The following is a 55,609-nucleotide window of genomic DNA, read 5'->3' on the forward strand; positions in this document are numbered from 1 at the left end:
CACAGCGTGAAAGGGAGGTCGTCGTCATGTCCGGCAGATTCCCATGTGGGTGAACCACTCGATCCCCGAACGATCACCGAAGGTTTAATTTCAAGCTTAGAGGATGGCCGCATGGATTCCTTCTCGACACTCATCCGCACCGCCTCCCACGAGCAGCACACGGAGGCGGAGACCTCCACCCTTCATGAGTGATCTGCTCGGCGGCCGGCTCGGCGTGGACGCGTACGCGCGGTACACCGAGCAGCTCTGGTTCGTGTACGCGGCACTGGAGGACGGGGCCGAACGGCTGGAGTCGGATCCGGTGGCGGGCCCGTTCATCCGGTCCGAGCTGTTCCGGCTGGCCGCGCTGGAGCGGGACCTGACGCATCTGCGCGGTGCCTCCTGGCGCTCGGGACTGAGCGCGCTGCCCGCGACCGAGGCGTACGCGGCACGGGTGCGCGAGTGCGCCGAGCAGTGGCCGGCCGGCTACATCGCCCACCACTACACCCGTTACCTCGGCGACCTCTCCGGCGGCCAGGTCATCCGGGACAAGGCGGAGAAGACGTGGGGCTTCACGAAGAAGGGTGACGGAGTCCGCTTCTACGTGTTCGAGGAGATCCCCAACCCGGCCGCCTTCAAGCGTGGTTACCGCGAACTCCTGGACACCGTCGACGCCGACGACCTGGAGAAGCAGCGCATCGTGACCGAGTGCAAGCGGGCGTTCACCTTGAACACGGCGGTCTTCCACGCGCTGGGCGAGGAGTTCCCCCTCTCGGCGTGACCTGGCCGGGGGACACCAGGGCACGGCCCGTGCGCGTCAGCGCTCCAGGACCACCCGGCCGCCGACCTCGACCCAGCCGCCCGGTTGGGGGGCGGTGAGGAGTTGGGAGCCTGTGCCCTGGACGATGTTCAGGGCACGTTCCAGTTGGGCCGTAAGCAGCAGGGCCGCCGCGCCTGTTGCCTCGTCCTCATCGATGCCGTCGTCGCGGCCGGGGAAGGCGCGGGCGCGGATCCGGCCGGCGGCCTCGTCCTCCCAGGACCAGGCGTAGATCCACTCGCCGGGCGGCGGTACGGGCAGGTCGTCGACCTCGGCGGCGGTGGCGTACTGGCGCAGGGTGCGTGGCGGGGCCCACTCCGGGCGGGCCTCGATCCAGGTGAACTCGCCGTCCAGGCGGGTGCCCACCGTGCCGGCGGAGGTGATCAGTTCCGGTACGTCCAGGAGCCAGGCCACCCCCACGCAGGGGTGGCCCGCGAACGGCAGGCGCAGGGTGGGAGTGAAGATGTCGATGACGCCGCGCTCGGGGTCGTCGACGAACACCGTCTCGCTGAAGCCGAGTTTGGCGGCGAGTTCCTGGCGGTCTTCCTGGGCGGGAACGCGCGAGCCGTCGCGGACGACACCGAGTTCGTTGCCGTAGCCGCCGCGCGGCCCGCAGAAGACGCGCAGCACGTCGTAGTCGGTCACCCGGGCATTGAAGCATCACGGCGGCGGTGCCGTCCGAGCGGGACGACACTGCCGCCGACGCGGATCAGGCCTGCGCGTCGCGCCGCCTGCGCAGCGCGTAGAGCACGCCCGCGCCCGCCGCCACGGTCGCCGCGGCGGCCGCGCCCAGGGCGCCCACCGGGACGTTCGAGCCGGTGGCGGCCATGCTGCCGCCGATGCCGCCGGTGGTGGAGCCGATGCCGCCGGTCGTCGAGCCGGTACCGCCGATATCGCCCGTGCCGCCGGAGGTGCCGGTGCCGCCCGTGCCGGAGCCGCCGCCCGAAGTGCCGTTGCCGGAGGGGAGTTCGGCGCCCTTGGTGAGGACGACGGAAAGGTTCACCGGGTCGAGCGCGGTGCCCTTGTCGTAGAAGCCGCCGAACGCCTTGGCGCCGGCCTCGGTCAGCGTTGCCGTCACGTCGTTCAGGGTGATGACGTCGTTCTTGGCGGTGAGCTTGGTGGAGCCGGCCTTCAGATCAGCCAGGACCACGTTGGGCGACTTCTCGCCGAGGCTGGTGACATCGGCGGTCAGCTTGCCGGACCCGCCGTCGAGAGCGGCCCGGACATTGTCGAGGGTGAGGTCGAGCCCGTAGCCGCCGCCCTCGCCCTCGCCCTGGTGGCCCTTGAAGTTCACCGAGCCCTTGAACGCGGCGGAGAGGGTGCCGGCCTCGGTGTCGTAGCCGCCGGTGGCGTCGGCGAAGGTGAAGGCGCCGTTGCCGGACGCCTGGGAGGCTCCGTCCGACGTCGTGATCCGGCCCTTGGCCACCGGGCCCACGACGTAGCCGCGGAAGGAGTCCTTCACACCCCAGGCCAGCCTGCCGTCGGCTATGTCTCCCCTGGAGGGGGCGGGCGCGGTGGAGGCGGACGGAGAGGTGGACGCCGTGGGCTTGGCGCTCTGGGAGGCCGAGTCGCTGGGCTTCGGGGACGACGGGCCGCCGGTTTCCGACGCGCTCGGCGAGGCCGACGAGGTGGGCGAGGACGTCGGCTCGGGCGAGGTGGTCCCCGACTCGCTGGGCGACGGGCTCGGGGACGTCGTGCCCTGCTTCTTCACCACCGACAGCGGGTCGCCTGCCGCGCCCGCGTAGGAGGAGCTGCCGAGGAAGGTGCCGGCCTCGGTGGTGAGGGTGGTGGCCAGGCCGCCCATGTCCGAGCCGGTCGGGGCCGCGACCTCGGCGAACGGCACGTCCTGCTGGGTCGGGCCGTCGTCGGCGGTCAGGTCGGCGGTGAGGACGCCCGTGGCGCTGTCGTACTGGAAGTCGCTGAGCACCCGCTTGAACCCGTGCACGGGCGACTCGGCGACGAGCGTGCCCTTGAACGCCAGGCGCAGCGTGTGGTTGGTGCTGTCGTAGGTGCCCTGGCCGTCGGTGAAGGTGAAGACGCCGTTGCCGTCGGCCTGGGAGGCGCCCTCGGTGGCGGTGAACGTGCCCTTGGTGTAGGGGCCGGTGACGTAGTTGCGGTACGACTCCTTGATGCCCCAGCTCAGTTCGTAGCCGGTCAGGGGCACGGAGGCCGCGGCGGCACCGGGGGCCGTGGCCAGGGCGGCGGCGCCCAGCGCGGTGGCCGTGGCCACGGCGGCGGCGAACATCACCGGCCGTCTGCGGGCGCGGGTGGCGGTGGCGGACATGACGGTTCTCCTCGTGACGGGGTCCGCCTGTGGGGCGGCGGAGGGAATCAGGACGTGGGGGGTGAGGGGAGAGGCTTGGGGGCCCGGCCGGCCGGGACGGCCGGGCAGGGTCACGACCCGGCGGACCGCTCCTCGCCGGCACCGGAGCCGGAGCCGGCGCCTGAACCGGAGCCGGAGCCGGCGCCTGAACCGGAGCCGGAGCCGGCGCCTGAACCGGAGGCCGCGGCGCCGGAGTTCGCCGCCGTACCGGAACCCTCGGTGGGCGCGGTGGACTCCGTACGGTTCCTGCGGCGGTAGAGCGCCGCCCCGCCGAGAGCCACCACCAGCGCGCCTCCCGCGCCGAGCGCGACCGGCAGGACCGGGGTGCCGTCGTCGCCGGTGGCCGCGACCGGCTCGGCCGAGGGGGCGGGGGCGGCCGTCGTGGGTGCGGGCGAGGCGGTTTCGGTGACCGCGCTGCCCAGAGCGGGCAGGGCGGGCAGCTTGGCGGTGGCGGTGAGGGCGACGGCCAGGGTCACCGGGTCCATAGCGGTGCCCGTCGGGTACATCCCGCCGAACGCCTTGGCGCCACGGGCGGTCAGCTCGGCCGGTGCCTCGGTCACCTTCGCCAGGCCGTCGCGGGCGGTCAGGCCCTTGGCCGCGAAGGTGACCAGGGGGACCTTCTTGCCGGTCAGGCGAGTCGGTGCTGTGGAACGTGCGTTTCCCGCGCATCGTGCTGGCCCTGCTCGTGGGCGCCTCGCTGGGCTGCGCGGGCGCGCTGATGCAGGGCGTGTTCGGCAATCCGCTGGCCGAGCCGGGCGTCATCGGGGTCTCCTCGGGCGCGGCGGTCGGCGCGGTCGCCGCGATCGCCCTCGGTCTTGACTTCCTCGGCACCTGGACGGTCCCGGTGGCCGCCTTCGTCGCGGGTCTGGGCACGGTTCTGCTGGTGTACGCCATGGCGCGCTCGGGCGGCCGTACGGAGGTGGTGACGCTGATCCTCACCGGGATCGCGGTGAACGCCTTCGCGGGCGCCCTGATCGGGCTGTTCCTGTTCTTCGCGGACTCCGCCGCGGTCAACCAGATCACCTTCTGGCAGCTCGGCTCGCTCTCCCAGGCCACCTGGCCGAAGGTCATGGCCGTCCTGCCGTGCGCGGTGCTCGGACTGGGCGTCGCGCCGCTGTACGCGCGCCGGCTGGACCTGCTCTCGCTCGGCGAGGGTCCGGCCCGCCACCTGGGCGTGGACGTGGAACGGCTGCGCGTCGTGCTGGTGCTGGTCATCGCCCTGCTGACCGCGGCGGCCGTCAGCGTCTCCGGCATCATCGGCTTCGTCGGCCTGGTCGTACCGCATCTGCTGCGGATGGCGGCCGGGCCCGGGCACCGCTTCCTGGTGCCGGGCAGTGCCCTGCTCGGCGCGCTCGTCCTGCTCGCCGCGGACCTGGCCGCCCGCACCGTCGCCGCACCCGCCGAGCTTCCGCTCGGCGTGCTCACCGCACTGGTCGGCAGCCCGTTCTTCTTCTGGCTGCTGCGCCGCACCCGCCGCAGGCAAGGAGGCTGGGCATGAGACTGCCGAGGATCCGACCGGTTCCCCCCGCCCCGGCCCGGGCCGGTGACGTGCTCGCCGAGACGGAGGCGCTGCATGTGCGCAGGGGCGCCCGCGAGGTGCTCGACGGCGTCGACGTCGCGGTCCGCGCCGGTGAGGTGCTGGCCCTGGTGGGCCCCAACGGCGCCGGGAAGTCGACCCTGTTGGGCGCGCTCGCCGCCGATCTCCCGCCCACCCGGGGCGTGGTGCGTGTCCACGGCCGCCCGGCCCACGAGTGGTCCGCGCCCGAACTCGCGCCGCGCCGCGCCGTGCTGCCGCAGTCGGCGGCGCTCTCCTTCCCCTTCGCCGTCGAGGAGGTCGTACGGATGGGCCGTGCCCCGCACGCGTCCTCGGCCTCCCCGGACGAGGACGAGCGGATCGTGGCCGAGGCGATGGCCGCCACGGAGGTGACCGCGTTCGCCGCGCGCCCGTTCCCGGCGCTCAGCGGCGGCGAGCGGGCCCGGGTCGCGCTCGCCCGGGTGCTGGCCCAGCGGGCACCGCTGCTGCTGCTCGACGAGCCGACCGCCGCGCTCGACCTGAAGCACCAGGAGCTGGTGCTGCGGCTGTGCCGGGAAAGGGCGCACGCCGGGGACTCGGTTGTCGTGGTGCTGCACGACCTGGGACTGGCCGCCGCGTACGCGCACCGGGTCGCGATCCTGTGCGCCGGTCGTGTCGTGGCCGACGGACCGCCCGCCGACGTCTTCTCCGAGGCGCTGCTCTCCCGGGTCTACGACCAGGGGGTGGAAGTGCTGCCGCACCCGCGTACGGGCGCGGTCCTGGTGACCCCCAGACGGAGCCCCTTGGCTCGATCTTGACCATCCCTTTGCCCTCTCTTGACACATTCGCGATCACTTCGTTCCCGTACGCCGATCATGAGACAGGAATCACGGTCCGCACGGGTAGGAACCAGGTAAGCCTCGGTTAAGTTAGGCAAGCCTCACCAACGGTCGTGGGGTGTCAGGTCACCTTCCAGCCACTTCCGGGAGCCCTCGTGCGAGCCGTCCGCTTCTCCGTCATCACCGCCGCAGCCGCGGTCGCGCTGACCGCCGTGACGGCCTGTACGCAGAAAAGCGGCACGCAGGACACCGACCGCGTGGTCGACGTGACCGCGAAGGACGACTCCTGCGAGGTCTCGAAGAAGGCGTTTCCGGCCGGGCACGTCGAGCTCGCCATCGAGAACAAGGGCTCGAAGGTCACCGAGGTCTACCTCCTCTTCCCTGACGACCGGATCGTCGCCGAGCGCGAGAACATCGGCCCCGGCATCAAGCAGAAGGTCACCGCCGAGGTGAAGGCCGGCGACTACGTCATCGCCTGCAAGCCGGGCATGAAGGGCAAGGGCATCCGCCAGGAGGTCAAGGCGACCGGCGGCACGGTCGCCAAGCGCGACCCGAAGCTGGACGCGGCCGTCGCCGACTACCGCCGGTACGCCCAGGAGCAGGCCGACGAGACCCTGCCCCGCGTCGAGACCTTCGTGAAGGCGATCAAGGCCGGCGACGTGCCGGCCGCCAAGAAGGCTTACGCGATCTCCCGTCTCGGCTGGGAGCGCACCGAGCCGGTCGCGGAGTCCTTCGGCGACATCGACCCCAAGGTCGACGTCCGCGAGGACGGCCTGGAGGACGGCCAGAAGTGGACCGGCTGGCACCGCCTGGAGAAGTCGCTGTGGAAGGACGGCAGGATCGGCGCCGAGGAGAAGGTGCTCGCCGACCAGCTCCTCACCGACCTCCAGGACTGGCAGAAGCGGGTCGGCACCGCCGAGATCACCCCGACCTCCATGGCCAACGGCGCCAAGGAACTCCTCGACGAGGTCGCCCAGGGCAAGGTCACCGGCGAGGAGGACCGCTACGCCCACACCGACCTGGTCGACTTCAAGGGCAACGTCGAGGGCGCGCAGAAGGCGTACGAACTCCTCAAGCCGGTCGCCTCGAAGAACGACCCGGCGCTGGCCAAGGAGCTCGACAAGCAGTTCGCCGCGCTCGAAACGCTTCTCGACAAGTACCGCACGGACAAGACGTCGTACGAGTTCGTCTCCTACGACAAGGTCGGCAAGGACGACCGCAAGGAGCTCTCGGACGCGGTGAACGCGCTCGCCGAGCCGCTGTCCAAGCTCGCCGCGGCCGTTGTGAAGTAGAGGGCGGGAGATGACCGAGACCCAGGGCAGTACTCCGTCCCGCCGCGCCGTGATCGGCTGGGGCGGGGCCGGGATCGCGCTCGGTGCCGTCGCGGCCGGCGGCGCGGTGGCGATGACCAAGGCCGGCGCCGACCTCGACCCGGTCGGCGCGGAGGCGGGCGGTGCGGTGGAGTTCCACGGCGCCCACCAGGCCGGCATCGCCACGCCCGTGCAGGACCGCCTGCACTTCGCCGCGTTCGACGTGAAGACCGACGACCGCGCCGAGTTCGTGCGGATGCTGAAGGACTGGACGGCCGCCGCGCGCCGGATGACCGCCGGCAAGGAGGTCGGTGAGGGCGCGTACGGTGGACTCGCCGAGGCGCCGCCCGACGACACCGGAGAGGCGCTGGGCCTCAAGCCCTCGCGGCTGACGCTGACCATCGGCTTCGGGCCGTCGCTGTTCGACAAGTTCGGGCTGCGGGACAGGCGGCCGGCCGCCCTGGTGGACCTGCCCAAGTTCCCCGGCGACAACCTGGACCGCTCCCGTACCGGCGGCGACCTGTGCATCCAGGCCTGCGCGGACGACCCGCAGGTCGCCGTGCACGCGATCCGCAACCTGGCCCGCATCGGCTTCGGCAAGGTCGCCGTCCGCTGGTCCCAGCTCGGCTTCGGCAAGACCTCCTCCACCACCCCGGACGCCCACACCCCGCGCAACCTCTTCGGGTTCAAGGACGGCACCCGCAACATCGCGGGCACCGAGACCGGCCGGCTGGACAAGTTCGTATGGGTCGGCGACAAGGACGGCGGCGCCAACGACGCCTGGATGCACGGGGGTTCGTACGTCGTCGCCCGGCGCATCCGGATGAACATCGAGACCTGGGACCGGGCTCCGCTCCAGGAGCAGGAGGACATCTTCGGCCGGGACAAGGGCGAGGGCGCACCGGTCGGCAGGGCCAAGGAGCACGACGAGCCGTTCCTGAAGGCGATGAAGCCCGACGCGCACGTACGGCTCTCGCACCCCGACGCCAACGGCGGGATCACGATCCTGCGCCGCGGCTACTCCTTCACCGACGGAACCGACGGCCTCGGCCGCCTGGACGCCGGACTGTTCTTCCTGGCCTACCAGCGCGACCCACGCAACGGGTTCATCCCGCTCCAGCGCAAGCTGGCGGCGTCGGACGCGCTCAATCAGTACATCCAGCACGTGGGTTCGGCGGTCTTCGCGGTCCCGCCCGGCGTGCGTGACGCGCACGACTGGTGGGGACGCACCCTGCTGTCCGAGGAGGCGTGACCCGTGTTCTCCAACTATCTGATCGGTCTGCGCGAGGGGCTGGAAGCCAGCCTCGTCGTGTGCATCCTCATCGCCTATCTGGTGAAGACCGGCCGCAGGGACGCCCTGAGGCCGATCTGGACCGGCATCGGCATCGCGGTCGCCATCGCCATGGGCTTCGGCTGTGTCCTCGAATTCGGTTCCCAGGAGCTGACGTTCGAGGCGCAGGAGGCGCTCGGCGGGACCCTGTCGATCGTCGCGGTGGGCCTGGTGACCTGGATGGTCTTCTGGATGCGGCGCACCGCCCGGCATCTGAAGTCCGAGCTGCACGGCAAGCTGGACCAGGCGCTGGCGATGGGCACGGGCGCGCTGGTCGCCACCGCGTTCCTGGCCGTGGGCCGTGAGGGCCTGGAGACGGCGCTGTTCGTGTGGGCGTCGGTCCACGCGGCCTCCGACGGCACGCCGCGCCCGCTGATCGGGGTCGCCCTCGGTCTGGCCACGGCGGTCCTCCTGGGCTGGCTGTTCTACCGGGGCGCGCTGCGGATCAACCTCGCCAAGTTCTTCACCTGGACCGGCGCCATGCTGGTCGTCGTCGCGGCGGGTGTGCTGGCGTACGGCGTCCACGACCTCCAGGAGGCCGCCTGGGTGCCGGGGCTGGGCAACCTCGCCTTCGACATCAGCGGCACCATCCCGCCGGACAGCTGGTACGGCACGCTGCTGAAGGGCGTGTTCAACTTCCAGCCGGACCCGACGGTCGTCCAGGTCACGGTGTGGCTGCTGTACCTGGTCCCGACGCTCACGGTCTTCTTCGCCCCGGTAGGGTTCGCCTCCGGGAAGAGGAAGGTGACGGTGGCTGATGAGCAGGGTTCGCGGCCCTCAAAGGCTTCGCAGGCTTGAGCGTTGGGCGACGGCGGCGGTCACGGCGGCCGCGCTGACGCTGACGGCGAGCGGGTGCGTGGTGGTGCACGGGGAGCGTGAGGTGCTCCCGGCCACCACCCCCGCGGAGGCCGCGAAGGCGCTGACGCGGTTCACCGACGCCTACAACGAGGCCGACAAGGCCTACGACCGCACCCTGGACGCGGACTTCGTCACCGGCGCGCTCGGCGCCATCGACGGGGCACGGCTGAAGGCGGGGCGCACCAACAACCCGGGCGGCAACTCCGCGCACACGCCGCTGACGCTGACGGACGCGAAGTTCACGATCCCCAAGAAGGCGGGCTGGCCGCGCTGGTTCCTCGCCGACGCCAAGGGGAACAAGGGCGGCGACCAGCGCTGGCTGCTGGTGTTCCTGCGCTACGGCGTCACCGAGGAGTGGCGGGTGGCGTTTCTGACGCTGGCATCCCCCGGCGACGTACCGGAGTTCCGGAAGGACGCGGACGGCCTGGCCGAGGCCCTGCCCGAAAACAGCACCGAACTGGCCGTCGCGCCCGGCGACTTGAGCAAGGACTACGCGGCGTACCTGGGCAGTGGCGGGGACGCCTTCGCCGACGGCGCCCACACCACCGGCTGGCGCAAGCTGCGTACCAGGGCCGCGAGCCGGCCGGGGCTGGCGCGGCAGTACATCGACCAGCCCATGACGGACGGCGCCTACGCCCCTCTGGCGCTGCGCACCGCGGACGGCGGCGCGCTGGTGTTCTTCACCACCCGCCACTACGAGAAGCAGACCGCCGCCGAGGGGGCTTCCGTCCCCACCCCCAACAAGGACGTCCAGGCCCTCACCACGGGCGAGGTCAAGCAGTCCCTGACGATGGAGTTCATCTCCAACGAGGTGGCCCTCGACCCGCCGAGGGGCGCGGCCGGACAGCGGGTTTCCATACTGGCCCGCGTCCAGGGCCTCACCTCGGCCCAGGGCGAGTAGGGTCCGGGTCCCGGGCGGACCGCGCACACGGCGTCCGGCACGGGGCCTCCGGGCCACGGGGGTTCCGCCACCGAGGGTTCAGTGGTGCCCGAGTGTTCAGTGGTGCCCGAGGGTTCAGTGGTGCAGGGGCCAGGTCGTGGAGTGCGGGTCCGGTGCCTGGGCGGCGTGGCGGGCGCAGGCGTCGGTGAGGGGTTCCAGGAGGCTCAGCGGGTCCGGGAGGGCGTGCTCGGGGCCGCGCAGCCAGCGCACCTGCTGGTCGTCGTCGCCGGGCAGGCGGGCCGGCGGTACCAGGACGTAGGAGCCGCGGCAGTGCCAGCGCAGGCCCGGGTGCTCGTCCATGGTCTCCGGATGGCAGTCCAGCTCGCAGGGCCACCACTCGTCCTCGTCCTCGGGCGTGCCGCGGGTGAGGGTGAAGAACAGCATGCGGCCGTCGTCACTCTCGGCGACCGGACCGACCTCGACGCCCTCGGCGAGCAGCCGCTCCAGGGCCTCGCGGCCGGCCTCCAGGGGCACGTCGAGGACGTCGTGCACCATTCCGGTCGCGGTGATGAAGTTGGCCTGCGGCTGGTGCCGGGCCCAGCGCTCGATCTGGGCGCGGTCCGTGGTCGACTGCGTCTGCCAGGCGAACGACACCGGGTGCCGGGCGGGCGTGGGACAGCCGACGCGGTCGCAGGAGCAGCCGTATCCGGTGGCCGGGTGCGCGGCGGGCGCGAGGGGAAGTCCCGCGGTGGCGGCGGCGAGCAGCAGGTCCTCACGACCGCCTTCGCCGACCGTCTCCTTGGGGCGGCGTCCCCGCAACCACCTGGTGAGTTTGCCCTGCCGGCCGGTGCGGTCGCCGAACTCCGCGCTCATCTATCCCCTGACCTCGCTGGTGTGGACAGCATGCCCCATGGTCCCACCATCCTCCGCCTCGGGGGGCCGGAGCCCGCAACCGGGGCGGCCGCGCCCGCCTCCGGGGCGGCCGCGGCGGCGCTCAGCGCGGCGCGATCCCGTACAGGGCGTAGTCGACGAGGGTGTCGGTGTACTCGTAGGAGATCGGCGCGGTGCGCTGGAGCCAGCGCTGGGCGAGCGGGGAGACGAAGAGCTCCAGGGCGATGCGGGGGTCGACGCCGGGACGTACGGCGCCGGTGTCCTGGGCCGAGCGCAGCCTGCGGACGTACAGCTCCAGTTGCGGCTGGAGCAGCTTGGCCACGAACTGCCGGCCGAGCTGCTCGTTCACCACGCCCTCGGCGGCCAGGGCCCGGGCGGGCGCCTCGAACGCCGGGTCGAACAGCTCGTCGACGGTGGCGCGCAGGACGGCCTTGAGGTCGGCGGCGAGGTCGCCGGTGTCGGGGATCCCGTCCCCCTGCCCGTCCCCCTGGCGGGCCGCCGCCTGCTCGCCGAGGTCGAGGAACGCCTCCATGAGCACGTCCGCCTTCGAGGGCCACCAGCGGTAGATCGTCTGCTTGCCCACCCCGGCCCGCGCGGCGATCGACTCGATCGTGGTCTTCGGATACCCGGTCTCCGCGACGAGCGCGAGGGCGGCGGCGTAGATCGCGCGGCGGGACTTCTCACTGCGGCGGCTGGCGTCGGGGGCGGGCTTGTCGGGCATGCGCCGACGGTAGCAGGGGCGTGAGACGGCGCGTCTCGCCGCTCCTCCCGGACCGTGCGGGGCCGGTTGCTAGCGCGTCGGGTCGGGAGGCGGCCAGGGGTCGCCCCAGTCCGTGTCGCGGGCCGCCTTGTACAGGTCTCCGTGGCGTTTGGTGACCGTCTCCCGGCGCAGGCCCTCGTCGGGCGTGCAGAGGTTCAGCAGGACCTGGCCCTTGCGGATCTGGGGGCGGCGGACGACGCGCGCGGGGGCCGGGGCGACCGGGAAGCGGGTGGCGGCGACGTAGCTGAACTTCTCGTCCTCGTACGCGAGGGAGCCGCCCTTGACCTGCCGGTGCAGGGAGGACCGGCTGACCCGGGCCGAGAAGTGGCACCAGTCCGTGCCGGGCACGATCGGGCAGGCGGCGCTGTGCGGGCAGGGCGCGGCGACCTGGAAACCGGCCTCGATCAGCCGGTTCCGGGCCTCGATGACGCGGGCGTAGCCGTCGGGTGTGCCGGGCTCGACGACCACGACGGCGCGGGCGGCGGCCGCGGCGGCGTCCACGACGGCCGCGCGGTCGGCCTCGGTCAGCTCGCCCAGGACGTAGGAGACGGTGACGAGGTCGGTGTCGTCGAGGGTGAGCGCCGCGCCGATCCGGGCACGCTGCCAGCGGGCGTCCCGCAGGGCCGGGTCGGCCTCGGCGATCTCCCGGCCGAGGGCGAGCGCGGGCTCGGCCCAGTCGAGCACGGTCACCGGCCGGATGCCGTCCCAGGTGGCGCCGACGGCCCAGGCGGCGGCGCCGGTCCCGCCGCCGACGTCGGTGTGACTGGCGGGCGTCCACTCGGGCGCGGCCGCCGCGAACGCTTCCAGCGCCGAGCGGACCGCCTCGAAGGTGGCCGGCATCCGGTAGGCGGCGTACGCGACCACGTCCGCGCGGTCGCGCAGGATCGGCGCGTCGGTCGGGGTGCTCCCCCGGTAGTTGGCGATCAGCCGCTCCACGGCACCCGCGGCCTGCCGGGGCGGCAGCCCGTCGAGCAGCCCGGAGAGCGCGGCACGGAGAGTCTCCGACGGGGGTACGACGTCATTCACCGTCCGATTCTCTCAGCTCCCCCGAGCCCCCCGAACCGCCCACGCCTCCCACCTCCGACGGTCCGCCCGAGCCTGCCGGCTCCGACGGTCCGCCCGCACCCCCCAGCTCCGACGAGCCACCTGAACCGCCACGCCTCCCAGGCCCGGCAGACCACCCGAACCGCCCACACCCCTCAGGCCCGTCACTACGCCCGCACCCCCCAGCTCCGACGAGCCACCTGAACCGCCCACGCCTCCCCGGCCCGGCAGACCACCCGAACCGCCCGCGCCCCTCAGGCCCAGCACTACGCCCGCACCTCCCAGCTCCGGCGGGCCACCTGAACCGCCCACGCCTCCCCGGCCCGGCAGACCACCCGAACCGCCCGCGCCCCTCAGGCCCAGCGGGCCGCCCGGCCCCGCTCGCGCCTCCCACGTCCGGCACACCACCCGGACCGCGCCTGCGCCTCCCACGCCCCCACAGGCCAACCAGACCATCGGCATGATCAGGCCCGGCACGCCGCCCAGACCGCCCGCGCCTCCCACATCCGGCAGACCACCCAGATCGCCCACGCTTCCCGAGTCCGGCGGACCACCCAGACCGCCGCGCCTCCCACGCCCCGCAGGCCCACCAGACCCCTCGCGCCCCTCAGGCCCGGCGGGCTGCTCGTACCGCTCGTGCCAGGCGGGTCGCGGACGCCGCGCGCGGGGCGCTTGTCGGTGGGCGGCGGCGGGGGTGGACCGTGTTGGCCAGGAGGACCAGGAAGGTGTCCGTGGCCGGGTCGAGGACCAGGGACGTACCGGTGAAGCCCGTGTGGCCCGCCGCGCCGCCGCCCGCCAGTTCGCCCATGAACCACGGCTGGTCCACCGCGAAACCCAGGCCCGGCGGGGCGAGCAGCAGCTCGACGAAGTCGGGACCGAGGATCCGGGCGGGGCCGTAGGAGCCGCCCGCGAGGAGCGCGCGGCAGAAGACCGCGAGGTCGGGGGCCGTCGAGAACAGGCCCGCGTGCCCGGCCACGCCGCCCAGCGCCCAGGCGTTCTCGTCGTGGACCTCCCCGCGCAGCATCCCCCGGTCCGCCTTGGCCCACGGCCGCCGCTGGTCCTCGGTCGCCGCCGCGCCGGGGCACGGGCCGAAGCGTGTCGACGCCATGCCCAGCGGGCGGGTGATCCCGTCGCGGACCAGGACGTCCAGGGGGCGGCCGGTGATCCGCTCCAGGACGCGCTGGAGCAGCAGCGGGTTGAGGTCCGAGTAGGTGTACGTACCGGGTTCGCCCACCGGGGCCTCCGCGCGCAGCATCGCCGACCGGGAGGCGCCGTCGGGGCAGTCGTACAGCGGGAGTTCGGGGCGCAGTCCGGAGGTGTGCGTGAGCAGCTGCCGTACGGTGACGCCGTGCGCGGCGGCCGCCCGGAACTCCGGCAGGTACGCCCCCACCCGCGCGTCGATGCCCAGCGTGCCCCGCTCGATCTGCTGCACGGCGGCGACCGCGGTGAACAGCTTGGTGAGGGAGGCCAGGTCGAACGGCGTGTCCAGGGTCATCGGCACCCGCTGGGCGGGCGGCAGTTCGACCCCCCGGTCGGTGGCGGGGTCGTAGGACGCGTACCGCACCGCCCAGCCCGCCGCCTCGGCGACGGCGACCACCGGACCACGCCCGGCGATCACGACGGCGCCCGCCGCCCAGGGGTGCTCCCCGGTGGTGAGGTCGTGGACCTCGCGCACGAGGTGACGCAGCTCGGCGGGGTCCAGTCCGGCCTTCTCCGGTGTGTCCCCGCGCAGTCTCGGTGCGCTCAGCTCTCCTCCCCCGGGCTCTCGGCCGCACGTGGCCTCCAGGGACGGCACATTCCCATGAAGCAGGCCAGCGCCACCAGTGCGGCCGCCAGTTGGACCAGCGCCATGGGCACGGCGGTGTGCTCCCCGGCGATCCCGACCAGCGGGGAGGCGACCGCGCCGATGAGGAAGGACGACGTGCCGAGCAGGGCGGACGCGGAGCCGGCGTGCTGCCGGGTGCGCATCAGGGCGAGCGCCTGGGTGTTGGGCAGGGTGACGCCCATCGCGGACATGAGCACGAACAGCGCGGCGGCCACGGGCACCAGGCCCGCGTCCCCGAAGACCCCCGCGGCCATCAGCAGCAGGCCGGTCGCGGCCAGGACGACCACGGCGAGGCCGACGGCCAGCACCCGGTCCAGGCGGACCCGGCCGACCAGCACCCGGCCGTTGATCTGGCCCACGATGACCAGCCCGACCGAGTTGAGCCCGAACAGCAGGCTGTACGTCTGCGGGGAGGCACCGTAGATCTCCTGGATCACGAACGGCGAGGCGGCTACGTACGCGAACAGCGCGGCGAAGGCGAAGCCGCCCGCGAGCAGGTACCCGGTGAAGGCTCGGTCGGCGAGCAGCCGGCGCATCGAGCCGAGCGTCTCGCCCACCCCGCCGCCGTGCCGCCGGGCGGGCGGCAGGGTCTCCGGCAGCCGGGTCCAGACGACCACGGCCAGCAGCGCCCCGACCACCGTGAGGACGACGAACACACCCCGCCAGTCCGTCACCCTCAGGATCTGCCCGCCGATCAGCGGCGCCACGATCGGGGCGACCCCGGAGATCAGCATCAGGGTGGAGAAGAAGCGGGCCATGGCCACGCCGTCGTACAGGTCCCGGACCACCGCGCGGGCGATCACGATGCCGGCCGCGCCCGACAGGCCCTGGGCCAGCCGGAAGGCGACCAGCGTCTCGACGTTCGGGGCGAGCGCGCACAGCGCGGTGGCGAGGACGTAGACGGCCAGCCCGGCCAGCAGCGGGCGGCGGCGCCCCCACCGGTCGCTCATCGGGCCGACCACGATCTGCCCGAGCGCCATGCCGGCCAGGCAGGCGGTCAGCGTGAGCTGGACGGTCGCGGCCGGGGCGTGCAGGGACCGGGTGACCTCCGGCAGCGACGGGAGGTACATGTCCATCGCGAGCGGAGGCGTCGCGGTCAGCCCGCCGAGGATCAGGGTCACCAGCAGCCCGGCACGGCGGGCCGCGCGCGCCGGTGGTCCGGCGAGTCCCCGCTCCGGTACGGCCGTCCGCGGCGCGTGCGGCGCCGGCGCCCCACCCTCCGACATGTGTGCCCCTCCCTCTCCGGCCCTCACCGGCCGTCTCCGGCCCTCACCGGCCGTCTTCGGCCCTCACCGGCCCTCACCGGTCGTCTTCGGCCTTCTCCGGCCCTCTCCGTCCGATCCGCCGCCTATGCTCTCAGCTCGTACACCGAGCCGAGGAACGCGTGAGCGAGGGTGGGGTCCGGGATGTCGGAAGTGTCCGGGATGGCGGAACAGACGGTGCGCTGGGGGATTCTGGCGACCGGCCAGATGGCGGCCGCGTTCACCGCGGATCTGGTGGACCTGCCGGACGCCGAGGTCGTGGCGGTGGCCTCGCGCACCGAGGAGCCGGCGAGGGCGTTCGCGGAACGGTTCGGGATCCCGCGGGCCTACGGCGACTGGGAGGCACTCGCCCACGACCCGGACGTCGACGTCGTCTACGTCGCCGCCCCGCACGCGGCCCACCGGGCGGCCGCCGGCCTGTGCCTGGAGGCCGGGCGGAACGTGCTGTGCGAGAAGCCGTTCACGCTGAACCTGCGGCAGGCCCGGGAACTCGTCGCACTCGCCCGGGAGCACGGCCGGTTCCTGATGGAGGCCATGTGGATGTACTGCAATCCACTGGTACGGCGCCTGAAGGCACTGGTCGAGGACGGCGCGATCGGCGAAGTGCGCACCGTCCAGGCCGACTTCGGGCTCGCCGGCCCCTTCCCACCCTCGCACCGGCTGCGCGACCCGCACCTCGGCGGCGGGGCGCTGCTCGACCTCGGCGTGTACCCGGTGTCGTTCGCGCAGCTGCTGCTCGGCGAGCCGTCGGACGTGACGGCAAGGGCGGTGCTCTCCGCGGAGGGCGTCGACCTCCAGACCGGCGCGCTGCTCTCCTGGGACGGCGGCGCGCTGGCCCAGTTGCACTGCTCCATCACGGGCTCCACGGCGACCTGCGCCTCGGTCACCGGCTCCAAGGGCCGGATCGACGTGCCCTCCGGCTTCTTCCACCCGGAGCGTTTCGTGCTGCGCCGGCACGGCCGTGAGCCGGAGGAGTTCACCGCGGACCCGGCCGACGGTCCGCGCACCAGCATGCGGCACGAGGCGCTGGAGGTGATGCGTGCCCTGCGCGCCGGCGAGACGGAGTCGCCGCTCGTACCACTGGAGGGCACCCTGGCGGTGATGCGGACGCTGGACGCGGTGCGGGAGCGGATCGGCGTGCGGTATCCGGGGGAGGCGGATGGACCGGAGGCCGGTCAGGACCGGGAGCCCGCGCTCGCCTGAGCCCCGCGACATGGGGCGGACATCCGTATGGCGGACAGTGGATTCCGCGTGACGGACCGTCCTCGTACGCTCCGGTGCCATGACCGACAGGCAATCGAAGATCGCCGTGGTGACCGGCGCCGGCTCGGGCATCGGGCGGGCCGTCGCCGTGGAACTGCTGCGCGCGGGCTGGTCCGTGACCCTGGCGGGGCGGCGCCCCGAGACGCTGGAGGAGACGGCGGCGCTCGCCCCGGGGGCCGCCTCCCTCGCCGTACGCACCGACGTGGCCCGGCCGGACGACGTGGCCGCGCTGTTCGCCGCCGCCGTCGAGCGGTTCGGGCGCGTCGACCTGCTGTTCAACAACGCGGGCACGTTCGGGCCGGGCGGCGTGCCGGTGGAGGACCTGTCCTACGAGGCGTGGCGGCACGTGGTGGACACCAACCTCAACGGGGCCTTCCTGTGCGCGCAGGCGGCGTACCGGCAGATGAAGGAGCAGGACCCGCAGGGCGGCCGGATCATCAACAACGGCTCGATCTCGGCGCACACGCCCCGGCCCCACTCCGCGCCCTACACCGCCACCAAGCACGCCCTGACCGGCCTGACCAAGGCGCTCTCCCTGGACGGGCGGCCGTACCGGATCGCGGTCGGGCAGATCGACATCGGCAACGCGGCCACCGACATGACGGCCCGGATGGAGTCGGGCGCCCTCCAGGCCAACGGGGAGGTGGTCCCGGAACCGGTGATGGACGTCGCCGACGTGGCGCGCACCGTGCGGCACATGGCCGAGCTGCCGTTGGAGGCGAACGTGCAGTTCGCGACGGTGCTGGCGACGACGATGCCGTACGTGGGGCGGGGCTGAGCGGCCCGGAACGGAGCCGAACGGCCCGGGACGGACGGCGGAACGGGCCACCGACGGGCAATCTGCACAAACGGAATCCCAACTCCGGACCATCGGGGCCGGTAGCGCACCTATGCTCGACATCTCCTCCATCAGAGCTTCACAGTTGGAGCGGCGCGCTTCCGTCGACCTGGCCCAGAGCCACATCTCAGGGGGGAGGCGGCAGCCGTTCCACGGCACCGGTCGGGGGTGGACCCCGCGGGGGGACCGCGGGGTCCGCACCGGTGCGTGGAACGGCTGCCGCACGAACGACTGCGGCTCAGACGGCTGCCGCACGGACGACCAGGGCTCGGACGGCCGCGGCTCAGCGCCGGTGGCGGCCTCCGGAGCCGGCTGCCGCGGCCCGGCGCCGGCGCAGCGCCCACATGCCGCCGGTCAGCAGCGCGACCGTCCCGCCCGCGCCTTCCATCAGCCGCCAGGCCGAGGGGCGGTCGGCCGCCGCCGCGCCCGGCGGTCCGGCGGCGGCCGGTGCGGCCCGCTTCCCGGGCGGGGCGCCCGCGTCCGTCTTCGACCCGCCCTCGCTCAGCGGCTCGACCAGCGTGCCGACGGGCTGCGCGGAACGCCCCTGCCCGAAGCCCCAGTCGAGCAGGGCGGCGGTCTCCTCGTAGACGGCGTTGCTGCCGTTCGCGGGCTTCAGCACCGTGGCCAGCAGGGTGCGGCCGCCGCGTACGGCCGCGCCGGCGAAGGTGTTTCCGGCGTCGCTGGTGTAGCCGTTCTTCACCCCGATCAGGCCCTTGTACGCCCTCAGGCCCCACGCGCCGGTCAGCAGGCGGTCGGTGTTCTGAATCTGGAAGCTCTTGTCCCGGCCGGCCGGGAAGTCGGCGTCGTGCGTGCCGCAGTAGCCGCGGAAGTCGGCGTTGCGCAGCCCGTGCCGGGCGATCAGCGTCAGGTCGTACGCCGAGGACAGCTGACCGGGGTGGTCGAAGCCGTCGGGGCTGACCACGTGGGTGTCCAGGGCCTGGAGGTCCTCCGCCCTGGCCTGCATCTCGGCGACCGTCCTCGCCACCCCGCCGTTCATGTGGGCGAGCACGTGCACGGCGTCGTTGCCCGACCGCAGGAACACGCCCTGCCACAGCTGCTCCACCGTGTAGGTGGTCCCGGCCTGAATCCCGACGAGGCTGGAGCCCATGGGGATGTCGGCCAGTTCGGCGTCGGTGACGGTGTGCCGCTCGGAGCGGTGGAACTTCCTCAGCACCGTGTCCGCGAACAGCATCTTCAGCGTGGAGGCGGGCGCGAGGGGCTGGTGCGCGCGGTGGGCGGCGAGCACGTGGCCCGTCTCGCAGTCGGCGAGGAGCCAGGCACGGGCGGTGAGGCGGCCGGGCAGGCCGGTGGCCCCGCTCACCTGCACCCCCGCATGGGCCAGCCGCTCGCCGCCGATCACGGTGGAGGCGCGGGCGGGGGTCGCGGCGCGGGCCGGGGTGGCGGCCGTGGCCGGGCCGGTGGCGGTCATGGCGGTCAGCGGGGCGGCCGTGGCCAGGGTGAGCAGGGAACGCCGGGACAGGTGGTGGGGGGACCGAGAGGAATCACGCACCCGGGGACCGTACAAAGCGAGCCCGACCCCGTGCGCGACATGTCCTCAAAGCCTGATCAAAAGATGATCAAAGGGCAGGTCACCGAATACCCTGTCGGATTGCGCTCACCGCCGGCCCCACGCCCGCTCACCGCCGGCCCCACGCCCGCTCCCGCCCTCTCCACGTCCGCTTCTCGCCCGCTCACCGCCCCAGGATGCGGTCGGTCTCGACCAGCTGGGCGGCGGTCAGCGGGCCCTTGGCGAGCGCGCCCGCGTTCTCCTCGGCCTGAGCGACCGAGCGGAACCCGGGGATGGGAACGGTCCGCGCGCTGCGCGCCCACAGCCAGGCCAGGGCGCCCTGGGCAAGCGTACGGCCGCCGCTGGTCAGGACCTCGCGCAGCGCCTCGACGCGGGCCAGCCACTCCGGGTCGGCACCGGAGCCGTCGCCGAAGCCCGGCAGCCAGGCGGGCGGCCGGCTGCGGATGTCCCCCGCCTCCAGGGGTGCACGCCCGGCGTGCTTGCCGGTGAGCAGTCCCATGGCCAGCGGGCTGCGGTCGACGCTCGCGAGATCCCTCTCCTCGCACAGCGCGAGCATCCCGGGCGCGTCCTGGAGCACGTTCAGCGCGTGCTGCACGGCCGTGCAGTGCTCTCCCTCGGCGAAGAGGGCCGCGCGGGCGGGGTCGTCCGTGCTCCAGGCGTAGGCCCGGATCAGCCCCTCGGCCACGAACTCCTCGCAGGCGTCCCGGAGGCCGGCCGCGTCGTCGGGACGGGCGTCGGAGAGGTGCAGCTGGTACAGGTCGACGTGGTCGGTGCCGAGGCGGGCGAGGGAGGCGGTGAGGGCGCGACGCGCGTGCTCGGGCGTGGCGTCCTGCCCGTCGGCCGTGCGGGTGCGCTCGTCGAAGAGGTTGCCCCACTTGGTGGCGACGACGACCTCGTCCCGGCGCTTGCCCAGGGCCCGCCCGAGCAGCCGCTCGCTGTGCCCGCAGCCGTAGACATCAGCGGTATCGAAGAAGGTGACGCCGAGGTCGAGGGCGCGCCGGATGGCCCGTACGGACTCCTCGTCGTCCACCGCGCCCCAGCCGAGCGGCTGCCCGTCCGCCGAGTGCCACTCCCCTCCGATCGCCCAGCACCCGAATCCGAGCGCGCTGACCTCGATCCCGCCACGTCCCAGTGTCCTTGTGCAGGTGGTGGTCTCCATGCCCGGGAACGCTACGAGTTGGAGTGCGCGCGAGGGCAAGGCACCGTACGGGGACTCGTGTCCGTGTTCTACGCCTGGCCGGTCTCGAACCGCGAGATCCGGCCGTCGTCGGCGATGGTGAACGCCCACCGGGTGCGCATCTCGCCCCAGGTGTCGTTGCGATAGCGGGCGAGGAGGGCGCGCCCGCCGGCGGACTCGTTGTCGACCTCCATGTGGCCGTGCGTGGAGAAGATCTCCTCCTCGATCCACTCGGCGAGGTCGCGGTCGGTTCCGTCGTCCGCCATGGTCGCGCCGGGCGCGAGGAGTTGCATGAAGCCCTCGCGGTCGTGGGCGTTGACGGCGGTGACGAAGGCACGGACGGCCGGGTCGCTCAGTCTGGCGGTCTGAATCGTCATGTCGGCAGCGTCACACCGGTCCCCGGACCCCGCCACCCGAACGGAGCGCAGGACGGGCCCGGCGAGTGCGGGCGGTGCGACGGTGGACATCCGGAATGAGTCCGATGCCGCTGTTCTTCCGCCGTCTGCCTGGGGAGTCACCGTGACCTGTTACGACCGACGCGATCTGGGCCTGCTGCTGCTCCGGCTGGGTACCGGCGGTGTGCTGGCCGCACACGGCGCGCAGAAGCTGCTGGGTTGGTTCGGCGGTGGCGGGATCGAGGGGACCGGCCGGTTCATGGAGTCCGTGGGCTACCGGCCGGGGAAGGCGAGCGCGATGGCGGCCGGGCTGTCGGAGGCCGGCGGCGGCCTGCTGCTGGTCATGGGCCTGGCGACGCCGGCGGCGGGCGCGGCTGCCGCGGGCGCGATGGCGGGGGCGGCGGCGGTGCACGCGCCCAGCGGCTTCTTCGCCCAGAGCGGCGGCTACGAGTACGCCGCCTCGCTGGGCCTGACCTCCGCGGGCCTGGCGATCACGGGCCCCGGCCGGCTCTCCGTGGACCACGCCCTCGGACACACCGTCAACCGCGGCTGGATGATCCCGGCGGCGTTCGCGACGGTGGCCGCGGCGACGTCCGTGGTCCTGGGCGCGCGGGCGCGGCGGCTCCGCAAGGAGAAGGAGGGGGAGCAGGAGGCGCTTTTCGAGGAGTAGGACACGGCGGTCGTGGCGGGCCGAGGCGCGGGCGGGAACAGGTCCGACGGCCATGGCGGGCCGCCGCAAGGCCCGGAACAGGAGCCGGCGGTCATGGCAGGCTGCGCTGCATGAGCGATCAGCATCCCGGCACCGTGCCGGCACCGCCCGAGGACATCTGGTCCACCGTCGACGACCTGTGGGCCTGGCTGGACGGGCACCGCCCCCTCGACGAGGGCCGGGAGGCGGCGGTACTGCCGCGGGTCCTGAAGCTGTCGGAGGAGGTCGGCGAGGTCGCCCAGGCGGTGATCGGTGCGACCGGCCGGAACCCGCGCAAGGGCACCACCCACACCTGGGACGACGTCGAGGCGGAACTGTGCGACGTGGTGATCACCGCTCTGGTGGCCCTGCGCACCCTGACCCCTCGGACCCGGGAGGTCTTCACCCGGCATCTGGAGCGGGTCAAGCAGCGGTCACTGGGGGCGGGCGGGGAGGCCTGACCGGAACGGTTCCGACCAGAACGGTTCCGACAGGCCAGTTCCGACCGGCCGAGCGGCGAGCGCCCCGCCGTTCAGCCGTCGCCGGCGGCCACGGCGGTCACCGACACGGCCTCCGCCTCCGCCTCTGACTCCGCGATGACACGGCTTCCCCGGTCGGGAGCCGTGTCGAGCCGGGCCAGTACGGCCGGGGTCGCGATGGCCGGCAGCACGTGCTCGAAGAGATCGGCCATCCGCCGCTCCAGATCGGCCCATCCGGCGACCGCCTGGGAGACGAACTGGACGCCGATCCAGGCCCCGAGGAAGAGGTGCGCGGTCGTCTCCGGCACGACGTGCGGCAGCACTTCGCCGCGGCGCTTGGCCTCCTCGAGGAAGTCCGCGGTGCGTTGCGTCCAGGCGGGCCAGACGCTGCCGAAGACGTCACGGCCCTGGAGATCGACGGAGAGCCGCACACCCGCGAGGAGCAGGGGTTCCCCGGGGAGGCGGGCGGCGAGCGTCATCCCCGCGTCGACCCATTCCTGGAGCTTGAGTTCGCGGGGCACATGGTGCTCGACGCCTGCCTGCGCCGCGAGCACGCCCCGGGCGAGGGAGGCCTTCGAGTCGAAGTGGAAGTACATGGCGCCCTTGGTCACCTTGGCCCGGCTGAGGATCTCGGCGACGGTGGCCGCGGCGTAACCCCGTTCGGCGAAGACCGCGGCGGCCGCGTCGAGCACCGCGCGGCGGGTCCGGATGGCACGCTCCTGCTGGGCCACGGGACTCTCCCAGGGGTGAAACAGCCCGAATTTGACGTACTTTAGCGCAGGTTGGCCCTTGTCGAGCCCGGTGAAGTCCTCCGGATCCCGCTCGGCACGGGGTGGGGTGGATCGGCGGTTCGTCGCCGGATTCTCCGGAACCATGAATTCCGCGTTCCGGGAATTGGGCCCCCTTTTTCCAGATCAGCGCGCACCCTGCAACGCATTTCCACTCCGCGATTCCAGCGATCAACGCCGTGGGCGCCCGCGCCCGGATTTCTGGTCACCTCACGGACGCGATGTCAAGTGGCTGGACATTAAGCCAGCGGAGCCGGCAACGGCGACGGCTCCTCGGACACGGCCCCCTCCCCCACCGCCGAGGCCACCACCGACGACGGCGGGAAGACACCGGAGCCGACCGGCCCCGCCGACCCCACCACCGAGGCGCCCGCACCCACCTCGGACACCGGCTCGGACACACCGCCGACCGCCGGCTCGGAGCCCACCGGCCCCGCGGACTCCGGCGACTCCCCGGCCCCCGGCGACAGCACCCGGCCGGAGCCGGCCGAATCGGCCCCGCCGCCCACGGGCGAAGCCTCCCAGCCGCCCGGTCCCCCGGCGCCCGAGACGACGGCGCCGACCGGACCCGCCACCCCCGCGATCGTCGACCGCGCCACCTGGGGTGCCGACGAGTCCCTGGTCAAGGACCCGCCCGAGTACCTGGACAAGGTGAAGGCCGTGTTCGTCCACCACACCGCGGGCACCAACGACTACAGCTGCGCCGACTCACCCGCCATCATGCGCGCGATCCTCGTCTACCACGTGCGTACCGAAGGCTGGAACGACCTCGGCTACAACTTCTTCGTCGACAAGTGCGGCACCGTCTTCGAGGGTCGCGCCGGCGGCGTCGGCCAACGGGTGCGCGGCGCCCACACCTACGGCTTCAACGGCGACTCCGCGGGCATCTCCCTGCTGGGCGACTACGAGAACGGCGGCACTCCGACCGCCGCCGCCAAGCAGGCCATCGCCGACCTCGCCGCCTGGAAGCTCGGTCTGGACGGCGTCGACCCGCAGGCCGAGGTCACCCTCACCGCGGCCGGTGACACCGGCGTGTACAAGACGGGCCAGAAGGCCGTCCTGAACACCGTCTCCGGCCACCGGGACGGCTACGCCACCCTCTGCCCCGGCAAGACCCTCTACTCCGCGCTGCCGGGCATCCGCACCGCCGCCGGACAGTCCCGCCACGCCACGCGCTGACCCGCCCGCCCCGCCCGGCCAACCCCGTCCCCACCGGCCGGGGGCGGCGGCACCGGTCGTCGTACCGGCGTCGCGTGACGTTCCGGCGATGGAATCCGCTTGCTAACCGGGGAGCCCGTCAAGGTCCCCACGGCAAGCGAAGGGGTGGGATTCCATGGCCGAGGCCGACGAGAGCAACCCGGGCGCGGAGGGGATGCACCTGCACGCGGCAACCCTGGTCGCCCGTCTCACGGGGCGCAGCCGGCTGCCTCTGGACTACTCCGTGGCGAGTCTGCGGATCGTCGACTTCCTGATCGACGGCATGCGCAAGGGCGGTGCCTCGCGCGAGCGCGTACACGGGCCGTTGCTCGGCGTCGGAGCGTACGTGGGTGAGGTGTTGGTCCGCCACGCCGGTGCGACCTGGGTGGACTTCGACGCCGACCTGCGGGCCTACTTCGGCCAGCCGGTCGGCGTCCGCATGCAGGACGGGCGTCTGTGGAACCCGCTGGGCAAGGTCCTCAACCGCTTCGAGACGGGCGGAGCACGGGATTCCCTCCAGATCTTCTATCTGACCCTGCACGGCCGGCCGCGTCGGGCGACCGTGGCGGACGCCCAGGCCGGTGGTGTGCGCGCGGAGGACGTCCGACGCGTCGGAGGGGCCCGCTGATCGTCACCCTGGGTGAGTTCTCGCTCTGCGACGGGAGCACGTTTGGGATTAACTGCAAGAGCGTGGTTCTTCCTCTCACTCCGTGGAGACGGCCGATGCTTCTGACGTTGCACGAGCGTGAGCGCCTGATGATCTACACGGCGGCGAAGCTGGCCCTGGAGCGCAAGGAGCGGGGCCTGAAGCTGAATCTGCCGGAGGCCACCGCGATGATCACGTCGTTCCTGCTGGAGGGTGCGCGCGACGGCCGTACGGTCACCGAACTCATGGAGTCCGGACGGGCGGTGCTCGGTCGCGACGACGTGATGGAGGGGGTGCCGGAGATGCTGGGGCAGGTGCAGGTCGAGGCGACCTTCCCCGACGGCACGAAACTGATCACGGTGACCGGGCCGATCTCATGATCATGAAGAGCGGCGAGCATCCCAGCGACGACCCGGGCAGGCAGGACCAGCACGGCTCGGTGCTCCACCCCTCCAGCGGCGTCGGCAGCCCCAGCCCGCCACGGCGGGTCGGGACCGGGTCGCGGCAGGCGGCCCGGCGCCGCTACACGGGGGATCAGCCGGACGCCGACCGGCCGCTGATTCCGGGGGAAGTGCTCTACGGCGACGAACCGGTCGTGATCAACGCCGGCAAGGAGGTCACCCGGCTGCGGGTGGAGAACACCGGCGACCGCCCCGTCCAGGTCGGTTCGCACTTCCATTTCGCGGAGGTCAACGCCGCGCTGGAGTTCGACCGCGAGGCCGCGTGGGGGCGCCGGCTCAATGTGCTCTCGGGCGGCTCGGTGCGTTTCGAGCCCGGTGCCGTCGAGGAGGTGGAGCTGGTCCCGATCGGGGGCCGGAGGATCGTGGCCGGGCTACGGGGTCTGTGCGGAGGTGAACTCGATGGCTGAGATCAGCCGGCGGGAGTACGGCGCCTCGTTCGGCCCGACCACCGGGGACCGTGTCCGCCTGGCCGACACCAACCTGTTCATCGAGGTCGAGCGGGACCTCTGCGGCGGCGGTGACGAGGCCGTCTTCGGCGGCGGCAAATCCGTACGGGAGTCCATGGGCCAGTCGCGGGCCACCCGCGGCGAGGGCACACCGGACCTGGTCATCACCGGCGCGGTGGTCCTGGACCACTGGGGAGTGGTCAAGGCCGACGTCGGCGTCCGGGACGGCCGGATCGTGGCGCTGGGCAAGGCGGGCAACCCCGACACCATGGACGGGGTGCATCCCGACCTCGTCATCGGCCCCTCCACGGAGATCGCGGCCGGCAACGGGCTGATCCTGACGGCGGGCACGATCGACACCCATGTGCACTTCGTCGGCCCGGACATGTTCGAGGAAGCCCTCGCGGCGGGCACCACCACGTTCGTCGGCGGCGGCACGGGGCCGACCGAGGGGTCGAAGGCGACCCTGGCCACGCCGGGCGCCTGGTGGCAGCGGCGGATGCTGGAGGCCTGCGAGCCCTGGCCGCTGAACGTGCTGTTCCTGGCCCGCGGCAACACCGTGTCCCCCGAGGCCCTGTGGGAGCAACTGCGCGGCGGCGCGGGCGGGTTCAAGGTGCACGAGGACTGGGGCGCCACCCCGGCCGCCGTCGACGCCGCGCTGACCGTGGCCGACCAGGCCGGGGTGCAGGTCGCGATCCACAGCGACACCCTCAACGAGGCGGGTTTCGTGGAGGATCTGCTCGCCGCCGTGGGCGGCCGGACGTTCCACGCGTACCACACCGAGGGCGCGGGCGGCGGCCACGCACCGGACATCATCCGGATCGCCGGCGAGCCGAACGTACTGCCCGCCTCGACCAACCCCACCCGCCCGTTCACCGTCAACACGGTGGCCGAGGCGCTGGACATGGTGATGGTGGCCCACCATCTCAACCCGCAGGTGCCCAACGACCTCGCGTTCGCCGAGAGCCGGGTGCGTCCCACGACCATCGCCGCGGAGGACGTGCTGCACGACCTCGGAGCTCTCTCGATCATGTCGTCGGACGCGCAGGCGATGGGCCGGGTCGCGGAGGTCGTGACGCGGACGTGGCAGACCGCCCACCGGATGAAGGAGCTGCGCGGCTCCCTGCCCGGCGACAGCCGGGCCGACAACCGGCGGGCCCGCCGTTACGTCGCCAAGTACACGATCTGCCCGGCGGTGGCCCACGGCCTCGAACGCGAGATCGGTTCCGTCGAGCCCGGCAAGCTGGCCGACCTGGTGCTGTGGCAACCCGCCCTGTTCGGGGTCCGGCCCACGGTCGTGTTCAAGGCCGGCATGGCCGCCAGCGCCGCCCTCGGCGACCCGAACGCGTCGATCCCCACTCCCCAACCGGTGCTGAACCGGCTGGGCTACAACGTGGGCAACCCGGCCGCCGCCGCGAGCGGCGTCGCCTTCGTCGCGCCGGCGGCCGTCGAGGACGGGCTCGCCGACCGCCTGGGGCTGCGGCGGCGGCTCGTGGCCGTGGAGAACGTACGCGGCCGCGGCAAGCGGGACCTTCCGGAGAACACCGCCACTCCACACATCGAGGTCGACGCCGACACGTACAGCGTGCGGGTCGACGGCGAGCTGATCGAGCACGAGCCCGCGGCCGAAGTGCCGATGGCACAGCGCTACTTCCTCTTCTGACCCCCCGCCACCACCGCCCTCCGATGAACGCCCAGGAATCCCAGGAATCCCAGGACCGGCAGCCGCAGGCGACGCTGCCGGCGCTGCTGCTGCTCGCCGACGGACGCTTCCCCTCCGGCGGGCACGCCCATTCCGGCGGTCTGGAAGCGGCGGCGGCCCTGGACGGCGTGGACGACCTGGCCGCGCTGGAGGAGTTCCTGCGGGGACGCCTGGCGACGACCGGCGTGGTGACCGCCGCGTTCACGGCTGCGGCGTGTGCCGCCTTCGGCGGTACGGGCCGCCGGGCCACCGAGGTGGTGGAGGCGCTGGAGACCCTGGACCGCGAGTTCGCCGCCAGGACCCCGTCACCGGCGCTGCGGACCGCCTCCCGCCGCCTGGGACGCCAACTGCTGCGGGCGGGCCGTACGATCTGGCCCCACCCCCGCCTGGACGAACTGAGCGCCGCGCCCCGGCACGGCCCCCATCAGCCGGTGGCCCTGGGCGCGGTGGCCGCGGCGGCGGGCCTGGGACCGGACGCCGCCGCGCTGGCCGCCGCCCACGACGCGGTACTCACCCCGGCGACGGCCGCCGTGCGGCTGCTCGGGCTCGACCCGTTCGCGGTCCACGCCACGGTCGCCCGGCTGGGACCACGGATCGCCGCCGTCGCCGCCGAGGCGGCGCGCCACGCGCACACGGCACCCGAGGCGCTGCCGTCCCGCGCGGGACCTCTCCTCGACATCCGTGCCGAACACCACGCCGCCTGGGAGGTGCGTCTCTTTGCGTCCTGACCCCACACCACGACCCGCCCACTCTCACGATCACCCACACGCCGGCGGGCGGGTGACGGGAGCCCTGCCCCGCCGCCCCGGCCGGGCACTGCGCATCGGCATCGGCGGCCCGGTCGGCTCCGGCAAGACCGCACTGGTCGCGGCGCTGTGCCGCACACTGGCCCCGGAACTCTCCCTGGCCGTCGTCACCAACGACATCTACACCACCGAGGACGCCGACTTCCTGCTGCGCAACGGCGTACTGGCCGCCGAACGGGTCCGGGCGGTCGAGACCGGGGCGTGCCCGCACACGGCGATCCGGGACGACATCTCCGCCAACCTCGAAGCCGTGGAGGAGCTGGAGGCGACCCTGCCACCGCTCGACCTCGTCCTCCTGGAGAGCGGCGGGGACAACCTCACCGCCACGTTCAGCCGCGGACTGGTCCACCACCAGATCTTCGTCATCGACGTCGCCGGCGGGGACAAGGTTCCCCGCAAGGGCGGCCCGGGTGTCACCTCGGCCGACCTGCTGGTCATCAACAAGACGGATCTGGCGCCGCAGGTCGGCGCGGACCTCGCCGTGATGGACCGCGACGCCCGCGCCAAGCGCGGTGACCTGCCCGTGCTGTTCACCTCCCTGGTCCGGGACCCCACCGCGGCCGACGTCGCCGCGTGGGTCCGGCAGTGCCTCGGCGTTCCGGCCCGGTGATGCGCGCCCACGCCCGCCTCGAGGTGACGGCGGACCGGGACCGGTCCGGCCGGGTCAGGACCCGGATCAGCCGGCTCCGCTCCGACGCGCCACTGGTCCTGCGCCCCACCGCGGCCGTCGAGCCGACGGGCCGGTGGAACCCGCACGGCGCCGCCCACGTGGCGCTGGCCGCCGCGGCCGCGGGCCCGATCGGCGGGGACCACCTGCGGCTGGACGTCGAGGTCGCGGCGGGCGCGGCGCTCGTCGTACGCAGCGTGGCGGCGACCCTGGTGCTGCCGGGGCCGCACGGCCGCCCCTCACGCACCGAGACCCACCTGCGGGTCGCGCCGGCCGGCACCCTGGTCTGGCTGCCCGAACCGGTCATCGCCGCCGGCCACTGCGACCACCACGCCACCACGCGCATCGACCTGGAGCCGGGCGCCCGCCTGCTCGCCCGCGAGGAACTGCTCCTGGGCCGCCACGGCGAGACCCCGGGCACGGTCCACCAACGCCTACGGGTGACCCTCGCCGGCCGTCCCCTCCACGACCAGGAATTCGCCGTCGGCCCCGACATCCCGGGCTGGCACGGCCCAGCCGTGACCGGCGGCCACCGAGCCCTGGGCACCCTGCTCGTCATCACCCCCGACAGCCCGGCCGACACCCACCCTGCCAACCCCGCGCCGACCGACGCCGACACGGCCGTCATGCGCCTCACCCCCACCGCCACCCTGCTCACCGTGCTGGCGGACGACGCCCTCACCCTGCGCCGGCACCTCGACCGGGGCATGACCGGCCCGCCGGCCGACTGCGACACGCAGCGCGGCAGCGGGCTTCCCGAACCGGCCGAAACACACATGTCCAAAGGCCGTGTGGCGTCGGGCAATTGAGAAGCCGGTCACTGCACGACCGGACCGGGGCGGCCGGTCGCCCCGTACGGCCCCGTCGAGCTGCCGTAACGCCTCGACCCGGGCGCTTCGGCCAGGTTCACGGCATGGTTTTCGGCCAACCGGTGCTCGTGGGGCGGCCGGTGGGGCGGTGGGGGCTGTCTTGGTTGATGATTGATCAATTACCTTGTGCCGTAAGCCCGTCACTGACCTTGAGGGAGCCCCATGTCCACCGCGCAGCAGGTGCCCGACATCCTCTCGCCCGAGTTCGCCGCTGACCCCTACCCGGCGTACCGTCTGATGCGCGACACCGCGCCCCTCATCTGGCACGAGGCCACGCAGAGTTACATCATCTCGCGCTACGAGGACGTCGAGCGCGTCTTCAAGGACAAGAACGGCGAGTTCACCACCGACAACTACGACTGGCAGATCGAGCCCGTGCACGGCAAGACGATCCTCCAGCTCAGCGGTCGTGAGCACGCCGTGCGCCGCGCCCTCGTGGCCCCCGCCTTCCGCGGCGCCGACCTCCAGGAGAAGTTCCTGCCCGTCATCGAGCGCAACTCGCGCGAACTGATCGACGCCTTCCGGAACTCCGGCTCCGCCGACCTGGTCAACGACTACGCCACCCGCTTCCCGGTCAACGTGATCGCCGACATGCTGGGCCTCGACAAGGCCGACCACGCGCGCTTCCACCGCTGGTACACGTCCGTCATCGCCTTCCTCGGCAACCTCTCGGGCGACCCCGAGGTGGCCGCCGCGGGCGAGCGGACCCGTGTCGAGTTCGCCGAGTACATGCTGCCGATCATCCGCGAACGCCGTGAGAACCTGGGCGACGACCTGCTGTCCACGCTGTGCGCCGCCGAGGTCGACGGCGTGCGGATGAGCGACGATGACATCAAGGCGTTCTGCAGCCTGCTGCTCGCCGCCGGCGGCGAGACCACCGACAAGGCGATCGCCAGCATCTTCGCGAACCTGCTGCTCCACCCCGACCAGCTCGCCGCGGTCCGCGCGGACCGCGACCTGATCCCGCGGGCCTTCGCCGAGACCCTGCGCTACACCCCGCCCGTCCACATGATCATGCGGCAGTCCGCGACCGAGGTGAAGCTCAGCGGGGGGACCATACCCCCGGGCGTCACCGTCACCTGTCTGATAGGCGCCGCCAACCGCGACGAGAGCCGCTATGGCGACCCCGACCGTTTCGACATCTTCCGCGACGACCTCACCACCACGACCGCCTTCTCCGCCGCCGCCGACCACCTCGCCTTCGCGCTCGGCCGGCACTTCTGCGTGGGCGCGCTGCTCGCCAAGGCGGAGGTCGAGATCGGCGTCAGCCAGCTGTTGGACGCCATGCCCGACATGCGCCTCGCCGACGGCTTCGACCCGGTGGAGGAGGGCGTCTTCACCCGTGGCCCGCAGCGCCTGCCGGTGCGGTTCACGCCCGTGACCGCCTGACCGCCCGACCGGCACCACCGCCGAGGTGATGGGCCCCGCACCGGGGCCCATGTGCCCGCCCGCGCTGCCGCGTCACCGGGCGCCCGTCCACCGCGTTGTCGGGCGCCTGCCCCCACGGCACCACCAGGCGCCCGCCCTAATGCACCACCGGCGTGAACCGCACCGGCAGCGCCGTCAGCCCCCGCATCCAGATCGACGGGCGCCAGGCCAGCTCCTCGGGCTCCACCGACAGCACCAGGTCGGGCAGCCGCTCCAGCAGCGTCTCGACCGCCGTCCGCGCCATCACGTCCGCCAGCAGAGGTGCCGGATAGGGACAGCGGTGCTCGCCGTTGCTGAACGACAGGTGCGCGGCGTTCTCCGCGCCCACGTGCGAATCGGGCCAGATCTGCGGATCGGTGTTGGCCGCGGCCAGCCCCAGCACCAGGCAGTCGCCCGCCCGGATCTGCCGCCCGCCCAGCTGGATGTCCCGAACGGCCCAGCGCCCGATGAAGTTCTGCGTCGGCGTGTCCAGCCACAGCGCCTCGTTGAGCGCCTCGCCCACACTGAGCCGGCCGCCCGACACGTTCACGGCGAACCGCTCGTCCGTCAGCAGCAGCCGCAGCGTGTTGCAGATCCAGTTCGCCGTCGGCTGCTGCGCCGCGGCGATCACCGAGATCAGGTCCTGGACGATCTCCTCGTCCGTCAGCCCCGCCGGATGCAGCAGCATGCGCGAGGTGACGTCCGGACCGGGGCTGACCCGCTTGTCCTTCACCAGTTGCCGCAGCCGCTCGCCCACGCGCCCGTACGCCGCCACCGGGTCGTCGCCCTCCGCGGCGTCCAGCGAGATCCTCAGGTCCTCGACGAGCTGCCGGGTGTCCTCACCCGAGGTCGGCATCCCGCACATCTGCACCACGGCCCGCATCGGCAGGGCGTGCGCGTAACCGGTCATCAGCTCCGCCTGGCCGCTGCCCGCGAAGTCGGCGATGAGCCGGTCGGCGATCAACTGGCAGTTGCGGGCCAGCTCGAACTGGTCGATGCCCTCCAGCGCCTCCGTGATCACCCCGGCCCGCCGCCGGTGCTCGTCGCCCTCGGTGAACAGCACCGACGGCTGGTATCCGACGTACGGCATCAGCGGCCAGTCCGCCGGGATGTTCTCCCACTGGTTCCAGCGCCGGGAGTCCCGCGCGAACAGCTCGTCGTGGCTGGTCACGTAGGTGACCTCGGAGTAGCCGAGCACCAGCCAGGCCGGGATGTCCCCGTCGAGCAGCACCGGCGCGACCGAGCCGTGCTCGCGGCGCAGCGCGCGGTACATCTGCGACGGCGTCTGCTGGTACTCGAGCCCCGCCAGGCGCACCGCGTCGGTGTGAGCGGGGCAGCCCGGCGGAGCCGGTTGCGCGGAAGAGGGGTCGGTCACGGTGTCGCCTCCTGGGCCATGGCCAGTTCGTACAGGTGGTCCACGAGGGTGACCAGCACGTCCTTGCCGGACTGCCGGACCCGCGCGTCGCAGTCGAGCATCGGCACGTGCTCGGGCAGCGCGAGCGCCTGGCGGATCTCCTCCAGGGAGTACCGGTTGGTGTCGTCGTCGAACCGGTTGACGGCCACCACGAACGGCGTCTTGTGGTGCTCCAGCCGGTCGATCGCGTACCAGGAGTCATTCATCCGGCGCGTGTCCACGAGCACCACGGCGCCCAGCGTCCCGGAGAACAGCCTGTCCCAGAGGAACCAGAAGCGCTCCTGGCCCGGCGCGCCGAACAGGTACAGCACCATGCGCTCGTTGAGGCTGATCCGCCCGAAGTCGAACGCCACCGTCGTGGTCGTCTTCGTCGCGACCGCGCTGGTCTCGTCGACGCCCACGCCGGCCTGCGTCATCACCTCCTCGGTGTTCAGCGGCCGGATCTCGCTCACCGAGCGGACCAGGGTCGTCTTGCCGACACCGAAACCGCCCACGATGACGATCTTCAGGCCGGTCTCCGCCGCGTCGTCCAGTGGCGTGCGGTGGGAGGGCAGCTCAGAGGTTGCGGAGCCCATGGAGCACCTCCTTGAGAAGGGCGGAATCGGGGAGGGAGGCGACGGACCGCGCCGCACGCGGGTGGCGGGCGGTGATGCGGCCCGTGTCGAGCAGGTCGCCGAGCAGGATCCGCACCACCGTGATCGGCAGCTTCAGCTCCGCGGCGATCTCGACGACGGCCGTGGGGTGTTGGCACAGCTCCAGGATCCGGGCGTGCTCCGACTGCATTCCCGCGGTGGGCCGGCACTCACTGACGATGAGGGTGACCAGGTCGAAGGACTCGTCGGCGCGGCTCCGGCCGGCCGTGACCGTGTAGAGCCGGTCGGGGTCACCGGTGTCCACGGGCTTGCGCATCACGACGCGGCACTCCCCGGAACGGGCTCTCGGGGCTCGGCGCGCAGGTGCTCGCCGATCTGCTCCACCAGCTCCGACATCTGGTGGCCCACCACGCCGGGGTCGGCGTCCTCGTCGGCGAGGACGGCCAGATGCGCTCCCTCGCCGGCCTCCACGATGAACAGCAGGCCGCCGTGGAACTCGGTCATGGACTGCCGGACGCCGCCGGTGCCGTCGCCGAACTCCATGGACGCGCCTTGGGCGAGGGCCTGGATGCCGGAGCAGATGGCGGCGAGTTGGTCGGCCTGGTCGAGCGTCAGGTGCTCGGTCCAGCAGAGCTTCAGGCCGTCGCGGGACAGGGCGAGAGCGTGCCGGGTGCCGGGAGTGCGCTCCAGGAGGCTCTTGAGGAGCCAGGTGAGGCTGTTGTCGGTGGTCTGCATGATGGGTGATGGGACGGTGGTGCCCGGTTGACCGGTCACCGGCCCGTTCCTCCAATCTCAGGAATTCGAGCGGGAAGTGGGCGCCGACGCCCCGGGCGCCGTACGGGAAGGGGGGGCGGCTACGGGGCGGCCGGCGGCTCGGACCCGGGCCGGGCATCCGGTCCGGCGGTGCCGCCCGCGGACCGGCGCCCGCGGTGGAAGGCGCCGAACCGTGAACCGGCGTCGCGTGCCGGGCGTTGCTCCGGGCCGACTCCGTCCGCTGTCTCCGACACCGCTCCGGACGCCGCCCCTGATGCCGCGTCGGACGCCGACCGGCGCTGCTCGCGCTCCCGTTCCGCCTCGGCCATGGTGCGGCCGGGGGCGCGGACGGGCAGGCCGTTCAGCGTGGAGCCGGTGGCGCTTCGGGGTTGCCCCTGTTCGGGCGGCTCCGGCCGGGCGGCGGGCCGCTCCGGGACGTCGGGGTGCGAGGTGGCCTCGGGCGCCGGGGCCGGGGCGGGCGACACGGCCGGGGCGGGGCCGGGCGTGGGCGCGGTGCCCGCGGCGGGGCGGCCGGTCGCCTCACGCGACACCGACTCGCGCTGCTGGGCGAGCAGTTGCGGCGGCAGCAGGACGACGACGCCGGTGCCGCCGCGCGACGAGGGGCGGTAGTTGACGCTGATGCCGTACTTCCCCGCGAGCCGTCCGACCACGGCGAGTCCGAGCCGGGTGCCCTGGAGCGAGGCGAGGTCGGTCATGTGACCGGACACCGCCTCCTCGGCGCGGCGCATCGCCGCGTCGGCCATCTTCAGACCGCTGTCCTCGATGGTGACGACCATGCCGGCGCTGCGGTCCTCGACGTAGACGTGCACCTCGTCGATGGGCGGGGAGAAGTTCGCGGCGTTGTCCATCAGCTCGGCGAGCAGATGCATGACGCCCTCGGCGGCGAAGCCGGAGATCGCGGCCGTGGTGGAGCAGTGCAGGCGCACCCGCTGGTAGGCGGCGATACGGCCGACGGCGCCGCGCAGGATGCTCTCCATCACGATCGGCTTGTTCCAGGCACGGCTGGACCGGCCGCCCATGAGCAGCGCCAGCCGGTCGGTCATCAGACCGAGCTGGGAGGTGCTGTGGTCCAGCTTCAGCAGGTCGCCGAAGACCTCCTCGCCATGTCGTTCCTGCATCTCCCGCAGGTCGGCGAGCATGCTGACGGACTTGGCCTGGACGCGGCTGAGCGCCTTGGCGGAGGCGGCCTGTGCCGCGGCGGCACGGCGCTCGCTGTGGGCGAGTTCGCGGACGAACGACTCGGTCGGGGTGCGGACCATGAGCAGCTGCGGCAGGTCGAGTTCGGCGAGCACCGTGTCGGCGGACTGGCCCTCGCGCAGCCGGGCGACCGCGGCGGGCAGCGTCTCCTGCGCCAGCCGCTCCAGCGCGGCCGCCGCCTCGTTCAGCTCGTGCCGGGCCTGCCGGCGCTCGCCGTCCAGGGCGGCCGCCTGCTGTACGCCCTCCTCGACGGCGTCGGCAAAGGTGTGCACGATCCGGCCCAGCTGCGGGTCGCTCGGCGGCGTCGCGCCGCCCACCGCGTCGGCCGCGCTCGTGCCGTCCCGCAGCCGCTTGGCCACGGCGGGCAGCGTCACGTTGACCAGGTGCGCGGTCTCCGCCGACAGCTGCGCCGACTGCGCCTTGAGACGGCCGGTCTCGGAGGCCTGCACGGCGGCCGTGCGCCGGGCCCGGCGGACGAGCCGGTGGCTGACGAGGACGACTGCGGCGACACACACCCAGGCGACCGCCGTCACGGTCAGCGCCCAGGTGCGGGCGCCGGACGGCGCCAGGGCGACGGCCGCACCGCCGGCCGCGGCGCTCACCACCAGCACGACCAGGGGCGCGGTCGGCGAGGTGTGCGGCGCCTTCGCCGACCTGTGCTGACTGGGCGGTGCAGGCACTGACATTCCGCGGTCCCTCGGTCCATGAGATCAGAAGAAACGGGGCAGCCGACACTCGGCGGCCGCAGGCCGGAAAGGGGGTCGCCAAGAGGACGACGATCTTCCGACCGGGTACTGGCTCATGCTAGCCATCCTTCTGCGCGAGAAGATCTGACTAACTGCGCAGTCCGCCAACGACGCAAGTTCGTCGCGAACCCACCGGCTGAACGGTCAGCTGTGATAAGAGAGTTGACACCACCTAACCAGGCTGACGCACAAGCACAGGCTGCCAAATGTGTTGACGAAGTGTCAAAATTGCAAATATGAACGTCCCCAAGACGTCAACTCCGAACACCAGCAGCCACTTTCCAGCCAACCACACGGAAGCCGAAGCTGAACACACCCAACATCTACGACTGTTGGGACACCCGGAGAGTACGACGACGGCGACGACAAGGTAGGCGACGGCCGAGGGAACGACGCCCGAGAGAACGGCGAGGGGAACCCCGGCCGGCGGCAGGACGGCACGCCCCGGGGGGAAGCGGAGCGGCAGACGAGTCGGGCTGTACGCCGGGTTCTGTTCCCCGGGTTCCTCGCGGAGCCCGGGGCGACGGCCATCCATCTAGGGCCGGCGTTGCCGCCGGCCTCGTGCGGTCCACCCGCGGACTCGGGCGGGCAGCCCTCGAACGTCCGCGCAGAGCACGCCTTTTACAGCGGCCCCTTTTGACCTTGCTCCGAGTGGGGTTTACCTAGCTGCCCAGGTCACCCTGGGCACTGGTGGTCTCTTACACCACCGTTTCACCCTTACCGAGGACCGAGATCCCCGGCGGTCTGCTTTCTGTGGCACTGTCCCGCGGGTCACCCCGGGTGGCCGTTAGCCACCACCCTGCCCTGTGGAGCCCGGACGTTCCTCGGGAAGCCCCAGGGGCTCCACGCGGCCGTCCGCCCGGCTCGTCTGCCGTACGCACCATGGTACCGGTCGCACGGACCGCGCCTCTTCCGGCCTGGTTCCACGCCGAGGACGCCGGTGTGCTCGTGCGGGTGCTCACGCGGGGGTGAAGCGCACCCTCGCCGGTGGTGGGGCGGACGGGTCGGCCCGGGTGAGCCGGAGCCGGAGCCGTTCGCCCGGCGGCAGCGGTGCCGTGCCGCCCTCGACGCGGGCGACGACGGCCGGGGACTCCACGTGGACGGTGCCGGCGGTGGGGCGGTGCTCGTCGACGTCGATCACACAGCCGTCGAAGAGTTCGCCGACGCGGTCCTTCAGCAGCGCGGCCTCCACCACGTCCAGGCACTCCCGCTCCACGGCGGCCGCGCGCCGGGTGCCCTCGGCCATCCGTTCCGGCAGCGCGTCCAGCGCGGCGAGCACCCACTCGGGCACGTCCCGGCCGGCCGCGGCGGCCAGGCAGATCTCGGTGGCGTACCGGTCGGCGAGGCGGTTCAGGGGTGCCGTGCAGTGCGCGTAGGGCGCGGCGACGGCGGCGTGCGTGGTGATCGCCGGGAGCCCGCCGTCCCGGAAGACGGTGTAGCCGGCGCCGTCCAGCAGGGTCGCGCACTCCCGCAGGAAGGCCGCGTGCCGCGGCCGGTCCGCGTCGAGGGTGCGCAGGAGGGCGGCGTACGACACGTGGTGCGGCCAGTCGACGCGCAGGGCGTGCGCGCTGCGCCGCAGCCGGCCGACCGCGCCGTCGGGGGCGGCCGGCAGGGTGCGCAGCACGCCGGTGCCGTGGGCCAGCATCAGTTCGGCGGCGGCCATGCCGGTGAGCAGGGAGAGCTGGGCGTTCCAGCGGTCGGCCGGGAGCGGGGCGTGGTACGCCTGCTCGTACGCGCGACCCCCGGGCACGTCCGCCGGTTGCTCCACGACCTCCAGCTCGGGCACCACGAGCGAGATGCCGCCGCGCTCGGCCTCCAGCCGCTCCCGCAGCCGCCCCACGTCCTGGAGCAGCGCGACCGGTTCGTCGGCGGTCCCGGCGTCGATCTCCTTCTGCGCCCAGGCGCGGTCCAGCTGTGCCCGGCTGCGGACCAGGGCGCGGCGGACGTCGACGGCCCGCGTGCGGCCCTCCGCGTCCAGGTCGACCGTCCACAGCACGGCGGGCCGGGTCTGCCCGGGCAGCAGGCTCGCGGCACCCTTTCCCAGGACGGCCGGGTGCAGCGGGACCGGGCCGTCGGGGAGGTACAGGGTGCTCGCCCGCCGGTGCGTCTCGGCGTCCACGGCGCCCGACGGTACGACGAAGGCGGCCACGTCGGCGACGGCGCAGCGGACGCGGTAGCCGCCGCCCCGGCGGGACAGGTGCGTCGCCCGGTCGAGGCCGGTCCCGTCGAGGTCGGCGGAGCCGGGCGGGTCGAGGGTGAAGAACGGGATGTCGGTGGCGTCGTGCAGGGGGAGGGCGGGGTCCCGCGCGGCCCGTTCCGCCTCGGCGAGCACCGCGGGCGGGAAGCCCCCGGGCACGCCGAGCGTGGTGCGCAGTGCGGCGAGGGCGGCCCTCAGGGGTCCTTCGGGGGCGCCGGTCACGCGGAGCGGGCGGCGGGGCATACAGCGAGCGTAGGGCGCAGGCGCACAGGCGGCACGCCGTACGCTGTCGCGGAGCGCTACCCGAAGGAGCAACCCCCGTGCTTGTGCTGCTGCCCCCGTCCGAAGGCAAGGCCGCCGCCGGCCGCGGCGCCCCGCTGAGGCCCGAGTCGCTGTCGCTGCCGGGGCTGGCCGCCGCCCGCGAGACGGTGCTGACGGAACTGGTGGAGCTGTGCACGGGGGACGAGGAGAAGGCACGCGAGGTACTCGGGCTGAGCGAGGGCCTGCGCGGCGAGGTCGCCAAGAACGCCGGGCTGCGCACGGCGGGGACGCGGCCCGCCGGGGAGATCTACACCGGTGTGCTCTACGACGCCCTGGACCTGGCCTCCCTCGACCCGTCGGCCAAGCGGCGCGCCGCACGCTCGCTGCTGGTCTTCTCCGGGCTGTGGGGTGCGGTGCGGGTGACCGACCGGATCCCCTCCTACCGCTGCTCGATGGGTGTGAAGCTGCCCGGGCCGGGCGCGCTGGCCGCGTACTGGCGTACGCCGATGGCCTCGGTGCTGCCCGAGGCGGCCGGTGACGGTCTGGTGCTGGACCTGCGGTCCTCGGCGTACGCGGCGGCGTGGAAACCGAAGGGCGAGGTCGCGGGCCGGACGGCGACCGTGCGCGTGCTGCACTCCCAGATCGTGGACGGGGTGGAGAAGCGGTCCGTGGTCAGCCACTTCAACAAGGCCACGAAGGGCCGGATCGTACGCGCCCTGCTGACCGAGGGGGCCGCACCGAAGGACCCGGCCGGACTGGTGGAGGCGCTGCGGGACCTCGGGTACGTCGTGGGGGCGGAGCCGCCGGGCAGGGCGGGGCGGCCGTGGGCACTGGACGTGGTGGTGACGGAGATCCACTGACATGGGGATCCACACACGGGGATCCACCCGGCGCCGTACGGCCGGGGCACGGGCACTGGTGGCCGGCGGGCCGCCCGCGATCGAGGCGACACCCGCGGACGCGAGGCCGCGCTCGACGCGCCCCGGACGATCGCCGATGCGGTGCCGGACGTGGTGGTGGGCGCGGCATGGTGCCGGAGTTGTCCGCGGCGTCGGCGGTGGCTGCCGGGGACGGGCCCGGGTCGAGCGGCCGGCCGTCCACGCGGCCGTGGCGGTCAGCGCAGGTGGGACGTGTCGTTGAACAGGCGGACGCTCGCGTTGCCGTCCGCGTAGTACGCCACCGCCGACAGGGACGCCGCCGACAGCTCCATGCGGAACAGGGACTCCGGCGGTGCGCCGAGGGCCAGTTGGACGAACGTCTTGATCGGGGTCACATGCGTGACGAGCAGCACCGTGCGGCCCGCGTGAGCGGCGACCAGCTTGTCCCGGGTGGCGGCGATCCGGACCGCGGTGGCCGCGAAACTCTCGCCGCCGCCGGTGGGTTCGGCGTCCGGGGAGGCCAGCCAGGCGTTCAGATCGTCCGGGTAGCGCTCGCGCACCTCGCCGAACGTGAGCCCCTCCCAGGCACCGAAGTCGGTCTCGCGCAGCCCTTCCTCCACGGTCACGTCGAGACCGAGGCGGGCGGCGACGACACCGGCGGTCTCGCGGGTGCGGGCGAGCGGCGAGGACACGACGGCCTGGATGGTGCCGCGCCGGGCGAGCGCCGCCGCGACCTTCTCGGCCTGCTCGCGGCCCACGCCGGACAGCGACGGATCGGTGCCGCCACTGCCCGAGAAACGCTTCTGCGGCGTCAGCGGCGTCTCCCCGTGCCGCAGCAGCACGAAGGTGGCGGGCGCACCGAGATCGGCGGGCGCCCAGCCGGGCGTGGCGACCGCCCCAGCGGGCCCCGGGCCTCCACCGGCACCCGAAGCCGCCCCGCCACCAGCGACGGCGGCACGCGCGGCCCGGACGTCGGCGCCCGCGCCGGTGTCGGCGGAAGCAGGACTCCCGGAGGTCGACGAGGCGTCTGCACCGGTGCCAGGGATCGGGCCACCGCTCGGGCCGCCCAACGTGTCCGGGGACGGACCGGACCACTGCTCGCCGCGGGCGCCCGCGTCCATCGCCTCGTTGGCCAGGCGGTCGGCGTGCTTGTTGCGCTCGCGGGGGATCCACTCGTAGGTGACCCGGTCGGCCGGGAACTCCCGGGCCGCCGCCGTCGCGAGCGGCTTCAGGTCGGGGTGCTTGATCTTCCAGCGGCCCGACATCTGCTCGACGACGAGCTTGGAGTCCATGCGGACGTGCACGGCCGCCGAGGGGTCCAGGGCGTGCGCGGCGCGCAGGCCGGCCAGCAGGCCCCGGTACTCGGCCACGTTGTTCGTGGCCACGCCCAGGTACTCGGCGTGTTCCGCCAGGGTCTCCCCCGTCGCCGCGTCGAGCACCACCGCGCCGTAGCCCGCGGGCCCCGGATTGCCCCGCGACCCGCCGTCGGCCTCGACGATGAACTCCCGCACGCCGCTCGCTCCTTACCGACCCGACTACAGACGCGACCACAGACCCGGCTGGAGACCGGCCTACAGACCGGACTCGGCGGTGCGCACCAGGATGCGGCGGCAGTTCTCGCAGCGTACGACCGTGTCGGGGGCGGCGGCGCGGATCTCGCTCAGCTCGGTGATGGCGAGCTCCTGCCGACAGCCCTGGCAGGTGCGCTGGTACAGCTTGGCCGCGCCGATGCCGCCCTGCTGCCCGCGCAGCTTGTCGTAGAGCTTCAGCAGGTCCGCGGGTACGGCGCCGGCGATGACCTCGCGCTCCTTCGTCACGGACGCCACCTCGCCGTCGATCTCCTCGAAGGCCGCGTCCCGGCGCGCGGTCGCGTCGTCGGCCTTCGCCTGGACGGAGGCGACGCGCCCGGTCAGCTCGGTGACCCGCTCCTGCGCGGACTCGCGGCGCTCCATGACCTCCAGGACGACGTCCTCCAGGTCGCCCTGCCGCTTGGCGAGGGACACGATCTCGTGCTGGAGGTTCGACAGGTCCTTGGGCGAGGTGATCGCGCCGGAGTCGAGGCGCTGCTGGTCACGGACGGCGCGCTTGCGCACCTGGTCCACGTCCTGCTCGGCCTTGGTCTGCTCGCGGGCGCAGTCGCTCTCCTCGGTCTGCGCGGCGACCAGAAGGTCGCGCAGCTGCGTGAGGTCCCGGTTCAGCGATTCGATCTCGGCGTGCTCGGGCAGCGACTTCCGCTTGTGGGCCAGCTGCTGGAGGCGGACGTCGAGGGCCTGGACGTCGAGGAGTCGGATCTGGTCGGCGGGCGCGGCGTTCAGTTGGGGGCTCCCGTTAGCTAGTAGAGGAAGTAGAGGAAGGGGCGCGCGAAGCGCTCTTCGGAAGGGTGGCGGCGGACGCCGCGTGGGCGGTCCAGGGGTCGGTGACCGTCTTGGAGACGTGGACGCGCAGGCCCCATCCGTACCGGTCGGAGATCTCGTCGAGCTGGGCGGCGGCCAGCTCGCACCAGGGCCACTCGGTGGCCCAGTGCGCCGCGTCGAGCAGCGCGAGGGGGCTGTGGGCGCGGTCCGCGATGAACTCGGAGGCCGGGTGGTGGCGCAGGTCCGCGGTGAGGAAGGCGTCGACGCCGGCCGCCCGTACGTCGTCGAAGAGGCTGTCGCCGGAGCCGCCGCTGACGGCGACCGTGCGGACGAGCGCCTCCGGGTCGCCGGCCACGCGGATGCCCTGCGCGGTGGCGGGCAGCCGCTCGGCGGCGCGGGCCGCGAGCTCACGCAGGGTCAGCGGGTGGTCCAGCTCGCAGACCCGGCCCAGGCCCCGGCGTCCCTCCGGGTCGGTGGCGTCCGGCACCAGCGGGCGTACGACCCTGAGGTCCAGCGCCCCGGCCAGCGCGTCGGAGACTCCCGGGTCGGCGGTGTCCGCGTTGGTGTGGGCCACGTGCAGGGCGATGTCGTTCTTGATCAGGGTGTGCACCACGCGGCCCTTGAAGGTGGAGGCCGCCACGGTCGTCGTACCGCGCAGGTAGAGCGGGTGGTGGGTGACCAGCAGGTCCGCGCCCAGCTTCACCGCCTCGTCGACGATCTCCTGGACCGGGTCGACGGCGAACAGGACCCGGCCGACCTCCTGCCCGGGGTCGCCCACGACGGTGCCGACCGCGTCCCAGGACTCGGCCCGCTCGGCGGGCCACAGGTTCTCCAGCGCGGCGATGACTTCAGACAGACGGGGCACGGGTGCAAGGCTACCTGGGTGTTCGCCGCGGCTGAACCGGTGCCGTCGCCCCACGTCCGGACCGGGGCCGTCCAGCACATCGGTCTCCGTTTCCACAGGCGAATCGTTTTTCGGCCACCCGTATGTGTGAAGCAGCCGCCCGCCGGTCCGTCCGGTGTGTGTAGGAAAACTACCGTCCTGGCAGGAGGTGACCGAACGATGACAGCCTGCATTGTCGAGACTTCGGCGGCCGGCGAGGACGACGCTACCCCGCGGGCGGGCTGCACGATCACGACGGACGGTGCCTACGCCGCCCGGCTCGCACGCAGTGGCGACTCCTGGTACCCGGAGCGCTGGACGCTGGACGGCCCCGAGCCGTACGCGGTGCCACTGCCCGGCAACCAGCCCGAGGAGCCCGGCACGGAGGTGCTGCCGATGGGCGACGGCCGGGTGCTGATCCGGCGGTTGGTGGACGGCCGGCACACCTTCGCGCTGCTGTATCCGACCGGACCGGGCACCGGCGAGCTGCCGCTCGGCGCCATCGAGTGCCCGGAGGGCACCGGGCTGCGGCTGCTGCCCCCGGCGCCCGGTGGCGAGCGGGCCTACGCGCTCGCCGTGGGCCAGCGGTCCTCGGCGGTGTGGCTGGTGGTGGGCGGCACCTTCGGGCCCGAGCACCTGGCCGAGGTGCCGGGCCGCTGCTCGGGCGGGGTCTGGCTGGACCGCGCCGGGCGGATGCTGGCCCTGGACCGGGAGACCGGCGGGCGCACCAAGGCGGTCGTGGTGGACCTGGAGCGCGGCGGCGAGACGTCGCCGCTGCTCCAGATCGCGGCCGGCAGCGACGACCGGCTGCTGCTCGCCGACCCCGACAGCGGACTGCTGCTGATCCGCTCGGACGCCCCCTCCCCCGGCCGGCAGCGGCTGGGCTGGGGCGTGCTGGGCAGCACGCAGCCGGTGCGTTTCCCGGAGAGCCTCCGGCTGCCGGACTGCGTGGTGACGCCGTTCGCGATCCAGCCGGGGCAGGTGCTCACCCCCGAGCAGTGCGGGGTGGCGCTGCGCTGCGACGGCGCGGTCGGCAGCTGGGTGGCCGTGTGGCGGCCCGCCGAGCGGCAGGTACGTCATCTCCCGGCGCCCGAGGGGTGGCTGGCCGGGTCCGGACTGTGGACCGACGACGGCGTACTTCATCTGCCCTACGCCACGAGCGCGGTGCCGTGCGGTGTGGCGCGGTGGGCGGCTCCGACGAGGCAGTCGGCACCGGCGCCGGGACCGGGACTGGCGGGGGCGGGGACGCGCGTCCCGATCCCCACCCCGCCCGACGCGCCGGACCGGGCGACGGTACCCGCACCACGGCCCGGAACCGAGCACGAACCGCGAACCGAACCCGCCCCGCCCGCCCACTCCGGACCACTCGGCAACGGCGGCCTGCACGCCGACGCCGCACCGCTGGCCGAGCGCGCGGCACACTCCGAGGCAGCCATCGCCGCCGCGGACCCGCCGAGCGGAGTGAAGGCAGACTCCGGACCACGAACCGAACCCGGACCACCCGCCGAACCCGGACCGCGAGCGGGATCCGCCCCGCCCGCCCACTCCGGACCACTCGGCAACGGCGGCCTGCACGCCAACGCCGCACCACTGGCCGAACGCGCGGCACACTCCGAGGCAGCCATCGCCGCCGCGGACCCGCCGAGCGGAGTGAAGGCAGACTCCGGCCCACCCGCCGAACCCGGACCACCCGCCGAACCCGGACCACCCGCCGAACCCGGACCACCCGCCGAACCCGGACCGCGAGCGGGATCCGCCCCGCCCGCCCACTCCGGACCACTCGGCAACGGCAGCCTGCACGCCGACGCCGCACCGCTGGCCGAACGCGCGGCACACTCCGAGGCAGCCATCGCCGCCGTGGACCCGCCGAGCGGAGTGAAGGCAGACTCCGGCCCACGAACCGAACCCGGACCACCCGCCGTTCCCGGACCGCAAACCGAACCCAGGCCCTACGCCACACCCGGAACCGGACCGCACCCCGCACCCGTAGCCGGCTCCCACGCCACCCCCAAGGCGGGTCCCGAGGCCGGCCCCTACGCCGGTCCCGAAGCCGCCTCTTACGCCACACCCGAGGCCTGGTCGCCCGTCGGACCCGAGAGCGGGCCCCCCGACCCACGCGAAGCCGCCCCGTACCAGCACCTCGCACCCGGAGCCAGAACCCACACCACACTCGGAACCGGATTCCGCGTCGGCCCCGGACCTGGACCCCATCCCGCTCACGATGCCCCACCGCACGCCGGACCCCTCGTCCCAGGACCTCATCCCGGCCCCGGACCTCACCCCGGCCTCGGCCTCGGCCCGGAAGACGAATCCGTACCCGCACCGGAACCCGGCCCTCCGACCTCCCACGGCACCCGCCCCGCCCCCCGCCCCGTTCCGCTTCAACAGGCGCCACTGGGACGGCTTGTAACGAAGTAGTGCCGGTTGGCGTGCCCGGCTGGATTCGACCCGAGGTGTGCCGGTTAGACTCGCCCGGCTGTACGAAAGATCATTGTTGACGGGGTGAATTTCTTCCGATGAGCGACGCCAGCACGACCCAGCCGTCCGCCGCCGACGTCGAAGAGTCCGCGGGTCACGGAAAGCACCGGGGTCCGGTTTCGGTCGGCGACGGTGAGGCCGCACCCAGCGGCCGCCACCGCAGGCCTGCGGAGCAGAACGAATCGGCGGCCTGACGGCACGTCGAAGGCCACGGCCCCGCCCGTCTGCTGACGGGCGGGGCCGTTCCGTGTCAGCCGTGGTCGACGATCATGCCGGTCAGCACCGGCGCGTCCCCCCGCTCGACGGCGCCCACCGTCACATGGACCCTGCCCTCCCGCCGCCACATGCGGATGCGCAGGGTCTCGCCCGGGTACACCACCCCGGCGAAGCGCGTGGTGCAGGACCGTCCGCGATTCACGTCCCCGCCGAGCAGTGTGTCGACGACCGCCTTGAGTGTCATGCCGTAGGTGCACAGCCCGTGCAGGATGGGCCGCTCGAAGCCGGCACGCCCGGCGAAGTCCGGGTCCGCGTGCAGCGGGTTGCGGTCGCCGCTCAGACGATAGAGCAGGGCCTGGTCCTCGCGGACCGTCCGCTCGACGGTGCGGTCCGGCTCGCCGGCCGGCGCGGCGGGGCGGGCGGAGGGACCTCGGTCGCCACCCCAGCCGCCCTCGCCCCGGACGAAGATCTCCGCGTCGTCGGTCCACAGCGGGCCGTCGCCGTCGGCGACCTCGGTGCGCATGACCAGGACGGCCGCCGTGCCCTTGTCGTAGACGGCGGCGATGCGGCTGGTGGCGGTGGCGGTGCCCGCCACGGGGACGGGGCGGTGCACGGTCAGCGACTGGCCGCCGTGCAGGACGTGGGCGAGGTCGACGTCGACGCCGGGCATGGACAGGCCCCTGATCACGCCGGGCGAGCCGCCGCCGGCGACGGTGGCGAAGCTCGGCAGGACGTGCAGCCGCGTCTCCAGGGTGTAGCGCAGTTCGCCGGGGTCGGTGGCGGGCAGGCCCGCGCCGATACCGAGGTGGTAGAGCAGGACGTCCCTGGGGGTCCAGGAGATCTCAGCGGTACGGGGTTCGGCCGCGAGGGCGCGGGCTGCGTCGATGGGCATGGGTCTCCGGAATCAGAGTCTCCTGGCACTCCCCTGTATAGCCCAGCGCTCTTCGACCGTGAAGAAACCTGACGCTCCGTCGGGCGGGCACGAAGCGGGTCCGCCGGCCGTGACATTTGTCCTGCCGGAGTCCGTACAAGCGCATCTGCCGTGCGCGGCAAGGGAGTTCGTACCGTCGTAGACATGACACAGGTCGCAGACATGACACAGACGGGACGCGCCGTGTCCTTCACACGGGCGGTCAAGGCCTTCGGCGCCGTGCGCGCCGTCGACGGCGTCGACCTGACCATCGAGCGGGGCGAGACGGTGGCGCTGCTCGGCCTCAACGGCGCCGGCAAGTCGACGGCCATCTCGCTGCTGCTCGGCCTGCACCCGCCCGACGCGGGCACGGTCGAGCTGTTCGGCGGGCCGCCGGAGCGGGCGGTGCGCGCAGGCCTGGTCGGCGCAATGCTCCAGGAGGCGCGGGCGGTGCCCCGGGTCACCGTCCGCGAGCTGGTGACCTTCGTGGCCGGCCGCTACCCCGCGCCGCTGTCCGTCGCCCGCGCCCTGGAGCTGGCCGGGATCGCCCACCTGGCCGGACGGCGGGTGGACCGGCTCTCCGGCGGCCAGGCACAGCGGGTGCGGTTCGCGGTCGCGGTGGCCGGCAACCCCGCGCTGCTCGTGCTGGACGAGCCGACGGCGGCCCTGGACGTGGAGGCGCGCCACGCCTTCTGGGACGCGATGGGGGCCTACGCGCGCGGCGGTCGCACGGTGCTGTTCTCCACGCACTACCTGGAGGAGGCCGACGCCCACGCCGACCGCATCCTCGTCCTGGACCACGGCCGGCTCGTCGCCGACGGCACCGGCGAGGAACTGCGGCGGGCGGCGGGCGGCGGCCTGGTCGCCTTCGACCTGGCCGGGCGGAGCACCGAGGGCCTGGAACTCCTGCCCGGCGTGCGGTCGCTGGAGGTGCGCGGGGACCGGGCGCGATTGCGCACCGACGACCCGGACGCGACCGTGATCGCCCTGGTCGGACTGGGTGCCGTGCGCGGACTGGAGGTCGCACCGGCCTCGCTGGACGACGCGTTCCTGGCCCTGACGGGCGCGCGTGCGGCCACGGACCGCGAAAGGGAGGCGGCGTGATGCGCGACATATTCGACTACCTGCGGCTGGAGGTGCGCCGCACCCTGCGCGACACGGGTTTCGTGATCGGCGGGATCGCGATGCCGGTGATGATGTACCTGCTGTTCACCAACCTCGGCGACGGCGCCGACCGGGGCTGGCGAACCGCCTCCATGGTCGGCATGGCCGCCTACGGCGCTGTCGGCTCGGCTCTCAACACCGGCGGCGGCGTCGCCGAGGACCGTACGGTCGGCTGGCTGCGGCAGCTGAGGCTGACCCCGATGACCCCGCGCCAGGTCGTCGCCGGGCGGGCGCTGACCGCCTCGGTGACCGTGCTGCCCGCGATCTGCGCGGTGCTGCTGGCGGGCGGCCTGCTCAACGGCGTACGGCTGGCGGCGTGGCAGTGGGCTTCGACGGCGCTGCTGCTGTGGCTGGGCTCGATCCCGTTCACGCTGCTCGGCCTGGGCAACGGCTACGGGCTGACCGCGCAGACCACGGGCGTGGTCAACATGGTGTGCAACCTGGGGCTCGCGGTGCTCGGCGGCCTGTGGTTCCCCGTCGAGCTGTTCCCACGCTGGTTGCGGACCCTGTCCGGGTACACGCCCACGCGCGGGATCGCCGAACTCGGGGTGTCGGTCGCACAGGGCCACGCCCCGGCGGCGGGTGCCATCCTCGTACTGGCGGGCTGGCTGTCGCTGTTCGGTTCGTACGCTGTGCTGTCCTACCGCCGTCATGCCGGCAAGGTCTGACAGGGGGGCGCGAACATGAACTGGTCACGCAGGATCTCCTGCCGCATGGAACACGGGATGGGGCGCGGGGGCGGGCAGGAGTCCGAGCACCTGGGGCCGCCGCCCACCGGCTTCTCCCTGCTGCCCTGGCTGCTGATGGGGATGGGCGCCTTCTCGCACCTCTTCCAGGGCAAGACCCCCAACCCGTGGATCGGCGGCCTGGGCCTGCTGGCCTTCAACTCGCTCTACATCTACGTGGTGGTCCGCGCCTTCGACAAACGAGCGCGCACGTCCCGCTCCACCCGCCTCGCGCTGCTGCTGCTGTTCCTGGTGACGTGCGGTCTGGCCATCGGGTACGGCGGCACCTGGCTGCTGTTCCTGCCGCTGTTCGGCCTGGCGACGGGCGCGGCCCTGCGCGGGCCGCTGCTCGGCCGGATCGGTGTGGGTCTCGGCCTGTTCGCGGGGGTCGTCGCCGGACTGCGCGAGGGCTGGAACGGGATCAACATCGGTTACGGCACGTTCCTGTCGACGGTGGTGACGGCGGTGATCCTCAGCCTGTCCGACGCCGTGCGGGAACTGCGCGCCGCCCGAGAGGAGTTGGCCCGCCGCGCGGTGGAGGAGGAGCGGCTGCGCTTCTCCCGGGACCTGCACGACCTGCTCGGCCACACACTGTCGGTGATCGTGGTGAAGTCGGAGGCGGCCCGGCGGCTGGCGCCCCGCGACATGGGGGCGGCTCTGACGCAGATCACCGACATCGAGTCCGTCGGGCGGCAGGCGCTCTCCGAGATCCGCGAGGCGGTCACCGGCTACCGCGACGGCGGCCTCGGCGCGGAACTGGACCGGGCCCGCTCGGCGCTGACCGCCGCCGGCATCGAGCCCGTGGTACGCCGGTCGGGCCCTCCGCTGACGCCGGGCGCCGAGGCGCTGCTGGGCTGGGTGGTGCGCGAGGCGGTCACCAACGCCGTACGGCACAGCGGCGCGAGCCGCTGCGAGATCAGCGTCACCGGCACGGCCGGGCGGGCCCGTCTGACCGTCGTCGACAACGGGTACGCCACGTCCGCCGGGCCGGCCGGGGACGCGGACCCGGCCGGGGTGGGTGGCACCGGTCTGAAGGGGCTGACCGAACGTCTCGCGACGGCGGGCGGTTCGCTGCGGGCCGGCCCGTCGCCCCGCGGCGGCTTCACGGTGACCGCCGAAGTGCCCGTGGACAGCGGGGAGCCGGTGGAGGACGGCGTCCGGCTCGGCTCGTCGTCGAGGTGACCGGACCGCGCGCCCCGCCCGTGGGGCGCTGGGTCAATACCCTTGGTCCGTGAACGAGATGCCTGGGGACCGCCGGCCCGCCAAGTCCATCCGCCTCCTTCTCGCGGAGGACCAGCAGATGATGCGGGGCGCGCTCGCCCTGCTGCTCGGCATGGAGGACGACATGGAGGTCGTCGCCCAGGTCTCGGCGGGCGACGCCATCGTGGACGCCGCGCTGACCCACCGCCCCGACGTGGCGCTGCTGGACATCGAACTGCCCGGGACGAGCGGTCTGGACGCCGCCGCCGAGTTGCGCGAGCGGGCTCCCGGCTGCCGGGTGCTGATCCTGACCACCTTCGGCCGGCCCGGCTATCTGCGCCGGGCCATGGAGGCCGGGGCCGGGGGCTTCCTGGTCAAGGACGGGCCGGTGGAGGAACTGGCGGCCGCGATCCGCAGGGTGCTCGCCGGGGAGACCGTGGTCGACCCGGTGCTCGCCGCGGCCGCCCTCAGCGCGGGCCCCAGTCCGCTCACCGCCCGCGAGTGCGATGTGCTGAGGGCCTCCGCCGACGGGGCGACGGTCGCCGACGTCGCCGCGAAGCTGCACCTGTCGGAGTCCACCGTCCGCAACTACCTGTCCGCCGCGATCGGCAAGACCGGCACTCGCAACCGCATGGAGGCCGTACGGGAGGCCCGCCGCCAGGGCTGGCTGTAGCCGTCGGCTACTTCGGCTCCTTCCCGAACAGCGCCGTCCACAGGAAATCCTCCCCGAAGCAGGGCGACCCCTCCGGCTCGTCCCGCATCCGCCGCAGCTCCACCTCCGTCAGGTCCGCGAAGATCCGCCGCAGCGACTCGGGCGTGTACGCGAGCCCGCCGTGCAGACTGCCGCTGCGGTACAGCTCCGCGTCGGACAGCTCGCAGCCCATGGCTCCGGCCGCGAAACAGGTCAGGGCCAGGCGACCGCCGGGGGCCAGGACCCGGTCCAGCAGGGCCAGGTAGCTGATCCGGCGGTGCGGCGGCAGGTGGTGGAAACAACCGGAGTCGTACACCAGGTCGTAAGGGCCGGTGAGGGGCGAGCCGGCGGAACCGAAGGCGTCCTGGCACAGGAACCGCACCTCGGCCCCCGTCTCCCGGGCCCGCTCCCGGGCCCAGGCGATGGCCTGCGGCGACAGGTCGACCGCGTCCACCTCGAAGCCGCGCTCGGCGAGGTACAGGGCGTTGCGCCCCGGCCCGCACCCGAGGTCCAGTGCCCGGCGCCCGCCGATCAGCCCCCGCTCCAGCCACTCGACGAGGTTCTCGTCCGGCTTGTCCACGAAGAACGGCACCGGCCGTGACCGGTCGGCGTAGAACCCGTCCCACCAGCCGGCCGCGCCCCCGGTCCCGGTCCACCGGTCGGCATCCGGCGCGAACAGCCCGTCCAGCAGCACCAGCACCTCGTCGACCGTGCGAATGTCCCGCTCCATACGGCCCCCTTCCGTATTCGTCATTCGACGTGCCCGAGTGGGCCAAGTGGGTCGAGTCTAGGGTCGGACACCACGAAAGCCCAGGTCAGCGGCTATGCGCGGGGCTGTGCAGGGGCGCTGTCCGGGCATCTGCGGGGCCGCGGCGGGCGCCGGAAGGGCCTCACCCCCGGCCCGGTGCGAAACTCCGCCCGCGCCTGCGCCCTGGAGCTTGAGAAGGGCTTCCATGGCCGGGCCGGCCCTGGTTTTTCTCCTCCACTCCCCAGACCCGCAGGCGGTCTGACGCGCGTTCAGTTCCTCACGGAACGGTCAAGAAATCGTTAGTACGCCAAAGCATCGGAATAGTTGCCTCGGCCTACGGGGTTCATCCAGCGCCCGTTCCGCACGGATGACCGCACGCTCCACCCTCACGGCCCGGAGGCCCCACTCGATGACGCTCACGACGACCGGACGGCCCGAACGGAGAGCGAGCGGGGCCGTCGTCCCGGTGCTCGCCTTCGCGGGGATCGTCGTCGCGGTGATGCAGACCCTGCTCGTCCCGGTCATCAAGGACCTGCCGCAACTGCTGGACACCTCGCCCAGCGACGCCACCTGGGTCCTGACCTCCACCCTCCTGTCCGGCGCGGTGGCCACGCCGATCATGGGCCGCCTCGGCGACCTGTACGGCAAGCGCCGCATGCTGATCGCCAGCCTCGCCGTGATGGTGGTCGGCGCGCTGGTCAGCGCGTTCACCTCCGCCCTGCTGCCCATGATCACGGGCCGCGCGCTCCAGGGCTTCGCGATGGGCGCGATCCCGCTCGGCATCGGCCTGATGCGGGACATGCTGCCGCGCGAGAGGCTCGGCTCCGCCATGGCGCTGATGAGTTCCTCGATCGGTGTCGGCGGCGGTCTCGCCCTGCCCGCCGCGGCCATGGTCGCCCAGCACACCGACTGGCACAGCCTCTTCTACGGCGCCGCCGGCCTCGGCGTCCTCTCCATCGGCCTCACCCTCCTCGTCGTACCGGAGTCCCCGACGCGCGCCGAGGGCTCCTTCGACCTGCCGGGCGCGCTGGGCCTGTCCGGCGGCCTGGTCCTGCTCCTGCTGCCCGTCACCAAGGGCAGCGACTGGGGCTGGTCGTCGCCCACCACGCTCGGCCTGTTCGCCGCGGCCGTCCTCGTCCTGCTCCTGTGGGGCCTGATGGAGCTGCGCGTCGCGGCCCCGCTGGTCGACCTGCGCACCACCGCCCGCCGCGAGGTGCTGCTGACCAACCTCGCCTCGATCATGGTCGGCGTCAGCTTCTACGTCGTCTCCCTCGTCCTGCCCCAGCTGCTCCAGCTGCCCGCCGCCACCGGCTACGGGCTCGGTCAGTCGATGGTCGTCGCCGGTCTGTGCGTGGCCCCGCTGGGCCTGACCATGATGTTCACCGCGCCGGTCTACGCCCGCCTGTCCGCCCGCTACGGCCCGAAGACCACCCTGATCATCGGCCTGCTGATCATCGCGGTCGGATACGCGGCCGGCCTCGGCCTGATGAACGCGGCCTGGCAGACCGTCGTCGTCTCGGTGGTCCTGGGCGCCGGCATCGGACTGGCGTACTCCTCGCTGCCCGCGCTGATCGTCGGCGCGGTCCCGGCCTCCGAGACGGGCGCGGCCAACGGCCTCAACACCCTGATGCGGTCCATCGGCACGTCGGTGTCCAGTGCCGTGATCGGCATGGTGCTGGCCAACACCGCGCACCACAGCGGCGGCCTCGCGATCCCCACCATGCACGGCTTCCGCGTCTCCTTCCTGATCGCCACGGCCGCCGTCGTCGTGGGCCTGGCGCTGGCCCTGTGCCTGCCCCGGCCGAACCTCTCGACGGGCCCGCGGCTGCGCGCGAGCAGCGAGGAGGACGCCAACCTGGCGCGGGCCGAGGCGGTCCTGCGCGGTTTCCGCGGCCGGGTCCTGGACGCCGGTGGCACCCCGGTCGCCCGTGCCAAGGTCACGCTGATCGACCGCCGCGGCCGCCAGGCGGGCGCCACGCTCTCCGCCGAGGACGGCAGCTACGCCCTCGCGGTGCCCGCCCGGGGCCCGTACGTCCTGGCCGCCCGCGCCGCCGGGCACGGCCCGCACGCAAGCGCGGCGACCCACCCCGGCGAGGACCACCCGGTCGACCTGGACCTGTCCCTGCCGAACGAGTCGGTCACCGCCTGAAACGAGACGTACGTCTGGGAGAAGCACCACCGCACCCCCGGTCGCCCGCGCGGCCGGGGGTGCGGCAGCATGGCGGCCTGAACGGACGCACGACCGAGACGACCGACAGAGAAAACCGACAGAGACGACCGATCGGAAGGACCCCCCATGCCCGCGGCACCTGAGCCCGCAATCCTCGCCGCGTTCGAGGCCGCGAAGGGGTTCATGCCCACCGACGAGGGGCTCGCGCTGTACGCGGCGGCCGTGGCGGCCGGGCGGCTCGGGCTGCCGCTGCTGGAGGTCGGCACGTACTGCGGGCGCTCGACGGTCCTGCTCGCCGACGCGGCCCGGCGGTCCGGGGTCACCGCGCTCACCGTGGACCACCACCGCGGCAGCGAGGAGCAGCAGCCCGGCTGGGATTACCACGACCCGGAGACGGTCGACCCCGAGATCGGGCTGATGGACACGCTCCCCGCCTTCCGCAGGACCCTGCACCGGGCGGGTCTCGAGGACCACGTGGTGGCGCTCGTCGGCCGCTCACCGCAGATCGCCGCCCTGTGGAACACCCCGCTCGGCCTGGTCTTCGTGGACGGCGGCCACACCGACGAGCACGCGACCGCCGACTACGAGGGGTGGGCGCCGCGCCTGGCCGAGGGCGGGCTGCTGGTCATCCACGACGTGTTCCCGGACCCGGTGGACGAGTTCACCGGACAGGCCCCGTACCGCGTCTACCTCAGGGCCCTGGAGTCGGGCGGGTTCACCGAGGAGTCGGCGACCGGATCGCTGCGCGTCCTGCGGCGAACGGAAGCCGGCGCCCGCACCCGCCGTTAGAGTCGCAGACGTGTCGTACAAAGGCCCCGACTTCGATGTCCCGCAGCCCGAGCGCCCCGGCCGCCTCCGCCGGGGACTGCTGACCGTCGCCCTCGCGGCACTGGTGCCCGGCGCGCTGCTGGGCTGGCTGGTGTACGAGGCGGTGGGCGACCCGGGCGGCGGCTCGGACACGGCGGCACCGCCGTCGGCGACCGGCTCCCCCTCGGGGTCCGGCTCCCCCGCGGGGTCCGAGGGGCCGCTCCTGCCCTCGTATCCCGGACAGGACGACAAGAAGGCCGGCCAGCCCGTCTCGCGGACACCCGCCGCCTCCGGCCCGCTCAAGGGCAAGGTCGTCGTCATCGACCCGGGCCACAACCAGGGCAACTTCCGGCACACGGCGGAGATCAACCGCACGGTGGACATCGGCACCAACCGCAAGGAGTGCGACACCACCGGCACGTCCACCAACGCCGGTTACACCGAGGCCCGGTTCACGCTGGACGTGGCCCACCGGCTGCGCGCGCTGCTCGAAGCGCAGGGCGCGACGGTGAAGCTGACCCACGACGGCGACTCTCCGGCGTGGGGCCCGTGCGTCGACGAGCGCGCCCGGATCGGCAACGAGGCGCACGCGGACGCCTCCGTGTCGATCCACGCCGACGGCGCGGCGTCCGGTGACCGCGGCTTCCACGTCATCCTCCCGGGGGCCGTGCACGCCGGCTCCGCCGACACCCGCCCGATCGTCTCCGCCTCCCGCGATCTGGGCGAGCGCATCGCGGGCAACTTCGTCCGGGTCACGGGCGAGGCGCCGTCCAACTACATCGGCGGCGGCACCGGCCTCGTCACGCGGAAGGACCTGGGCGGTCTCAATCTGTCAACGGTTCCCAAGGTGTTCATCGAGTGCGGCAACATGCGCGATAGCAAGGACGCGGCATCGCTCACCAGTGGTGACTGGCGGCAGAAGGCGGCAGAGGGGATCTCTGAGGGAATCGTGAGTTTCCTGCGCGGGTCGTGATCAGGGCACTCGTCCCGGCGGACATCGTGGCCGTACGGACGATAGTGTCATCCGTACGATGAGGCGCCACCCCCGCGCTTCGCACCGCGGCCTGACGGCGAGATGGTGACAGCGACGCCTCCACCGACGAGACGACGAACCAGAAGGACCTGACGTGAATATCCGCTCCCTCACTCGGGGCGACGGCGTGGTGATCGGAGCAGCGGTGTTGCTGTTCATCGCGTCGTTCCTCCACACCTACTCGAGCTACCTGACCAGCAACGCCTGGGACGCGCTCGGTCTGGGCCTCGGCGTCTACATGGGCGGAGTGATCGGCGCCGCGTTGATCATCGTCAACCGGTGTCTGCCGCAGCCCCGCAAGGTGGCGGGCCTGGACCTGGGCGCAGTGGGAGTGGCGTTCACGGTCCTGGTGGCGTGGATCATGTTCTGGAACCTGGTGGACGCTCCCCAGGTCGGCGCGGGCGCCGGCCTGATCCTGGGCTTCATCGCTGCCCTGGCCCTGGCCGCCGGTGCCGTCGCCACCCCGCTGGTCCCGGCTCTCCAGGCCGCCCTGATGCCCGCGCCCAGGCCGGCCGCGCCGCAGCCCTACGGCGCGCAGCCGCAGGGCGGGTACGGCTACCCGGGCGCTCAGCAGCCGTTCGGCGGGCAGCCGCAGCAGAACCAGCCGTCGTTCGGCGGTGGTCAGCCGCAGCAGGCCCCGCAGGGGCAGCAGCCCGCGGCCGGCTTCTCGCCGTTCTGGTTCGCCGTGCCGGCGCCGCGTCCGCTGTTCGCGGAGGACGGCTCCCCCGCGCCGATCGCCGAACTGGCGCCGGGCGTGTGGTACCTGGCCGTGGAGCAGCGCGGTCAGGGCCTGCTGACCGAGATGCAGGACGGCCGCCGGGGTGTCCTCCAGGACGCGTCCAACATCCAGCGCGGCTGATCCGGCCCGCCGGACCCGCGCCGCGGCCCCTCGCCCTCACGGGCGGGGGGCCGTTGCCGTGCCGCATGCGAGGCCTGGACCCGGCAGGCCGTCGGTGAACAGCCCGGAACGGCTCCTAGGAGCCGTGGATGAGCTGCGAGTGGGTCGGCACCTTGTTGTGGACCGGCGCGCCCGCGCTGCTCCCGGCGCCCTTCACCTTGTTGATGACGTTGTTGTAGTCATGGACCGCCGAGGGGTCGCCGTGACGCAGCTTGGAGGGCAGGGCCTTCAGGTCGTTGATGGCCTTGTTGAGCGGGGCGAGTGCCTTCGACAGCAGGGGGTCG

Annotated in this window: 53 protein-coding genes, 1 other RNA gene and 2 pseudogenes (1 of these 56 cut by a window edge); 30 read left to right on the forward strand and 26 right to left on the reverse strand. The window is 73.3% G+C overall.

Features of this window, described 5'->3' with window-relative positions; all coding sequences use genetic code 11:
• Positions 1-111: 111 nt before the first annotated feature.
• Positions 112-760 (forward strand): annotated as a pseudogene (locus ACFY3J_RS00005) (heme oxygenase (biliverdin-producing)).
• A gap of 36 nt (positions 761-796) precedes the next feature.
• On the opposite strand, the gene ACFY3J_RS00010 reads toward ACFY3J_RS00005, so the two are convergent.
• The 3 genes from ACFY3J_RS00010 to ACFY3J_RS00020 form a co-directional block, all read right to left on the reverse strand.
• Positions 797-1,441, reverse strand: coding sequence for a PhzF family phenazine biosynthesis protein (locus ACFY3J_RS00010; protein WP_390839573.1), 645 nt, complete (start codon positions 1,439-1,441; stop codon positions 797-799).
• A gap of 64 nt (positions 1,442-1,505) precedes the next feature.
• Complete coding sequence (locus tag ACFY3J_RS00015; RefSeq protein WP_390839575.1) at positions 1,506-3,080, reverse strand: HtaA domain-containing protein; 1,575 nt, start codon at positions 3,078-3,080, stop codon at positions 1,506-1,508.
• A 110-nt stretch (positions 3,081-3,190) separates the two neighbouring features.
• Complete coding sequence (locus ACFY3J_RS00020; protein ID WP_390839979.1) at positions 3,191-3,751, reverse strand: HtaA domain-containing protein; 561 nt, start codon at positions 3,749-3,751, stop codon at positions 3,191-3,193.
• Between the two features lie 8 nt (positions 3,752-3,759).
• Here ACFY3J_RS00020 and ACFY3J_RS00025 point away from each other — a divergent pair, with 8 nt between their 5' ends.
• The 6 genes from ACFY3J_RS00025 to ACFY3J_RS00050 all read left to right on the forward strand — a co-directional run bounded on the left by ACFY3J_RS00025 (position 3,760) and on the right by ACFY3J_RS00050 (position 9,870).
• Entirely contained in the window at positions 3,760-4,617 is an 858-nt protein-coding gene (locus ACFY3J_RS00025; RefSeq protein ID WP_384173890.1) for a FecCD family ABC transporter permease, read from the forward strand.
• Positions 4,614-5,450, forward strand: a complete 837-nt coding sequence (locus ACFY3J_RS00030) for a heme ABC transporter ATP-binding protein (RefSeq protein ID WP_390839577.1) — start codon at positions 4,614-4,616, stop codon at positions 5,448-5,450. The genes ACFY3J_RS00025 and ACFY3J_RS00030 overlap by 4 nt, the downstream gene beginning before the upstream one ends.
• A gap of 176 nt (positions 5,451-5,626) precedes the next feature.
• Positions 5,627-6,763 carry an iron uptake system protein EfeO gene (efeO, locus tag ACFY3J_RS00035; RefSeq protein ID WP_384173887.1) on the forward strand — a complete coding sequence of 379 codons (1,137 nt, stop codon included), beginning with the start codon at positions 5,627-5,629 and terminating at the stop codon, positions 6,761-6,763.
• A 10-nt stretch (positions 6,764-6,773) separates the two neighbouring features.
• Positions 6,774-8,033: an iron uptake transporter deferrochelatase/peroxidase subunit gene (gene efeB, locus ACFY3J_RS00040; RefSeq protein WP_384173884.1), complete on the forward strand. Its 1,260-nt coding sequence runs from the start codon at positions 6,774-6,776 to the stop codon at positions 8,031-8,033.
• Between the two features lie 3 nt (positions 8,034-8,036).
• On the forward strand, positions 8,037-8,909 hold the full coding sequence (gene efeU / locus ACFY3J_RS00045) for an iron uptake transporter permease EfeU (protein WP_384173881.1): 873 nt from the start codon (positions 8,037-8,039) through the stop codon (positions 8,907-8,909).
• Positions 8,869-9,870, forward strand: a complete 1,002-nt coding sequence (locus tag ACFY3J_RS00050) for a hypothetical protein (RefSeq protein WP_384173878.1) — start codon at positions 8,869-8,871, stop codon at positions 9,868-9,870. Before efeU ends, ACFY3J_RS00050 begins: the two co-directional genes overlap by 41 nt.
• A gap of 114 nt (positions 9,871-9,984) precedes the next feature.
• Here the strand turns inward: ACFY3J_RS00050 and ACFY3J_RS00055 are convergent, their stop codons facing one another.
• From ACFY3J_RS00055 to ACFY3J_RS00075, 5 genes are all read right to left on the reverse strand, one after another.
• Positions 9,985-10,722 carry a bifunctional DNA primase/polymerase gene (locus ACFY3J_RS00055; protein ID WP_390839580.1) on the reverse strand — a complete coding sequence of 246 codons (738 nt, stop codon included), beginning with the start codon at positions 10,720-10,722 and terminating at the stop codon, positions 9,985-9,987.
• 121 nt (positions 10,723-10,843) lie between these two features.
• Complete coding sequence (locus ACFY3J_RS00060; protein WP_390839582.1) at positions 10,844-11,461, reverse strand: TetR/AcrR family transcriptional regulator; 618 nt, start codon at positions 11,459-11,461, stop codon at positions 10,844-10,846.
• Between the two features lie 69 nt (positions 11,462-11,530).
• On the reverse strand, positions 11,531-12,526 hold the full coding sequence (locus ACFY3J_RS00065; protein ID WP_390839584.1) for a small ribosomal subunit Rsm22 family protein: 996 nt from the start codon (positions 12,524-12,526) through the stop codon (positions 11,531-11,533).
• 625 nt (positions 12,527-13,151) lie between these two features.
• Positions 13,152-14,339, reverse strand: a complete 1,188-nt coding sequence (locus ACFY3J_RS00070) for a serine hydrolase domain-containing protein (protein ID WP_384173867.1) — start codon at positions 14,337-14,339, stop codon at positions 13,152-13,154.
• Positions 14,288-15,595: a multidrug effflux MFS transporter gene (locus tag ACFY3J_RS00075; RefSeq protein ID WP_384173864.1), complete on the reverse strand. Its 1,308-nt coding sequence runs from the start codon at positions 15,593-15,595 to the stop codon at positions 14,288-14,290. The genes ACFY3J_RS00070 and ACFY3J_RS00075 overlap by 52 nt, the downstream gene beginning before the upstream one ends.
• A 198-nt stretch (positions 15,596-15,793) precedes the next feature.
• Here ACFY3J_RS00075 and ACFY3J_RS00080 point away from each other — a divergent pair, with 198 nt between their 5' ends.
• Both ACFY3J_RS00080 and ACFY3J_RS00085 read left to right on the forward strand, forming a co-directional pair.
• The gene (locus tag ACFY3J_RS00080) at positions 15,794-16,834 is read left to right on the forward strand and encodes a Gfo/Idh/MocA family protein (protein ID WP_390839981.1); all 1,041 of its coding nucleotides are present in this window, start codon (positions 15,794-15,796) and stop codon (positions 16,832-16,834) included.
• Between the two features lie 79 nt (positions 16,835-16,913).
• Positions 16,914-17,672: an SDR family oxidoreductase gene (locus ACFY3J_RS00085; protein ID WP_384173858.1), complete on the forward strand. Its 759-nt coding sequence runs from the start codon at positions 16,914-16,916 to the stop codon at positions 17,670-17,672.
• A 343-nt stretch (positions 17,673-18,015) separates the two neighbouring features.
• On the opposite strand, the gene ACFY3J_RS00090 is transcribed toward ACFY3J_RS00085, so the two are convergent.
• The 3 genes from ACFY3J_RS00090 to ACFY3J_RS00100 form a co-directional block, all read right to left on the reverse strand.
• Positions 18,016-19,242, reverse strand: coding sequence for a D-alanyl-D-alanine carboxypeptidase family protein (locus tag ACFY3J_RS00090; protein ID WP_390839586.1), 1,227 nt, complete (start codon positions 19,240-19,242; stop codon positions 18,016-18,018).
• 181 nt (positions 19,243-19,423) lie between these two features.
• Positions 19,424-20,419, reverse strand: a complete 996-nt coding sequence (locus tag ACFY3J_RS00095; RefSeq protein WP_384173852.1) for an aldo/keto reductase — start codon at positions 20,417-20,419, stop codon at positions 19,424-19,426.
• A 68-nt stretch (positions 20,420-20,487) separates the two neighbouring features.
• The gene (locus ACFY3J_RS00100) at positions 20,488-20,814 is read right to left on the reverse strand and encodes a nuclear transport factor 2 family protein (protein WP_384173849.1); all 327 of its coding nucleotides are present in this window, start codon (positions 20,812-20,814) and stop codon (positions 20,488-20,490) included.
• Positions 20,815-20,956: 142 nt separating this feature from the next.
• Here ACFY3J_RS00100 and ACFY3J_RS00105 point away from each other — a divergent pair, with 142 nt between their 5' ends.
• On the forward strand, positions 20,957-21,502 hold the full coding sequence (locus tag ACFY3J_RS00105) for a DoxX family protein (protein ID WP_390839588.1): 546 nt from the start codon (positions 20,957-20,959) through the stop codon (positions 21,500-21,502).
• Between the two features lie 110 nt (positions 21,503-21,612).
• On the forward strand, positions 21,613-21,981 hold the full coding sequence (locus tag ACFY3J_RS00110) for a MazG-like family protein (RefSeq protein ID WP_384173844.1): 369 nt from the start codon (positions 21,613-21,615) through the stop codon (positions 21,979-21,981).
• A 71-nt stretch (positions 21,982-22,052) separates the two neighbouring features.
• On the opposite strand, the gene ACFY3J_RS00115 is transcribed toward ACFY3J_RS00110, so the two are convergent.
• Entirely contained in the window at positions 22,053-22,730 is a 678-nt protein-coding gene (locus ACFY3J_RS00115) for a ScbR family autoregulator-binding transcription factor (RefSeq protein ID WP_390839590.1), read from the reverse strand.
• Positions 22,731-23,026: 296 nt separating this feature from the next.
• Positions 23,027-23,413, reverse strand: a complete 387-nt coding sequence (locus tag ACFY3J_RS00120) for a hypothetical protein (RefSeq protein ID WP_384173838.1) — start codon at positions 23,411-23,413, stop codon at positions 23,027-23,029.
• A 34-nt stretch (positions 23,414-23,447) separates the two neighbouring features.
• Between ACFY3J_RS00120 and ACFY3J_RS00125 the strand changes: the two genes are divergently transcribed.
• From ACFY3J_RS00125 to ACFY3J_RS00165, 9 genes are all read left to right on the forward strand, one after another.
• Positions 23,448-23,966 carry an N-acetylmuramoyl-L-alanine amidase gene (locus ACFY3J_RS00125; protein ID WP_390839592.1) on the forward strand — a complete coding sequence of 173 codons (519 nt, stop codon included), beginning with the start codon at positions 23,448-23,450 and terminating at the stop codon, positions 23,964-23,966.
• 154 nt (positions 23,967-24,120) lie between these two features.
• Entirely contained in the window at positions 24,121-24,612 is a 492-nt protein-coding gene (locus ACFY3J_RS00130) for a hypothetical protein (RefSeq protein WP_384173832.1), read from the forward strand.
• 95 nt (positions 24,613-24,707) lie between these two features.
• Entirely contained in the window at positions 24,708-25,010 is a 303-nt protein-coding gene (locus tag ACFY3J_RS00135) for an urease subunit gamma (protein WP_384173829.1), read from the forward strand.
• A complete protein-coding gene (locus ACFY3J_RS00140) occupies positions 25,007-25,498 on the forward strand; it encodes an urease subunit beta (RefSeq protein ID WP_384173826.1) in 492 nt (163 codons plus the stop codon). The genes ACFY3J_RS00135 and ACFY3J_RS00140 overlap by 4 nt, the downstream gene beginning before the upstream one ends.
• Positions 25,491-27,200: an urease subunit alpha gene (locus tag ACFY3J_RS00145; protein ID WP_390839595.1), complete on the forward strand. Its 1,710-nt coding sequence runs from the start codon at positions 25,491-25,493 to the stop codon at positions 27,198-27,200. The genes ACFY3J_RS00140 and ACFY3J_RS00145 overlap by 8 nt, the downstream gene beginning before the upstream one ends.
• A 23-nt stretch (positions 27,201-27,223) precedes the next feature.
• Positions 27,224-27,967 (forward strand): urease accessory protein UreF, encoded by a 744-nt coding sequence (locus ACFY3J_RS00150; RefSeq protein WP_384173820.1) that lies wholly within the window; start codon positions 27,224-27,226, stop codon positions 27,965-27,967.
• Positions 27,968-28,019: 52 nt separating this feature from the next.
• Positions 28,020-28,655 carry an urease accessory protein UreG gene (gene ureG, locus ACFY3J_RS00155; RefSeq protein ID WP_384173817.1) on the forward strand — a complete coding sequence of 212 codons (636 nt, stop codon included), beginning with the start codon at positions 28,020-28,022 and terminating at the stop codon, positions 28,653-28,655.
• On the forward strand, positions 28,655-29,521 hold the full coding sequence (locus ACFY3J_RS00160; protein WP_390839597.1) for an urease accessory protein UreD: 867 nt from the start codon (positions 28,655-28,657) through the stop codon (positions 29,519-29,521). Before ureG ends, ACFY3J_RS00160 begins: the two co-directional genes overlap by 1 nt.
• Positions 29,522-29,743: 222 nt before the next feature.
• Positions 29,744-30,970 carry a cytochrome P450 gene (locus tag ACFY3J_RS00165; RefSeq protein ID WP_390839599.1) on the forward strand — a complete coding sequence of 409 codons (1,227 nt, stop codon included), beginning with the start codon at positions 29,744-29,746 and terminating at the stop codon, positions 30,968-30,970.
• 136 nt (positions 30,971-31,106) lie between these two features.
• On the opposite strand, the gene ACFY3J_RS00170 is transcribed toward ACFY3J_RS00165, so the two are convergent.
• The 7 genes from ACFY3J_RS00170 to ACFY3J_RS00200 all read right to left on the reverse strand — a co-directional run bounded on the left by ACFY3J_RS00170 (position 31,107) and on the right by ACFY3J_RS00200 (position 38,152).
• The gene (locus tag ACFY3J_RS00170; RefSeq protein WP_390839601.1) at positions 31,107-32,363 is read right to left on the reverse strand and encodes a cytochrome P450; all 1,257 of its coding nucleotides are present in this window, start codon (positions 32,361-32,363) and stop codon (positions 31,107-31,109) included.
• Positions 32,360-32,977, reverse strand: coding sequence for an ATP/GTP-binding protein (locus ACFY3J_RS00175; protein WP_384173804.1), 618 nt, complete (start codon positions 32,975-32,977; stop codon positions 32,360-32,362). Before ACFY3J_RS00175 ends, ACFY3J_RS00170 begins: the two co-directional genes overlap by 4 nt.
• Positions 32,958-33,314, reverse strand: a complete 357-nt coding sequence (locus ACFY3J_RS00180; RefSeq protein ID WP_141361373.1) for a DUF742 domain-containing protein — start codon at positions 33,312-33,314, stop codon at positions 32,958-32,960. The genes ACFY3J_RS00175 and ACFY3J_RS00180 overlap by 20 nt, the downstream gene beginning before the upstream one ends.
• On the reverse strand, positions 33,311-33,730 hold the full coding sequence (locus ACFY3J_RS00185) for a roadblock/LC7 domain-containing protein (protein ID WP_384173800.1): 420 nt from the start codon (positions 33,728-33,730) through the stop codon (positions 33,311-33,313). Before ACFY3J_RS00185 ends, ACFY3J_RS00180 begins: the two co-directional genes overlap by 4 nt.
• A gap of 119 nt (positions 33,731-33,849) precedes the next feature.
• Positions 33,850-35,652, reverse strand: a complete 1,803-nt coding sequence (locus tag ACFY3J_RS00190) for a sensor histidine kinase (RefSeq protein ID WP_390839604.1) — start codon at positions 35,650-35,652, stop codon at positions 33,850-33,852.
• 523 nt (positions 35,653-36,175) lie between these two features.
• An RNA gene (gene rnpB, locus ACFY3J_RS00195) (RNase P RNA component class A) lies at positions 36,176-36,579 on the reverse strand.
• Between the two features lie 91 nt (positions 36,580-36,670).
• The gene (locus ACFY3J_RS00200; protein ID WP_384173794.1) at positions 36,671-38,152 is read right to left on the reverse strand and encodes an RNB domain-containing ribonuclease; all 1,482 of its coding nucleotides are present in this window, start codon (positions 38,150-38,152) and stop codon (positions 36,671-36,673) included.
• Between the two features lie 77 nt (positions 38,153-38,229).
• Between ACFY3J_RS00200 and yaaA the strand changes: the two genes are divergently transcribed.
• Entirely contained in the window at positions 38,230-39,030 is an 801-nt protein-coding gene (gene yaaA / locus ACFY3J_RS00205; RefSeq protein WP_390839606.1) for a peroxide stress protein YaaA, read from the forward strand.
• Positions 39,031-39,284: 254 nt separating this feature from the next.
• On the opposite strand, the gene ACFY3J_RS00210 is transcribed toward yaaA, so the two are convergent.
• The 3 genes from ACFY3J_RS00210 to ACFY3J_RS00220 are packed head-to-tail and all read right to left on the reverse strand — an operon-like array spanning position 39,285 to position 42,267.
• The gene (locus ACFY3J_RS00210) at positions 39,285-40,559 is read right to left on the reverse strand and encodes a bifunctional RNase H/acid phosphatase (protein ID WP_390839608.1); all 1,275 of its coding nucleotides are present in this window, start codon (positions 40,557-40,559) and stop codon (positions 39,285-39,287) included.
• Between the two features lie 60 nt (positions 40,560-40,619).
• Positions 40,620-41,363, reverse strand: coding sequence for a zinc ribbon domain-containing protein (locus tag ACFY3J_RS00215; RefSeq protein ID WP_384174111.1), 744 nt, complete (start codon positions 41,361-41,363; stop codon positions 40,620-40,622).
• 13 nt (positions 41,364-41,376) lie between these two features.
• Positions 41,377-42,267: a Nif3-like dinuclear metal center hexameric protein gene (locus ACFY3J_RS00220; protein WP_390839610.1), complete on the reverse strand. Its 891-nt coding sequence runs from the start codon at positions 42,265-42,267 to the stop codon at positions 41,377-41,379.
• A 198-nt stretch (positions 42,268-42,465) separates the two neighbouring features.
• Between ACFY3J_RS00220 and ACFY3J_RS00225 the strand changes: the two are divergent.
• Positions 42,466-43,659 (forward strand): annotated as a pseudogene (locus ACFY3J_RS00225) (hypothetical protein); the annotation flags it as partial.
• 1,354 nt (positions 43,660-45,013) lie between these two features.
• Here the strand turns inward: ACFY3J_RS00225 and ACFY3J_RS00230 are convergent.
• Positions 45,014-45,871 carry a MaoC/PaaZ C-terminal domain-containing protein gene (locus tag ACFY3J_RS00230; protein WP_390839612.1) on the reverse strand — a complete coding sequence of 286 codons (858 nt, stop codon included), beginning with the start codon at positions 45,869-45,871 and terminating at the stop codon, positions 45,014-45,016.
• 183 nt (positions 45,872-46,054) lie between these two features.
• On the opposite strand from ACFY3J_RS00230, the gene ACFY3J_RS00235 reads away from it, so the two are divergent.
• From ACFY3J_RS00235 to ACFY3J_RS00250, 4 genes are read left to right on the forward strand one after another with little or no spacing between them, the layout of a single operon-like run.
• The gene (locus ACFY3J_RS00235; RefSeq protein ID WP_390839614.1) at positions 46,055-46,993 is read left to right on the forward strand and encodes an ABC transporter ATP-binding protein; all 939 of its coding nucleotides are present in this window, start codon (positions 46,055-46,057) and stop codon (positions 46,991-46,993) included.
• A gap of 8 nt (positions 46,994-47,001) precedes the next feature.
• Positions 47,002-47,721, forward strand: a complete 720-nt coding sequence (locus tag ACFY3J_RS00240) for an ABC transporter permease (protein ID WP_384174108.1) — start codon at positions 47,002-47,004, stop codon at positions 47,719-47,721.
• Between the two features lie 45 nt (positions 47,722-47,766).
• A complete protein-coding gene (locus ACFY3J_RS00245) occupies positions 47,767-48,960 on the forward strand; it encodes a sensor histidine kinase (RefSeq protein WP_390839615.1) in 1,194 nt (397 codons plus the stop codon).
• Between the two features lie 58 nt (positions 48,961-49,018).
• Positions 49,019-49,651 carry a response regulator gene (locus ACFY3J_RS00250; protein ID WP_384174105.1) on the forward strand — a complete coding sequence of 211 codons (633 nt, stop codon included), beginning with the start codon at positions 49,019-49,021 and terminating at the stop codon, positions 49,649-49,651.
• A gap of 7 nt (positions 49,652-49,658) precedes the next feature.
• Here ACFY3J_RS00250 and ACFY3J_RS00255 read toward each other — a convergent pair whose 3' ends face one another.
• Positions 49,659-50,399 carry a class I SAM-dependent methyltransferase gene (locus ACFY3J_RS00255; RefSeq protein WP_384173774.1) on the reverse strand — a complete coding sequence of 247 codons (741 nt, stop codon included), beginning with the start codon at positions 50,397-50,399 and terminating at the stop codon, positions 49,659-49,661.
• Between the two features lie 427 nt (positions 50,400-50,826).
• Here ACFY3J_RS00255 and ACFY3J_RS00260 point away from each other — a divergent pair, with 427 nt between their 5' ends.
• From ACFY3J_RS00260 to ACFY3J_RS00275, 4 genes are all read left to right on the forward strand, one after another.
• Positions 50,827-52,566, forward strand: a complete 1,740-nt coding sequence (locus ACFY3J_RS00260) for an MFS transporter (RefSeq protein WP_384173771.1) — start codon at positions 50,827-50,829, stop codon at positions 52,564-52,566.
• 147 nt (positions 52,567-52,713) lie between these two features.
• Positions 52,714-53,376: a class I SAM-dependent methyltransferase gene (locus ACFY3J_RS00265; RefSeq protein ID WP_384173768.1), complete on the forward strand. Its 663-nt coding sequence runs from the start codon at positions 52,714-52,716 to the stop codon at positions 53,374-53,376.
• Positions 53,377-53,386: 10 nt separating this feature from the next.
• Positions 53,387-54,367 (forward strand): N-acetylmuramoyl-L-alanine amidase, encoded by a 981-nt coding sequence (locus ACFY3J_RS00270; protein WP_384173765.1) that lies wholly within the window; start codon positions 53,387-53,389, stop codon positions 54,365-54,367.
• A 154-nt stretch (positions 54,368-54,521) separates the two neighbouring features.
• Positions 54,522-55,286, forward strand: coding sequence for a hypothetical protein (locus tag ACFY3J_RS00275; RefSeq protein ID WP_384173762.1), 765 nt, complete (start codon positions 54,522-54,524; stop codon positions 55,284-55,286).
• Positions 55,287-55,401: 115 nt separating this feature from the next.
• Here the strand turns inward: ACFY3J_RS00275 and ACFY3J_RS00280 are convergent, their stop codons facing one another.
• Positions 55,402-55,609, reverse strand: the final stretch of a protein-coding gene (locus ACFY3J_RS00280; RefSeq protein WP_384173760.1) for a hypothetical protein. The gene runs 359 nt beyond the window's last position; only the last 208 of its 567 coding nucleotides appear in the window; its start codon lies beyond the right edge, outside the window; it ends in the stop codon at positions 55,402-55,404.

The organism is Streptomyces sp. NPDC001231 (assembly GCF_042896885.1).
Taxonomy (GTDB): Bacteria; Actinomycetota; Actinomycetes; order Streptomycetales; family Streptomycetaceae; genus Streptomyces.

What these genes read in the sequence shown, in the direction of transcription:
- ACFY3J_RS00015 (WP_390839575.1), bottom strand. Translation starts at nt 3,080, where the DNA reads ATGTCCGCCACCGCCACCCGCGCCCGCAGACGGCCGGTGATGTTCGCC.
- ACFY3J_RS00030 (WP_390839577.1), top strand. Translation starts at nt 4,614, where the DNA reads ATGAGACTGCCGAGGATCCGACCGGTTCCCCCCGCCCCGGCCCGGGCC.
- efeB (WP_384173884.1), top strand. Translation starts at nt 6,774, where the DNA reads ATGACCGAGACCCAGGGCAGTACTCCGTCCCGCCGCGCCGTGATCGGC.
- ACFY3J_RS00050 (WP_384173878.1), top strand. Translation starts at nt 8,869, where the DNA reads ATGAGCAGGGTTCGCGGCCCTCAAAGGCTTCGCAGGCTTGAGCGTTGG.
- ACFY3J_RS00055 (WP_390839580.1), bottom strand. Translation starts at nt 10,722, where the DNA reads ATGAGCGCGGAGTTCGGCGACCGCACCGGCCGGCAGGGCAAACTCACC.
- ACFY3J_RS00060 (WP_390839582.1), bottom strand. Translation starts at nt 11,461, where the DNA reads ATGCCCGACAAGCCCGCCCCCGACGCCAGCCGCCGCAGTGAGAAGTCC.
- ACFY3J_RS00075 (WP_384173864.1), bottom strand. Translation starts at nt 15,595, where the DNA reads ATGTCGGAGGGTGGGGCGCCGGCGCCGCACGCGCCGCGGACGGCCGTA.
- ACFY3J_RS00080 (WP_390839981.1), top strand. Translation starts at nt 15,794, where the DNA reads ATGGCGGAACAGACGGTGCGCTGGGGGATTCTGGCGACCGGCCAGATG.
- ACFY3J_RS00085 (WP_384173858.1), top strand. Translation starts at nt 16,914, where the DNA reads ATGACCGACAGGCAATCGAAGATCGCCGTGGTGACCGGCGCCGGCTCG.
- ACFY3J_RS00095 (WP_384173852.1), bottom strand. Translation starts at nt 20,419, where the DNA reads ATGGAGACCACCACCTGCACAAGGACACTGGGACGTGGCGGGATCGAG.
- ACFY3J_RS00100 (WP_384173849.1), bottom strand. Translation starts at nt 20,814, where the DNA reads ATGACGATTCAGACCGCCAGACTGAGCGACCCGGCCGTCCGTGCCTTC.
- ACFY3J_RS00110 (WP_384173844.1), top strand. Translation starts at nt 21,613, where the DNA reads ATGAGCGATCAGCATCCCGGCACCGTGCCGGCACCGCCCGAGGACATC.
- ACFY3J_RS00130 (WP_384173832.1), top strand. Translation starts at nt 24,121, where the DNA reads ATGGCCGAGGCCGACGAGAGCAACCCGGGCGCGGAGGGGATGCACCTG.
- ACFY3J_RS00135 (WP_384173829.1), top strand. Translation starts at nt 24,708, where the DNA reads ATGCTTCTGACGTTGCACGAGCGTGAGCGCCTGATGATCTACACGGCG.
- ACFY3J_RS00140 (WP_384173826.1), top strand. Translation starts at nt 25,007, where the DNA reads ATGATCATGAAGAGCGGCGAGCATCCCAGCGACGACCCGGGCAGGCAG.
- ACFY3J_RS00145 (WP_390839595.1), top strand. Translation starts at nt 25,491, where the DNA reads ATGGCTGAGATCAGCCGGCGGGAGTACGGCGCCTCGTTCGGCCCGACC.
- ACFY3J_RS00150 (WP_384173820.1), top strand. Translation starts at nt 27,224, where the DNA reads ATGAACGCCCAGGAATCCCAGGAATCCCAGGACCGGCAGCCGCAGGCG.
- ACFY3J_RS00160 (WP_390839597.1), top strand. Translation starts at nt 28,655, where the DNA reads ATGCGCGCCCACGCCCGCCTCGAGGTGACGGCGGACCGGGACCGGTCC.
- ACFY3J_RS00165 (WP_390839599.1), top strand. Translation starts at nt 29,744, where the DNA reads ATGTCCACCGCGCAGCAGGTGCCCGACATCCTCTCGCCCGAGTTCGCC.
- ACFY3J_RS00175 (WP_384173804.1), bottom strand. Translation starts at nt 32,977, where the DNA reads ATGGGCTCCGCAACCTCTGAGCTGCCCTCCCACCGCACGCCACTGGAC.
- ACFY3J_RS00185 (WP_384173800.1), bottom strand. Translation starts at nt 33,730, where the DNA reads ATGCAGACCACCGACAACAGCCTCACCTGGCTCCTCAAGAGCCTCCTG.
- ACFY3J_RS00190 (WP_390839604.1), bottom strand. Translation starts at nt 35,652, where the DNA reads ATGTCAGTGCCTGCACCGCCCAGTCAGCACAGGTCGGCGAAGGCGCCG.
- ACFY3J_RS00200 (WP_384173794.1), bottom strand. Translation starts at nt 38,152, where the DNA reads ATGCCCCGCCGCCCGCTCCGCGTGACCGGCGCCCCCGAAGGACCCCTG.
- ACFY3J_RS00230 (WP_390839612.1), bottom strand. Translation starts at nt 45,871, where the DNA reads ATGCCCATCGACGCAGCCCGCGCCCTCGCGGCCGAACCCCGTACCGCT.
- ACFY3J_RS00235 (WP_390839614.1), top strand. Translation starts at nt 46,055, where the DNA reads ATGACACAGGTCGCAGACATGACACAGACGGGACGCGCCGTGTCCTTC.
- ACFY3J_RS00245 (WP_390839615.1), top strand. Translation starts at nt 47,767, where the DNA reads ATGGAACACGGGATGGGGCGCGGGGGCGGGCAGGAGTCCGAGCACCTG.
- ACFY3J_RS00250 (WP_384174105.1), top strand. Translation starts at nt 49,019, where the DNA reads ATGCCTGGGGACCGCCGGCCCGCCAAGTCCATCCGCCTCCTTCTCGCG.
- ACFY3J_RS00255 (WP_384173774.1), bottom strand. Translation starts at nt 50,399, where the DNA reads ATGGAGCGGGACATTCGCACGGTCGACGAGGTGCTGGTGCTGCTGGAC.
- ACFY3J_RS00260 (WP_384173771.1), top strand. Translation starts at nt 50,827, where the DNA reads ATGACGCTCACGACGACCGGACGGCCCGAACGGAGAGCGAGCGGGGCC.
- ACFY3J_RS00265 (WP_384173768.1), top strand. Translation starts at nt 52,714, where the DNA reads ATGCCCGCGGCACCTGAGCCCGCAATCCTCGCCGCGTTCGAGGCCGCG.